Raw genomic sequence first — 53,437 nt, 5'->3', positions numbered from 1 at the left:
CCCTTTCCTACAAAGAGTCAATATCATTTTTTTAAAATCAGACAAAATAAATCCAGTATTAAAAAAACAATCGCCACCAATAACAAAAAATCAATGCCTAAAAAAGCTCTTAAATATATAAAAAATCGCTACAGAGGCTACAGAAAGAATACATATTCTATATTCACCATTGCACAAATTTCTCATACGTTTTATGCTTTCCCATGGAACAAGAGGCTCACAGAGCAAAAGAAAGGTGTTAATGTCATCTAAACTTACGCGTAACCAAACATTGGTTCTCAACACTTTAAAGAATGCACAAGGACCTTTAAGTGCTTATGCGATTCTCGATCATTTACGCGAAGAAGGATTCCGTGCGCCTCTCCAAGTTTATCGTGCATTAGAAAAACTTGTCCAATTAAAGTGTATTCATCGTCTTGAAAGCGTAAATGCCTTTATGGCCTGTTTGCATCCTGAAAATTGCCAACACGAACTTACAACTTTTATTATTTGTGAAAACTGTAGCAAGGTCAATGAAATACAAAACCAAACTATTGTATCCAACCTTAAACAAATGGTTCAAGCAGTTGATTTCCAAGCACGCAGAAGCACTTTAGAAATACGAGGCATTTGCAAAAAATGCGCAACAGAATAATATCTCCATACTTGCAAGTTTCTATATTAAACGTTATGCTTTTAAAGTTGTCTTACTATTTGAAAAGCTCTCATTGTCTTCATCTCTATATTATTCTCTTCCCACAGCGGTCAGCTCGTTTTCCGTATTGAAACATAAAATCGAAAGTATAAAATCATGTCTACGTCAGAGACAACCGTTTTAACAAAACATTTCAAGAAAATAAAACAAAAGAAAATAATTCACGCTCTTCTTGTTGTCCTTGCACTTTTTATACTTTGGTTTAGCTATAAGTGGATAACACAGTGGCGTTATATGGTTGCTACTGAAGACGCCTATGTACAAGGAGATATAGCAGCTATTGCTCCTAAATTAAACGGATATATTGAGAAAATTGTTATTAAAGCCAACCAAATTGTAAAAAAAGATGATATCTTGTTCCACCTAGACAATGGCGATTATAAAATAGCTTTGAAACAGACAGAAGCGCATCTTAACACACAACAAAAAACGCTTCTACGTATTGATGCACAAATTACAGCAGCTCATAGCGCTTTAGATGATGCGCAAGCACAAAAAGCTGCTGCTTCAGCCATAGCAACCAATGCACAACTCACCTTAAAACGCACAACAGAACTTAAAGCGAGTCGTTATGCCCCTCAATCCGTTGTTGATGATGCCAAATCAGCTTATGAACAAGCTATTGCTCATGTTCATCGCGCCAATGCACAAATAGCCGCAGCACGTGCGAATATCCAAGTTCTAGAAGCACAACGAAGTGAAACAGAAAGCCAAACAAAAAGCTTAGAACTCACACGTGAAAAAGCACAACGTGACCTTGATTCAACCATTATACGGGCTCCATTTGATGGAATTATTGCAAATTTAACAGCAAAAACAGGGGATTTTGTTGTAAATGGCCAACGTCTTGCAGCATTAGTCCCTCTCCATGCCCTTTATATTGAAGCGAACTATAAAGAAACGCAGCTGCAAAATATTCATGCTGGACAAACAGCTTATATTGCTGTGGATGCCTTCAAAAAAGATGCCTTTACAGGAACAGTGCTTTCTATTTCCCCTGCAACAGGAGCTGTTTTTTCTCTCCTTCCTCCACAAAACGCCACCGGAAACTTCACCAAAATTGTCCAACGCATTCCAGTCCGTATTTCTATTCCAGAAGAAATATTAAAAACTGGACGTATCCGAGCGGGAATGAGTGTTTCCGTAGAAATTGACACACGAACAAAGCCGCAAGAAAAAAACCTCTTATAATAACAAAGTAAATGATCTCATTATGACATCTCCCATGCCAGAGTCCACACATTCTCAAGAGCGCATAGAACCCCGTAAAATCGTGGTTTTTATTGCTATGACCTTTGGCATGTTTATGGCTATTTTAGATATCCAAATCGTTTCCTCCTCTTTAGCTGAAATTCAGGCTGGTCTTTCAGCAAGCTCTGAAGAGATTTCATGGGTTCAAACTTCCTATCTCATCGCTGAAGTCATCATGTTGCCTCTTTCTGGTTTTTTGGGAAGACTGCTTTCAACACGAGTTTTCTTTAGTATTTCAGCCATCGGATTTACGATTACCTCTATTCTTTGTGCAACAGCAACTTCTATTGAAGAGATGATTATATACCGCGCACTCCAAGGCTTTATTGGTGGTGGAATTATCCCTAGTGTTTTTGTTGCTTCCTATGTCCTTTTTCCTCCCTCTAAACGCCCCATCGTAACCCCTATCGTTGGACTGGTCGCAACGTTAGCGCCTACCATTGGTCCAACAGTGGGAGGCTATCTCTGTCATCTCTCATCATGGCATTGGCTCTTTCTCATCAATGTTCCCTGCGGGATTATCATCTCAATTCTTGCTTGGAAATTAATTGATTTTGACAAAGCTGATCCCTCTTTAATGAAGAAATTTGATTGGTTAGGCCTCATTTCTATGGCTACTTTCTTGGGAACTTTAGAGTATGTTCTAGAAGAAGGAGCACGTCATGATTGGTTGAGTGATCAGCTGATTCGGGATTTTTTCATTATCATGATTCTTGCTGCAGCCTTATTCTTCTGGCGTGCTTTTACAGCAAAAGAACCCATTGTAGATCTCTCTACTTTTTCTAATTTTAATTTTTCAGCTGCATCTATTTTTTCCTTTGCACTGGGAATAGGTCTTTATGGACTCACATACCTTTATCCTGTCTATTTAAGCCAAATCCGCCATTATGATGCCCTTATGATTGGAGAAACATTGTTTCTTTCAGGATTCGTCATGTTATTAACTGCTCCGCTTGCTGGATTTCTTTCAGCACGAATGGATGCACGTCTAATGATGGCAATAGGACTTTTGGGTTTTGCAATAGGCACTTGGATGGCGATCTCTATCACAGATAACTGGGATTTTTGGCAGCTCTTTTGGCCGCAAGTTTTCCGTGGTGCTTCTGTGATGCTATGTATGGTTCCTGTTAATAATATTGCCTTGGGAACACTCCCGCCAGAAAGAATGCAAAATGCTTCTGGACTGTTTAATCTCACACGTAATCTTGGTGGCGCCGTAGGGCTTGCTATTATTAGCACTCTTATCACAAAGCGTTCAGACCTGCATTATGGGCGCATAGCCGAAACACTCCAACAAGGAAACAACCAAGCAACTGAAACGCTTTCAAGCCTTACTCTGTACTTCAAAACTGCAACTTCTGACCCACATGCTCTTGCGCTTTTCCAACTTTTTAATATGGCACGCATACAAGCAATGATTATGGCTTTTAGCGACATTTTCTTTATAATAACCATCATCTTTAGCGTCTTGATATTCATGACCCTTTTTCTCAAAAAAATACCACCACTCACTGATACCCCTTCAGGTCACTGAGCCTTACCTTATAAAAGTTAATCCAAATCTCATTAAATACCTGATATTCGTACACCTCACTTCTCCCATTATCGGTACGCACATTCACATACTTCATTCAAGCCGCTAAAAACCAATATTTTCCCGCATTTTATAACCCGCAAATGCTTCAGCAAGGATACCCTTAAATATCGCCTTTCACTCTTGAAAAATCATCATTTTCGATTCACAAACTCTCAAAAGACAAACTTACCGAGATGCTTGGAGAAGTATTGATAATCACCACAAAAAAGCGCGCTTCATTATGAATCACGCACCGTAATTTATAAAACACAACAATACTGGAAAACCTAGATTTTAATATAATTTCCACGATTCTTAGCTTTCAATAAAGGATTTTCAACATCAATCAATTGGAAAAACCTTTAAAAATATCGATAAAAAATAATGCAAAGCTTTGCTAAAAGTGCGTAAAACAGTGCAAAATACGAGAGCTCCTCAACAAATCACTGAAATTATCCAAGACTATGAAAATGCAAATGAAGAAAAACGAATCCCAATATTACGACTGTTAGCAGATAAAATTAAACCACTTTATGATGCTGAAAACGACTTAAATCTTCTCGTTTTCCACTAGGAACCAGAATACCATAACAAGCGGAAAGATATTCTGGTATCAATTCCAATGCTTGAAAACGATGTTTTTCATAAGGACCAGGCATTGCCAAATTTTCTGTTAAACTGTTTGAGAACCCAAAACGCTGATAAAACGCACAATCCCCCACCAGTAAAATAGCCCCATAACCTAATTTTCTGGCCTCTTCAATTGCATGTTGCATAAGAACCGATCCTATTCCCATACCAGAACATTCCCCTGAAACAGCCAGAGGCCCCAAAAGCAAAGCATGTTGGATATCATTTTGCCCTTTGTTAAACCGAACATGCCAAAGACGCACACTCCCCACGAGTTCTCCAAGCATATTTTTGACAACAAAGGACAGCGCCGCCAACCGTCCACGACGTAAAGCTTCTGATGACTTACGTTTATGCCCCTCTCCCAGAGCTAAATCAAGCAAGTGTTCTCGATGAGGCTTATCCGTTTCTTGCTCACGGGCAAGTGTAAAAAGCGCACCATCTTTTGTTTGAAAATGTAGCATATTCATTTTTGACACACCCTACTCCATCTTTGTCATCCCAGATGAAAGACTCAAATCACATAGGAGCGCAAAGGCTCAAAACCATTAAAAGCAACAGATGCGTAAGTTGCCGTGTAAGCACCCGTTCCATGAATCAAGAGTTCATCGCCTACTGTAAGAGATAAAGGTAAGGGATAGGGTGTTTTTTCATAGAGAACATCTGCCGAATCGCATGTTGGACCTGCTAAAATACAAGGCTCCATTGCCTTATCATCATGGGGTGTTTCAATAGGATAGCGAATTGCTTCATCCATAGTTTCGGTAAGACCATTAAATTTTCCAACATCAAGATAAACCCACCGTATATTATCATTGTCTGCTTTTTTTGATATCAACACAACTTCTGTGCGAATAACACCAGCATTACCAACCATGCCACGCCCTGGCTCGATGATTGTTTCTGGAATACGATTGCCAAAATATTTTTTCAAAGAATCAAAAACAGCCGTACCATATTCTTGTTCTGTAGGAACATCTTTTAAATAACGTGTTGGAAATCCTCCCCCCATATTAACCAACTTCAACGAAATTCCTTCTTGCTCCAAATGCTTAAAAACTGCAGCTGCATCCGATAAAGCACGATCCCATGCGCTAAGATCTGTCTGCTGAGACCCTACATGAAAAGAAACACCATATGCTTGTAAGCCTAATTGATGTGCCCGACGTAACACATCAACCGCCATAGCAGGAACACAACCAAACTTACGTGACAACGGCCACTCAGCCCCTATTCCATCCGTAAGAACGCGGCAAAAAACGCGAGCACCCGGAGCAGCACGCGCAATTTTTTCTACTTCTTCAACACAATCAACTGCATAAAGCAAAACACCAAATGCATATGCACGCGCAATATCACGCTCTTTTTTAATCGTATTGCCAAAAGAAATACGATCACACGTTGCGCCTGCTTTTAAAGCCATTTTAATTTCTGCAACAGAAGCCGCATCAAAAGACGACCCTAAAGAAGCAAGCAAACTCAAAATTTCAGGGGCAGGATTTGCCTTTATGGCGTAAAAAATACGAGATTGCGGGAGTGCTTTTTCAAAATTCAAATAATTTTCACGGACAACATCAAGGTCAACAATCAAGCATGGACCTTCAGTACGATGTGTTGCAAGGAAATCACGAATACGTTGCGTTGCCATTTGCAATTCTCCCAAGGAAAACAATCCCTCTTTCTACTTAGACAGCATAAAGCCGCCAATAGCCAAAAGACAAAAAACACACAAACCAGTTTCTCATACCCTGATTTCTAAGGAATCAGGAAGAAAACAGGATCATATGCAGCGAAAGAACAGCGCGAAAACCGCGTTATTCCACTTTATCTGCCTTTTTGATTGGAGTTGAAGAAAACCACTTCCGCACTGAAGGCAATGAGGTGTGCCTCTATAGTTATCTCAGCATTTGGACAGCTGAAAGACACCAGAAAGGCCCGCACCGTCGTTGCTTCAAGATGTCCTCACTCTTTCGGTTGGCCAAAAGAATGACTGGAGCGGTTAGTTCCAGGTACCGTACCAGTTAATCTCACCATTTGAGGACCGGCGGACACCCACAGGCACGTGCGACTTTGGGCAAGGCTGCATATAAGACCAATTTTTATTCATTTCAATCATTTTTTTAATTTTAAACATTTTTTAATTTTTAAAGACAAAATGATGCAAAAAAGCAACAGCTCTCATACGCAGATGAACGACCTTATTCCTTTTAATGGAATCACAATTTTCATGAAACCTCATGCCATTGGGACTACGCATTCACAATCTTTTTAAAAGAAGCTCTTTGCTTGAGCTTTTGCATTCCATCTTTCAATTTCACGCATGAAGACTATAAGATTTACGAAAAATACTACCTTTATGTTTATGAAATTACAAGCCTGTAGCATTGCCCTATGAACGCCACCAAGTGGTATCCCCGCCCTTCGCATGAAAAGGGCTTCAATTTCACACGCTAAAAAAGACTGAGCAATATCCCGTCTTATAAATACTCTTCTGCGAACACTGAAAATCTTTTTCAAAACAGAAGAGAAAAATTTGAACCCTTGAAATGTGATATTTTTACAGCTTTTGCTGAGAATCAACTGCCCGTAATTTTAACAATTGAAACTGCTTATGGCGCTCCCGAAAGCGTTGCCTATCCGTTTCATCTCGTGTGCTATAACAAGCGTCACATGAAACACCTTCCTCATAATGAGGTGATAATTTACTTTCTGCATTAAGAGGAGAACGACAAGCACGACACAATTCGCGTCCACATTCTTCAAGACCGTGCCCAACAGAAACACGCTCATCAAAAACAAAACATTCGCCCCACCACAAACTCTCTTCTTTCGGAATTGTTTCCAAATATTTAAGAATACCACCTTTTAAATGGTAAACCTGATCATAACCAAGTTCACGGACATAAGCTGTTGATTTTTCACAGCGAATACCACCTGTACAAAACATGGCAACTTTCTTTTTCTTTTTTAAATCAGCTTCGTGCTTAAGCACCCATTCAGGAAATTCCCGAAATGTCTTAATACGCGGATCAATCGCTCCCTGAAAACTTCCAAGCGCATATTCATAATCATTGCGTGTATCAATTAAAATCGTTTCTTCATCTTGGATAAGCGCATTCCAATCTTCAGGCTCCACATAAGTACCAACAACTTTTAATGGATCAACACCTTCCACCCCCATGGTCACAATTTCTTTTTTCAACCGCACTTTCATACGGTGAAAAGGCATTTTTGACGCCCATGAATATTTAATCTCCGGCGTTTGAAACGCTGGTTCAGCAGTAATAAAATCCACTAATGCTTCAATTGCAGCACAAGATCCCGCAACAGTTCCATTAATGCCCTCTTGTGCTAAAAGGAGAGTACCTTTGATATCCTTTGCTTGACATAAATCCAGTAAAGGCTTTTGTAATTGACGATAATGCTTCAAATCTGCAAAGCAATAAACTGCAGCAACTTTAAAATTCTTTTCCATAACACTTGCCATAACCCGCGTTTCATTTAATTTCAAGATCTATTCATCTACTCTTTAACATATTGAGCTTTACCAAACTATACTCGATAATAGCATCGCTTAAAGAAAGAACACCATGTGTCAAAAAAGAGAACATCTTTTATCTCACTTCTCCAAACACAAACTTTCATACCTGTTCTACACATTGACGACTCGAAAAGTGCGGTGCCCTTAGCACGCACTTTTGTCAAAGGTGGATTGAAAACAATTGAGATTACATTGCGTACGCCAAATGCATGCGATGCAATAAAAGAAATTATACAAAGAAGTCCCTGAAACAATTGTTGGAGCAGGAACAAGCCTCAACAGAAAGCACTATGAACAAGCCGAACGCGCAGGAGCAAAATTTATCGTAAGCCCTGGATTATCAAACGACTTAATCAATTATGCAAAAAACAGTGAAATCCCATTTCTCCCTAGTGTGATGACACCCAGTGAATTAATGCAAGCAAAGGATCAAGACTATTCATATCTTAAATTTTTCCCAGCTGAGGCAGCAGGCAGTATTGCCTTTCTTCAAGCTCTAGCCTCCCCTTTCCCCGAAATCCAATTTTTCCCCACAGGCGGGATTACACAAAAAAACACCACTCAATGGCTTCTACTCCCTAACGTCTTCTGCATTGGAGGTTCTTGGATAGCTCCTCCTAAACTGATAGCAGCTGGCAATTAGGATGCGATCAGCACATTAGCACATACAGCAGCACAACTATCCTCTCAACCCACAAAAGCGCGCTCTACGACATAAGGTGCAAGAGCATTATTTGCTCCTTCAACAACACAGAAGGACTCGCACATGCCAGCACAATCTTTCCATATTGCCCCCTTAGCATAACATGGGTCCACAAATCATCACACAATCTTCATCAGGATTAATCTTAGGTAAACCTGTCGTTTCAAAGAAAATGCCATTCTCCAGAGAAGCCACAGGAGAGCTATTCTTTTACCCTACAAAAGCACGCTCTACGACATACGTAGCAGGAGCATTATTTGCTCCTTCAACAAGGCCAAAGGATTCACACATCCTTGCACAATCCTTCAGCATTGCCATAGAACCACAAATCATCACACGATCTTCATCAGGATTGATCTTCGGTAAACCTGTCGTTTCAAAGAAAGTGCCATTCTCCATAACAGTCGTAATACGCCCCATATGCTCAGAAGGTTCGCGAGTGGTCATAGGATAAAATTTTAACTGTTGTACATACTCACCAATCAGTGGATCTTCTTGTAAAGAAACAACAAGATCTTTTGCATAAGCAAGCTCATCCCGTTCACGGGTTGTTTGAATAAGAACAACTTCTGAAAATTTTTCATAAGTTTCAGGATCACGAATAAGACTCGCAAACGGAGCAACCCCTGTTCCTGTTGAAAGAAGATAAAGACGTTTTCCAGGAATAAGAGCATCAAGAACCAATGTACCAGTAGACTTTTTACGCATGAGAACGGTATCACCAATTTTAATTTTTTGGAGATGTTCGGTCAGGGAACCACCTGGAACTTTAATGGAAAAAAACTCAAGCTGTTCATCCCAGAAGGGGCTTGCAATCGAATAAGCACGATAAATTGGCTTTTCTGCATTTGGCAAACCAATCATCACAAATTCACCTGAACGAAAACGAAAACTTTCCGGACGATTCAGGCGAAATTTAAACAAACGGTCTGTGTAGTGATAAACCTCTTGGACGCTAAGCGCGAACACATTTTCAGGAATCGGAAAGTCTGACGCAACACCACTGATATTTGATTGAACATTGCTAGCAGGTGTATTCATAAAACTCTTCCTTATCTCTTTACTAAATATAAACTTAAGACTTCGAAATGATATAATGCTTATCCAATCACCTGCCAATATTTCTCTTAAAACATAAAGCACTCACGCAACATTTTTGTATTTTGAATAACCGAAAAAGAAACACTTTTAAACCCTACCGTCAAAGACTATAAAAATATTTCTCTTATATTATATCTGAGTCATGAATCAAAAAATTAAACATACACTCTTAACAAAAACCAAAGGAAAACCATGCACAGAGCATTAGGTTGCATCATCTTCGTTTATAACAAAGCAATACAAAATTTTAAGGATCATTTCAGCAATAATTGTAGTGTACAAAAGGCTCATACTGAATCAACTCTACAAAAATAGAACAAAAATTTATCTCCATTGAACACGCTCCATTCAATACAACACATAATACAGTTTGCCATTCGTGTCTTTATCAAAGCAAGAGAGGATATTCTAAAATAAATTTTCATCTAACAAAGTCATTTACACAAATACTGCTAAATTTATGCTTGTTACCTTCTACAAAACACAAATATTGGCGGTATTAAAAAACTGATCAATAACCGATTTAGCGCGTTTTTATAACTTTCCAGCTTTTACCATCAGACAGATACATTATCTTTACTCCCCTATTAACCTTCTTCACACTGTTATTGACATGAAGGGATGATCCCTAGGTAGCGCGGTGATTAACAAAAATTGATTTCCACGCAAACGGGCCGGGTTGTGGAAAGTAAATATTGGGTGCCCAATAACCATCTTGGGAACGAAGAACAACCAAATTAACTGTTTTCAATGTATCAGAAAGAGTTTGCGCACTCAAATTTTTCCCATTTATAAAAGAAACTTTAGGTGCATGAGGTGACGGTATCCCTTTAAGATCATTCACAACATTAGTGCAAGAATTATTATCACAGTAAGCTTGAACCACATAAGGATCATTGCAATTTCCGTAAGTGTAGATGCTTTGCTTTTATTGTGCCATCACCTATAGGATTTCTAAAAATTGAACGTTGCATACCCATCACAAAACAGGATGAAAGCTGATTATTCCCTTGAGAATATTCTTCAACAAAACCAAGAGAACCACGAAACTTATCATATGTTTTTGGAACTTCAATAACACCCACTATCGTTTTTTTACCATTCGTTAAGTCTGTTATAGTACCAGTAACCAAGTTTTTGTTTTTTGAAACATCTAATTTGTACTGATGCCCTATTTTCCAAGGCACTTTAATATCACATTGCACTCCAGAGCCTTCATGACTGAAATAATGACACTGTCCACGCTTCCAACCTACAGCCTTCCAAATAGAATAATTAAAAAAAATGAACACCTCCGCTATTTTGTAAACCAATATATCCAACATCTCCATTTTTAAAGAAAAACTGGTTTGCCCAGAAATAAAGAGAACGCGCTCCACCGTCATGACCGATCTGCCGAAAAAAAGATAATTTGTTAAATTCTGAATAAGCAAGCCATGCATGTTGAATAGAAACAATTCCACCCGGACTAACAGCATAACTTGGCGCGCTAACTAAAAACAATACAAAAAAGATTTAATTTCATTATGAAATAACAATACAATACACAAAGTAGCTTTTATCTTTAATAAAACTCAACCAAGGAAAAAATAAAAGTCTCTTCTTCATCCAATGATCAGAGAAGCATCTGTCCACAATCTCACCCATAAAACGCAATATTTCTTGTTATAAGAGTTAGCATTTTATATCAAAAAATTATGGCACCTCATCCACTATGGACCGCTCATGATTTTAACAAGAACAAACCGTATGCACACCCTTTCCATATATCATAAAAACTTATATAAAATAACCAAAGGGAACTTCATATGTCACTAACACAAATAGGATTTTAAAATGAACAAATCCGTTAATGATGAAGCAAACGCATCACTTACCTTTACAGCTGTAGCAACTATCAATGTGCGTGCTATTGTTGGAAATTATAGAACTTTAGCCCAACATGTTTTTCCAACCGAATGTTCTGCAGTTGTAAAAGCAGATGCCTATGGGCTAGGTGTTAACAAAATTGCTCCTGCACTTTATCAGGCTGGATGCCGCACTTTTTTTGTAGCCCAAATTGAAGAAGCGCTAAACTTAAAAAGCATTTTACCCAAAAATGTGATGATTGCTATTCTTAACGGACTTCCACATAATACAGAAGAACTTATAGCTGAAGCAGGAATTATTCCTGTTCTGAATTCTTGGAATGCTCTCGAAGACTGGCAAACACTTTGCCAAAAAAAGGATAAAAGATTTCCAGCAATTATTCAACTCGATACCAATATGAACCGATTAGGGCTTGATAAACAAGAAATACAAAAACTCATCAAACAGCCCGCGATTTTCGAGGTAGCAGAGATAAAATATATTCTCAGTCATCTCGCGAATGGAGAGGAGAGCACACATCCATCCAATAATACACAATTGACTGCTTTAAAAGCCATCCTTGCGCAACTTCCTGCTTGCAAAGTTTCTTTTGCTAATTCTGGAGGTATTTTTCTTGGGAACGATTTTTATTTTGACCTCGTTCGCCCCGGCATTGCACTTTATGGAAGTGATCCCCGTGGCAAACAGTCAACGCCACTTAAACCTGTTTTAAAGCTTGAAGCCCAAGTCTCTCAAATCCGCTCTGTTGAGGCAGGAGCCCCTGTGGGTTATGAAGGAAGTTTCATGACCCAAAGACCAAGCACTCTTGCAACCATTTCTATCGGCTATGCAGATGGTTGGCTACGCGCTCTTTCTCATAAAGGTGCGGTTTATTTCAACGGCAAGAGACTTCCCATTGTTGGGCGTATTTCTATGGATTCCCTCGTTGTTGATGCTACCGATCTTGATAAAAAACCTCAAAGAGGTGATTGGGTAGAACTCATTGGATCGCACCAAACCCTTGAAAAAGTATCGACAGATGCAGGTACTATCCCCAATGAAATTCTGACGTCTCTAGGTCACCGCTATAAACGCATTTACATTTAAAACTCTTTTAAAAAACGTGGCTAAAATCATCATTTTAGAAAATGCTCTTATGCGCGCCCTTCCGCAAAATACCTCACGATAATCGGAGAGACTCTTTCGATACCTCCCATTCTCTTCATCAATATTATCTATCAAAATGCTTAAAAACCATGCATGAGAAGAAGAAAGGGAGCAGATAATATCCATTTGAGTATAGCCCTTAAGATAAAAACAAACGCACGAGAGATGAATATCAGCTAACAAGAATAAAAAAGCCCACACAAAATGCGCAGGCTTTTTCAGTTATAGCAAAACTAAATTTAATAGGTATTCCCCAATGGCGGACAAGAACAAATAAGCATTCGATCTCCCGCAACATTATCAATACGGGAAACCGGAGGCCAATATTTATTCGCTGGATCAAGAGAGCAATTGGGGAAAGCAGCCTCTTGTCGTGAATAAGGTCGTGCCCAAGCATCATCGAGCGTATCTACCAACGTGTGTGGCGCATGAACCAATGGATTATCATCTTTTGGCCAAATCCCTGCACCAACTTTCTTAGCTTCTTCAGCAATCAAAAGCAAAGCATCACAAAAACGATCAATCTCCACTTTTGGCTCTGATTCCGTTGGCTCAATCATCAAAGTTCCAGGGACAGGAAAAGACATCGTTGGCGCATGAAACCCATAATCGATCAAACGTTTTGCAATATCATCAACACTGATCCCATATTGATCTTTCAATATGCACGTATCCACAATACATTCATGAGCAACACGTCCATGCTTACCTCGATAAAGAATAGAATAAGATTGAGAAAGACGCGCAGCAATATAATTCGCATTCAAAATTGCTGTTTGCGTTGCATATTTCAAACCATCAGCGCCCATCATTCGAATATACATCCACGTAATAACAAGAATAGATGCACTTCCATAAGGAGCAGCTGAAACTGCATGCGTTGTTCCCTCTTGTTCATGACCTGGTAAAAATGGTTTGAGATGTTCTGCCACTCCAATCGGCCCCACACCAGGACCACCACCACCATGGGGAATAGCAAAGGTTTTATGCAGGTTCATATGACAAACATCCGCCCCAATATCTGCTGGACGAGCAAGCCCAACAAGTGCATTCAGATTAGCACCATCAAAATAAACTTGTCCGCCATTTTCATGGATAACAGAGCAAATGTCCTTAACACTTTCCTCATAAACGCCATGGGTTGAAGGATAAGTAATCATGAGAGCTGCTAAGCGGTCCTTATGCAACTGTGCTTTCATTTTGAGATCATCAACATCAACATTCCCATCGCCTAAACATTTCACCACAATGACTTCCATACCTGCCATATGAGCAGAAGCTGGATTGGTCCCATGTGCAGATGCAGGAATAAGGCAAAGCGTACGTTGATGCTCTCCTCGGGATTGGTGATAACGACGTATAGCTAAAAGCCCCGCATATTCACCCTGAGCACCAGAATTCGGCTGGAAAGAAACTTGTGCAAACCCTGTAATTTCACACAACCACGCATTCAGTTGATGAATCATTTCCCTATAACCCATCACATCCTCTTTAGGAGCGAAAGGGTGTATATGAGCGACCGAAGGCCAACTGATAGGCATTAATTCAGCTGCTGCATTAAGCTTCATGGTACAAGAACCAAGCGGAATCATTGCCCTATCTAATGCCAAATCCTTATCTGACAAACGACGCAAAAAGCGCATCATATCTGTTTCTGAATGAACCGCGTGAAAAAAGGGCTGTGAAAGAAAAGCAGCATCACGTCCTTTCCCCCAAAGTCTTGAAGAAACTTGATCAACCAATTGGGCACCAAAAAGCTGTGCCAAAGCGCAAGCATCTTCTTCTGTCGACAATTCATCAAAATTAATCGCAATTCTATCATCATCAAGAATACGAATAAGACGTCCATTGCTTTTTGCTTGATGTGCAATCTCTTGAGCTCTTCCCTTGACAAAAATACTGACACAATCAAAAAAACTTTTCCCTTCAACATGAAACCCTGCTGCTTCTAAACCAGCAACAAAACGGCATGTTAAATAATGAACCCGTTGCGCAATTTCCTGTAAACCTTGTGGACCATGCCAAACGGCATAAGCTGTTGCCATATTTGCCAATAGAGCCTGTGCCGTACAAATATTCGACGTAGCTTTATCGCGTCGAATATGTTGTTCGCGTGTTTGCAACGCTAAGCGAAAACCAACGCGCCCTTTTGTATCAACGGATTGACCAACAATACGCCCTGGAATGAGGCGCGTGAGTGCATCACTGACCGCAAGATAGCCGGCATGAGGTCCCCCAAATCCCATTGGAACTCCATAACGCTGCATAGAACCAACAACAATATCAGCCCCCCATTGCGCTGGTGGTTCCATAAGAGTAAGGGCCAAAGGATCTGCAACAACTATCACCAGTGCTCCTTTTGCCTTTGCCTCCTTAATCACTTCATCATAATCATTAAAGAAGCCTTTTGTATCTGGCCAAGACAAAACAATCGCAGCTGTATCAGAACAAATTTCGCCATTTTGACTAATCTGAATCCCTTGGGTTTCAGCACGCGTTTCTACAACGCTCAGAATCTGGGGATGCAAAAGACTCTGAAGAGAAATCTTTGTTTTTTTCTCACGCACAAAGCGTACCGCTACCGCGGTTGCTTCAGCTAAAGCGGTTGCTTCATCAAGAAGGGAAGCGGCTGCAACAGGCAAACCAGTGAGTTCACTCACCAATGTTTGAAAATAAAACAAAAGCTCTAAACGGCCTTGACTAATTTCTGCTTGATAGGGTGTATAAGCGGTATACCAAGCTGGATTTTCAAAAAGATTCCGCAAAATAACCGGCGGCACAGAAGTTCCATGGTATCCTTGCCCAATAAAGCTTTTATGCACATGGTTACGCCCCATTATCTTGGAGAGTTCTTCCAAGGCTTGCCCTTCACTTGCTGCCTTTGGAAGATGAAGCGGACGCTCCAAATGGATAGAATGTGGAACAGCTTGAGAAACGAGTGTATCAACACAATCAAGCCCTAAAACATCAAGCATTTTTTGTGTTTCATCAGGACGAAGCCCAATATGGCGAGAAAAAAAATGACGCTCTAACATAGCACTCATCCAATCAGTGCTTTATAAGCAGCCTCATCCAGCAACCCCTCAAGTTGCGTTGCATCCTGCAATGTCATTTTCCAGAGCCACCCTTCTTTTTCGGCTTTTTGATTCACCAATTCAGGATTATTTGCCAATGCGTCATTTGTTTCAACCACTTCACCATCAAGAGGTGCATAAACATCTGAAGCCGCTTTCACCGATTCCACAACAGCAGCAGAATCCCCCTTGGAAAGGGATGTTCCCTCTTTTGGCAAATCAACAAAAACCAAATCTCCTAATTGTTCTTGTGCATAATGTGTGATCCCAACAGTAACCATTTGCCCTTCAACACGAAGCCATTCGTGATCTTGTGTAAAATAAGTTTTAGACATAAAAATTTATCCTTTAAAATAACGTTGTTCAACAAAAGGAAGAGAATGAACAGACAGTGCAATTTTTTTGCCACGCAGCTCTGTAAAAACTTCCGTTCCCTCAACTTTGCAATCAACAGGAACATAACCCATTGCTACAGGATCATCAAAAGAAGGACCAAAACCACCTGATGTTACTACGCCAATCTGATTGCCCTCATCATCAAAAAGCAGAGCACCCGCACGAATAGGTTGACGCGTTTGCGGTTTTAAGCCAACGCGACAACGAGAAGGTCCTTTCTGAAGAGCTTCAAGAAAAGCTTTTGCCCCATAAAATTGCGCTTTTTCTCGAACATTTTTAGGAACAGCCCATGTCAGTGCGGCCTCAATGGGTGTTGTATCAGGCGTAATATCATTTCCATGCAAGCATAACCCTGCTTCTAACCGCAAGCTATCGCGTGCTGCAAGACCAACCCACTCAACACGAGAATCACTCAGTAATTTTTCAGCTACTGCACGCGCTTGCCCTATAGGAAGAGCAATTTCAAAACCATCCTCTCCCGTATAACCAGAGCGCGTTATAAACCAATCTTGTTGTGGTTCGAATCCTTGCATAAATAACAGTTCATTACCAGGCAATCCGGCATCAGCCATAACAGCCACTGCTTCTGGACCTTGAAGAGCAAGCAACACTCTTTCAAGAGCAATGACCTGACATTCAAAACCAACAGCACGCCTTTCAAGCTCGGCAAGATCAGCCTGTGCATTCCCAGCATTGGCAACCAGCATAAAACGGCTCTCTGCCAAACGGGTAATAATAAGATCATCAAGAATGCCAGCCTGCTCATTAAGCAAATAATTATAGCGTGATTGGCCAATCTTTAACAATGCAGCATCAATAGGAAAAGCATAGGTTAAAAATTCTATTGCTTGTGGTCCTTCAATAGCAATTAATTTCATATGAGAAATGTCAAAAAGACCTGCCTGTGCACGGGTATGAAGATGCTCTTTCAAAACCCCCAGAGGATAAGTCAAAGGCATTTGCCAACCAGCAAAAGCACCAAATTTTGCTCCTGCTTTTTCATGCAATTCATGTAAAGGAAGTGTTTTTAAAGAAGATGTTTCAAATTCTTGTGCTATACCCATAATATCTCCAAAATTGCGCTCACGCCCACACAATATGGCCGTCTCTGCACCCTTCTGTTACAAACCTGAGAGACTCGCGACAAGACCTTTCGCTTACACCTTCGGCGCGGATCTTTCCGACTTTCCAGATCTGTCGTCCTTCTTTTACGGTCCTTAGAGCCTGAGAGATTATGGGCTGTTTTCCCCTTCGGCGGCAGGTACGAAAGTTTGCAGTCTGCACTCTCCCGCAAAAGAATGAAAGAAACAACAACGCTCTTTCCGACATATTTTCATCTATAGCCTATCTTCATCACACTGTCATCAGTAAAGTGATGAGCCTATTCTCATTTTTAAACTTGCATAGGCTGTTTTAAAAGACGTATAATAAGAGTCTTTTGAGTATTATGAAATTGTAGATGGCCACTTTTCAAGAAATCAGGAGAAAAATTGCCAAGGCCATAACAAAAACACAACTTAAAAAATACAAAATTTCACGCACTCAAAAGGATGACAAAGTAATAAGAATTACAAAGTAATACCCTCTCCTTTTGCACCTCAACCCTAACCACGGAGTTTCACATCTTTTAAAACCAAAGATTTCAGATATTTTAAATAATCTTAACGCACAAAGAATTGATTTGCGGGTTGGGATTGATTTGCGGATTGATTTTCTTCTCTCTCACTTTTTTGTCTCTCAATAGTGTCATAAATTACAGCTATTACATACCAAACTTCATTGAATAAAGGTTGCAAGATACTCATGAAAGCGGGCAATATCTCTTACAGTTGCGAAGATGACTTACCAAAGCAAATTGCTCTTTTCCCAGTAGAAGGAGCACTCTTACTACCAGGTGGTTTTTTATCGCTGAACATTTTTGAACCAGAAGCGCTTGAAATGGTTGAAAATGTTATGGTATCCAACCGCTTATTAGGAATCATTCAACCACTTTCATCGGATACAAACCACTTTTCCACACCTCTTTACAAAATAGGCTGCATAGGGCGTATTACAAACTACAATGAAACGGGAAATGGGCAGCTTTTCATTATATTACAAGGCGTTTGCCGCTTCACCTTAGAACAAGAACTGGTGAACACAAAGCCCTATCGAACGGCTCTCATCCGATCGAACATAAAAGATTTAGAAGAACCCAACATTGCAGAAAACATTAATAGAGAAAACCTCCTCGACATTGTTGAGAAATACCTCACTGTACATGAAATAGAATATAATTGGAGCAGTATCATACAAGCCCCCACGGCTCTATTAGTTAACGCTTTTTCAGCCCTCATCCCCTTTACACCAGCAGAAAAGCAAGCTCTCCTCGAAGCTCCAGATATTGGAATCCGTGCCCAAACGCTTCTTGCTTTAACTGAGCGCTCCCTTATGAAACAAACAGGGGCACATTTCCATTTAAACTAATGAATGTGAGAACATGAAAAAATGACCACTGACCCTAAAATGCTTGAATTATTGGTCTGCCCAATCACTGGGGGCACCCTCTCTTTGAACCGAGAAACACAAGAATTAATTTCACGCAAAGCAAATCTTGCCTATCCTATTCGTGACGGCATTCCCATTATGATTGCCTCAGAAGCGCGTCCTTTGCAGGATCATGAAAAAGCAACATATAAATAAACACTCTTCATTCAATTTTTTCTGTAGCAACTCTCAATGACTTTACCATCAACACGATATCTTTTCTTCAGTTTTTAATATTTGCTTGTCTGAGAAAAATCATTCCATAACACGCTGAGCATTCTCTTTACCAATTCCCAATGTGACACTTGCTCTAAGACAGTTTACAAGAAACATATTAATTTCTTATCTCAATTTTTTTGCTTCTAAACGCGAAAATAAGATTCTCTTTTTTTATCCCGATAAAAAGAAATTGGGAAAAGTCCTAAAAAACAAGGCAATGTATTATAACAATTGCACTTCAATTTAAGAATGATCAACAAGCAAACTTGTCTTAATTCTGATTGACGGTCTAAGGAAATTACCCTATGAATTAAATCAGTGGTTTTTGGTCGTATACGCAGCGATCAATAGGGTCTGGAAGCCTGAAAAACTCGAACATAAAAATGAACCCGCTTTGCGGGTGTCCCGGGATTCCGGGGACTCTTGTTATGTCCAAGTGCGCTTAGCACTAAAAGCAAGAGGCTGATTCGAGTTCAGTGCTTCCAGACCCCGGAATACAAATGCGAGGGCGCTCGCAGCCGGTGGGGGATAAAGTGCGAACGAAAAATCCACGTCTTAATGATATTTCTATAGGCAAAAAAATTCGCTTCAGAAGAAGCGTCATGGGGCTTTCTCAAAAACAATTAGGCAATCATTTAGGTGTAACATTTCAACAAATCCAAAAATATGAAAAAGGTTTAAACCGCGTGGGCGCAGGACGCTTACAAGACATTGCTCATATACTGGAGGTTCCCATTTCCTTCTTTTACGCAGATATCGCAACAAAAGAAGAAGATAGCACATACGACCATGATGAAAAAATATTAAGCAAAGCAGAATATTTGCTTTTAAAGGGTTTCAGAGTGCTTAAACCGGAAAAACAGAAAGCAATCCTGCGATTGGTTTCTGATTAGTGTGAAAGCACCTTCAATATAATGAAAACTCTAAAGCGGAAACGAGACTCAAAAACAGGAACGTCACTCTCATAAGAACCTCTCTTTGAACGAACATTTTATGATGAACTGAAAGAGAAAAACTTCCACCGGCGCAAGACATAAACCAACCGTTACAACATCCACACTTCTTAAGGGAAATAATTGACAGAAGAGAGAGAATTCACTAGAGTGAGGCGCTGTCAAGGGGGTATTCATACAGCTTGGCATAAAATATTCAAACTTTCTTAATTCTCGAAGATTCAAAAGGGCAATAGTATTTAAAACGAGCCGGTTTATTGTGCTATCGCACATGATGCGTATGCACAAAATATGGGTTTTTGAAAATCAATATGAAATGAATGATCCTTAGCTAACGCGCCCTCTCGTGAGATTAGCTTAAGGAAAAAAGCATAGAGAGGGACAGGAGTATGGAAAATGAGTTTTAAAGTTGCAATTGTCGGCGCAACAGGAAATGTTGGTCGTGAAATGCTCACAATTCTAGAAGAGCGTGGTTTTCCTGCTTATGAAATCGTTCCTTTGGCATCACGACGCTCATTAGGGCAAAATGTCTCTTATGGTGACAAAACTTTAAAAGTAAAAGCACTGGATACTTATGATTTTTCTGATACAGATCTTTGCCTGATGTCTGCGGGGGGAAGTATTTCCAAAGAATATGCCCCTAAAATTGCTGCAGCCGGATGTGTGGTTATCGACAATTCCTCCACTTGGCGCTATGATACCAATGTCCCTTTGATTGTGCCTGAAGTAAATGCCGAAGCCATTGATGCATTTTCCAAGCGTAATATTATAGCAAACCCCAATTGTTCAACAATCCAGCTGGTCTTAGCTTTAAAACCTCTCCATGAAGCAGCAACCATTAAACGTGTTGTTGTATCCACTTATCAATCGGTTTCTGGAGTTGGTAAAAAAGGCATGGATGAACTCTTCGAACAATCACGAGCCGTTTTTGTTGCCGATCCCATCACATCAAAAAAATTCACCAAACGTATTGCCTTTAATGTCATTCCCCATATCGATGTTTTCATGGAAGATGGTTATACAAAAGAAGAATGGAAAATGACGGCTGAAACGAAGAAGATTCTTGATCCTAAGATTAAACTAACAGCAACGGCTGTTCGCGTTCCTGTCTTTATCGGTCATGCGGAAGCTGTTCATGTTGAATTAGAAAAGCCACTAAGCGCCCATGAAGCACAAGAGCTTCTACGTGAAGCGCCTAGCTGCCAAGTTATCGATAAGCACGAAAATGGCGGCTATATAACGCCCTATGAAAGCACTGGTGAAGATGATACCTTTATTAGCCGTATTCGTGAAGATATCACCGTTGAAAATGGTTTAGCTTTCTGGGTTGTGGCTGACAATCTCAGAAAGGGAGCAGCATTGAATGCTATTCAAATTGCTGAATTACTCATTTCTCGTCATTTGATAAAACCTAAATCCGCAAACTAAACCAAAAAAGCAGCATAAAGCATTTTTTTGCTCTATGCTGCCGTACTTTTTCTGTCATCCCAACAATGGATTTTCTTTCTCTTTATGGAGAAGGATAAGTCACAATCCGGTAACGCGTTTCATTGCGTTCAAAATTTTTGAAATTAACGTCATCTGGAAAAAAGGGATTATACGCGTTCACGTGCTTTACCGATACACCCTGTGCCTTTGGTGATGGATTCAAAATTGTTCGTTCATCCCTTTTTTTAACACCTGTGGAATCAATAATGACATCTGTTCTGTATAATTCTTGCATATTTTTCCGTATTTTCTGAGGTAGCGTAAGAGTTTTAGATCTAGAAACAGTCTGCTTTACTTTTTTCTTTTGTGCTTTTATCATAGAATGTGGTTTTACATGCGTCTTTGTCAAAGAAATCAAAGGAACATTATTGACATTGACAAAACGTGCAGGCGCCCAACCAATCCTTCCATTATAACGAAGAGAACACCAAGCTTTATTGGAGAGACAGCCATTCACTTGCACTTTTGCTCCCGTTGGAACAGTTGCGATAGCTTTATAAGTTATCGCTGGACCTGTGCGTAAAATAACATGATCCGTTGTTACACGACTAACCATAGCAGCATCCGCACGAGAAACAGTCATTCCCGACCCCAGTCCACTTAAAGCTAATAAAATGATTGTATTTGATAAAAAATTCTTTTTTAACATTCTTTTTTTCCTCTCCAGAATATGAAAGGCAAAATATTCACCTTTGCAAAATGTACCGTGTTTCAGTCAAATTGTGGTCACTTTTTGTCTCCTTAAAGATCCACTTCATTTTGGGAAAAACCTTCTTAAACTTTTTCCTCTACCACTTTATGTACACGGGCTCTTGTCTTGATTGCGCAATATTTTCCTTATGAATTTACGACTAAACCGTCATCTGATCGCTTAACGATTCAGTCACACATCACTTAAAGAAGTTTTGAAATTGCTATTGGTTCCCCAAACAAATGATAAGGATATAATAATTTTTTCTTGAATTTTGCAGAAATGCGCAGAAATATTTTAAGCGAATAATGTTATTTTGCAAGAATGCTTACAATATAGAAAAAAATAATAGTCTTTTTTGAACAAAAATGATTGAATATTCTATGAAGCTTTTATATTCTTAAGTCCTTCTAAAATAATACAGAGGTTATTGAACTTCCCTCAGAAAAATCTCTTGGAAAAGAAAGACAAAAGCACATGATATTAAAGAAATTATCTTGGAGTACCACACTTGAATTACTCTTTTCTCTCTTTGCACTCTTTTTATCTCCTTGCTTTTCCATGGCAGCAGACAAATCAGAAATCAAACTTGGTGTTATGGAAGGACATGAAGCAACTGTTTGGAAAGTTGCTGCTGAACAAGCTAAAAAAGCAGGTTTAAATATCAAACTTGTTTATTTTTCTGATTACACCCTCCCCAATGATGCTGTCAATGCGGGGGATATTGATGCGAATGCTTTTCAACATACCCCTTATCTTAAAAATCAAATTGAACAGCATGGTTATAAACTTTCAATTGTTGGATATACATTTATTGCCCCAATTGGTGTCTATTCTCACAAAATCAAAGAGTTAAAAGAACTTCAAGAGGGAGCTCATGTTGGCATTCCTAATGACCCATCAAATGGGGGAAGAGCCTTACTTCTTCTCAATTCTTTAGGTCTGATTCAGTTAAAAGATCCTCACGATATTCTTGCATCTCCGCTTGATATTATTGAAAACCCTAAAAACTTGCAAATTCGTGAATTAGATGCCGGTATGTTAGGACGAGCACTCAATGATTTTGACATTGCGGTTATCAATACAAACTGGGCTTTGGTCTCTGGACTAAACTTACAAAAAGATGCGATCGCGTGGGAAAAAGCAGAAAATAATCCTTATAACAATATCATTGTCGTACGGACTGCCGAAAAAGATGAACCATGGGTCAAAAGATTAGTTGCTGCTTATAATAGTGAGCCTGTCCGTGCAAAAATCAAAGAAATTTTCGGACCGGCTGCCCAAACATCTTGGTAAGTGTAAATGGAAAAACCCTCTCTGATTTCCTTAAAAAACGTCAGCCGTTGTTATAGTAAAGCGGCTGGCATTCCAGCTATTGATAATTTATCTCTCAATATCCATGCAGGAGAAATCCTTGGCATTATTGGACGCAGCGGAGCTGGAAAATCCACACTTATTCGTTGTTTAAATGGGTTAGAGAAAATTGATTCAGGATCAATTTTTTTTGAAGATATTAATGTTTCAAACTTGTCAGAGACCGAATGGGCCCCTTACCGTCAACGTATTGGCATGATTTTTCAACATTTCAATCTTTTATCATCACAAACTATTCTTGATAACATTGCCCTACCCCTTAAATTAGCAGGTATAAACAAAAAACAACGCCATCAACGTGCCCTTGAACTGATTGAATTGGTAGGATTATGTGGGAAAGAACACTGTTATCCAGCAGAACTTTCAGGGGGGCAAAAACAACGTGTTGGGATTGCACGTTCTCTAGCCGCTCATCCCAAAATATTGTTATCAGATGAAGCAACTTCTGCTCTTGACCCTGAAACAACACAATCCATTTTAGAACTTCTCGCCGATATTAACAAACGCCTCAATCTTACGATTGTACTCATTACCCATGAAATGGAAGTTGTGCGCACCATTGCCCATCGCGTTGTTGTCCTCAATAAAGGACGTATTATGGAAGAAGGACGTGTGAAAGATATTTTTACATCACCACAAGAAGAGACGACCATTGCTATGCTCAAACTTGTTACTCCACAACTTCCTGAAAAATTTGCAAAAAATCTGAAAGCCATGGGTCAAGAAGCTGTCATTGAAATAAATATTGCAGGTGAAATCGCCCAACAACCTTTCCTCCATTTACTAGAGGATGCAATCGGTTTAAGAGCACGTATTCTGCATGGTGGCATTGATACAGTGCAAGGCGAAACCATTGGTCGTTTATTCTTAGCTATTCCTAACCAAAATAAAGAAGCTTCAGAAAAAGCCGTGAAATGGTTGACTGAAAAAGCGCGATATTGTGAGGTTCTAGGTTATGTTTAATATTCTCTCCCATGAACTTTTCAGAGCCGTTTTTGATACAATCTTGATGACAATAAGTGCTTCTTTGATGGCACTGATGATAGGGCTTCCCCTTGGTCTTCTCCTTTATACAACCGCACGTGGATGGATTTTTGCTTCACCTCTCATCAATCGCCCTTTGAGTATTATCATTGATAGTATTCGTGCTATTCCCTTTATTATTCTTGCCTTTTACCTTCTCCCCCTTACGCGCATGGTTGTAGGAAAAGGTATCGGAATGCCTGCGGTTATTTTTGTACTCACCATTTCAGCTATTCCTTTTTATGCACGAATGGCCGAACTCTCTTTTAAAACCGTTGAAAAGGATCTCATTGAAGCTATTCGTTCTATGGGAGCAAGTCGTCTTCAAATTATCAGGCATGTTCTTATTCCTGAGGCGCTCTCTAGCCTGATCACGGGTTTTACAGTCATGATGATTTCTCTTATCGGAGCCACTTCACTTGCAGGATATCTTGGCGGAGGCGGTTTAGGAGATATGGCAATCCGCTATGGTTATCAGCGTTATAATACCTCTATCATGACAAGTGTTATCATCCTTTTGATCATTCTGAATGTCATTACCCAATGGTCTTCTGATAAAATTGTACAAAAACTTGATAAAACAAAACACTAAAACAATTTTCAAATTTGCACCCCAATCATAACGAACTGATGAAGATTGCGCATGCAAAGTGATGTTTAATGGATCACGTGCTTTCCAAAGCCCAAACCACCATTGTGCTGCGCATTCATGTGCTTTTTTAAGAAATCACCATTGGTTGTTCTCACCACCATCTCATGACACGATCCGTAAAGAGTATGATGGAAAATCCATGAAGCATCTCCATCTTTATACTTGTGGAAGTGTACCATTATGATACTTACCAGCTCTAAATGTTGCGAAAGCTTGTGGAGTGAGGTGGTTCATAAGAAGCACATGATCTCCTTTCTTCAAGAGTTTTTATCCACACACCACCCCTGCTTGTAACATGCAAAAAGCGCTTTATTCGCCATAAACTCTATCATGACAAGCCTTATGCCCGCCTGCTCTCTTAAGAAAAAAGCGCAAAAATTCAGAAAAACAAAGTATTACAAGAATTTAGAAATTCGTATATTTATCACCAACCATAGCAACAATAAGCCACTGAGCCGTGAGAGCAGGCTTTTTTAACTGTTCAACTTCCACTGTTACGCCATAATGAAAAACAACCCGACCAGAAGGACGAATTTCAGCATTATTTAAAACAAAACGAGCACGCACCCGCGCACCTGTTTTCACAGGGCTCATAAAGCGGACTTTATCAAAACCATAATTAATCCCCATAGTTGCCCCTTCCAACTGTGGAAGGGCCTGATAAGCTAATGTAGATAAAAGCGATAATGTTAAAAAACCATGAGCTATCGTGCCACCAAAAGGGGTTTTTTTAGCTCTTTCCTCATCCACATGTATCCATTGATGATCATCTGTTGCGCCTGCAAATTGATTAATCATGTCCTGCGTAACAAGGCGCCATTCAGATATTCCCACTTCTTTTCCAATAAAATTAACGACATCTTGTACGGCTATTTTTTGCTGCATAACGCCCTTCCTGTTTTATTTGATAAAAATACCCCTACCCTCTTGCTTTTATAAAACTCATTGATTAGAGCATCAAGAATAAAAGAGGAACTCTTTTAAAGAGTAAAGTACTTTATGAATAAGAAAATACTCTTTTCGTAAGGTAATTTTCAAATGAGAAAAAATAATGGCAAGCAATGTAAGTCTCACAGGTTTAGCGCGTGATTTGAAGCAGCGTGCAGAAAACCACCCACCCATCCGCATTGGGCTCATCGGTTGTGGTGAAATGGGTACAGATTTACTCTCAACTGTTTCGCAAATGGATGGCATAACAGTTGCAGCCGTTGCCACGCGAACACCCTCACGTATTTTCGATGCCGCTCTGTTAGCCTATGGTGAAAAAGGCTATGCATGTGAAGTTGAAAATTCTCATGCCTTAACGCAAACAATTGAAAAAAGATTGATTGCAGCGACAGATGATATTGATCTCGTTTTGCGCCATGAACAAATTGACATTGTGGTTGATGCAACAGGCTATCCTGAAGCTGGTGCAGAAATTGGCTTTAAAGCCCTTGAAAACAATAAACACCTTGTCACAATGAATGTTGAAGCAGATGTTACGATTGGTGCTTATCTAAAACATGAAGCAGAAAAAAGAGGTCTTATTTATACACTTGGAGCCGGTGATGAACCCACTTCTTGCATGGAACTCATCGAATTTGTTTCAGCTCTTGGACACAAAATTGTTGCAGCTGGTAAAGGAAAAAACAATCCCCTTATCTTTGATGCCACACCGGATGCTTATGAGGAAGAAGCCTTGCAACGCAATATGAATGTGCGCATGTTGGTTGAATTTATTGATGGTTCTAAAACAATGGTTGAAATGGCAGCCATTGCCAATGCAACTGGACTTCTCCCCGATTGCCCAGGAATGCATGGTCCACAAGCAGCACTCCAAGATTTAAGCAAAGTGCTTATTCCCAAACAAGATGGGGGTCTTTTAGAGAGATATGGTGTTGTGGACTATTCAATAGGTCAAGGGATTGCTCCAGGTGTTTTCGTGATTGCAGAAATAGCACATCCACGTTTACGCGAACGTATGGAAGACTTAAAAATGGGTCAAGGACCTTATTTCACTTTTCATCGCCCTTATCATTTAACAGCAATGGAAGTTCCCCTAACCTGCGCCCGCATAATGCTTTATGGCAAAAAAGACATGGCATCGCTTAGCCCTCCAGTAGCGGAAGTGTGTGCTGTTGCTAAGAAAGATTTGCATCCTGGTGATCAGTTAGATTTCATTGGTCTTTATAGTTATCGCGCTTGGATCATGAGCAGTGTAGAAGCGCACGCTCACTACGCCATTCCTTGTGGTCTTTTGGAAAAAGCAACAGTGACAGCAGAAATTAAAAAAAATGAACTGATCACTTTGCATAACACTGCCATTCGAAAAAACCAGTGGATTGCCCAACTTCGCACAAAACAAGACCTTTTGTTTGATGGTTTTTCTTCCACGGGTATATAAACAAAATTTTATTACCCTTTTTACTTATAAAGAGCGATAAGCTGTAAAAAATCGAACTTTATCCTTAAAGCAAAGATCACACCTGAATGGCTTAACACCTTCTAGTGATGCATAGAAATACTGCATCTTCTCTCCCATCCCCCTCTCTGAAGCCGCATTTATACGGCTTCAGAGATATTGTTTCTTCAAAAATGACCAACAACACGTATTAATAAAAGAGAAGAGTTTCAATGAAATTTAAAGAATTAACCCTAAAAGAGATGCTAAAACACCAATGAGATCCGATGAGAGTAAAGAAGATAAAACGGATATAAAACCTACCCACCCCAAAAGGCTGCAAATAAAGACACGTTCTCAATCTTTTCAAAAGCGAGTCCATCTTGTCCCTCAGCATCACGGATAACAGCCATATCTATAACCTTAACAACTTCTACAGCGTCAATAACTGCATTTTTACCTGTTGCTGCTATAGCAGCAACAGGCGCTCCTTCTTGTGCTTGAAAGTGATTCTTCATAATGTTCCCATGACTTTCTATAGTTTGTATTAAACAAAGAATAAACGCCGTAAAAACATAAAAACAAATACGATTTTTAAATAATTTAAACATAGCTTTATTTTCTTATATTTTTCTTTACTGAATAAGTAAAATAATATTTAAAATTTTCAAAAACAAAATTCGCATCAATACTTATAATATGATATGATGTATTTCATAACAAATTATGATTAAAGAATAATACATTATGTATTTCGTGTAAATATATAAAATCTTGATAAAATAATAACATTTAAATTAATCATGAATAAAAATAAGATTTATATAAAATGATATTCGTAAAACGTTAATAGAGACAACAGTGTTATCTTTTAAAGAACTATAGAAAATCAATATAAATATATTTCTTGTCTTTATGAAATCATAATAAAAAAATTTGATAACATAAATTTTATAATAAAACAAAAAGTGAGACATTCATCAAGTAGATTAAAATGTAAATCAAAAAAATATCCCATGTTATAAGGCAACAAAGAATATTATAAAGGGAAAAGTCAAAAAACTATACTTGTTTTTCATTTTACTTTCTCTACCTGCCCTCTTCACTCTCAGTAAGTATAACACCAAAAAAATGAGAGATCTCTTCTGCTCTTCAATAAACCATATCATGTATAAAAAAACCAATTTACACGCGTCTTAACTATCCAAATGATCGGATCTTTTAATAAACAAATGCATAGGTCTTCACCACATCACATTCAGTAAACTTTCTTCAAGGACACTCTTCATCCACGTACTTTTTCTCTCACAAATATTCAAATGAGAGAGACATTATTAAAGTCATATTGATCAAAAAGCAGTTCCTAAATTGATAGATTAGCTACAAAATAGAACAAAAAAACTTCTCAAAATCTTGATTTAAAAACTAAATTCCAACTTTCTTTTTTGCATGAACAGTCCCATATTTCTTCCTACTCTTCAGCAGTAAAACTTATCCTTTATAGTAAAGAAGTTTTTTGCGTACAGCCTAAACTTGAGCCCTAAAATTAAACCTTATATGAACAGAAGAGAGGATTTATTCTAAACTATAAGATGGGGAGTTAATCATTCTGAGACCTTTACTTTCCAAAAAAACAAATGCCAAATTGAAATATTTCACAAAATACATTTCATCCTTGAAAATTTGTACCATAATATGGAGGTTTTTTTTAACCATATCTCCGCTGTTTTTAACAAAGCAGTCTTTTTCATTCTCTACATTTGATGCACAAAACACTCTTGTTTGCGTTTTTTCTATAGATGGATTAAAATCAAAAGAAATAACTCACCGTTTGTGATCACTTCGCATCTCTTGACTTCTCTTTTTGGCAATAAATTTATGGGACTCAACACACCTTTCCTCGCTCTTTTGCCCTTGGGTGCACACGAATATCACGGAAATCATCTCCCCTTTGAAACCGACTGGATTATTGCTGAAGCTTTTGCAAAAGCACTCACTTTCCAAACAAAAGAGCAATTCCCTATCATGCTTTTACCAGTTGAAAAAATTGGTTATTCCATTGAGCATATGGATGTTACGGGCTCACAAACCCTCACCTTTTCTGACGCTATTGAACACTGGATAAAAATCGGTGAACGCTGTTCTCATCAAGGTATCAAGCGTTTTCTTCTTCTCAACGCTCACGGCGGCAATTCCCCTTTAATGAGCATTGTTATCACCGAATTACGCAGGCGCTTTTCCATGCTTGCAGTGGCAACAAGCTGGAACCGTTTTGGTCTACCGCAAGGCTTAATGGAACCCTCTCAACAGCATCTTGACATTCATGGAGGATTTATAGAAACCTCCTTAATGCTTTATTTAGCACCAGAAAAAGTGCATATGGAAAAGGCACAAAATTTTCACAACAAACAAGCGGATATGATTTCCCATTATCGGTATTTACGTGCTTATGGTCCCCACGCCTTTGGATGGACCATGCGTGATCTTAATAAACAAGGCGCAGCAGGGAATGCAAGTGAAGCAACACCACAAGCAGGTGAAGCAATTTTCTCTCATGTTCTTTGTGGGCTTCGTGATTTACTTGATGATATCAGTCGATTTAAACTAGATGTATTATGATAAAAGGTATGAACCATGGAAAAGAAACAAAATATGCCCCCTAAACTTCCTGTTACGGTTCTGACAGGCTATCTGGGATCAGGAAAAACCACTCTTCTCAATCGTATTCTCAGTGAAAATCATGGCAAACGTTCTGCCGTTATCGTCAATGAATTTGGTGAAATTGGTATCGATAATGACCTTATTGTTGAATCAGATGAAGAAATTTATGAAATGAATAATGGCTGTGTTTGCTGTACTGTGCGCGGAGATCTTATTCGTATTCTAGAAAGCCTGATGCAACGCTCTCATCGATTTGATGCAATCATTATAGAAACAACAGGACTTGCTGACCCAATTCCCGTGGCACAAACTTTTTTCATGGATGATAATGTCCATGAAAAAACAGCTCTTGATAGTGTCATAGCAGTTGTTGATGCAAAACATTTACCCTCTCAACTTAAAAAGAGCCGTGAAGCTGAAGATCAGATTGCCTTTTCTGATATCGTTCTTTTAAATAAAATTGATCTTGTGAATGCACAAGAACGTGTACATGCTGAATCGCTCATTTTGGCGATTAATCCTCGAGCAGTAATTTATGCAACAGAGCGTGCCAATATCCCTCTTGAGAAACTTCTCAATCTTGGTTCTTTTGACCTCCAACGGACTTTAGAGAATGATCCCCATTTTCTTGACCACCAACATGCAGACCATGTTTGTGGTCCCGATTGTCATCATGACTATCAACATCACCACACCTCCCCCATTCATGACATTACAGTGACTTCTGTAAGTTTAAAAACAGGTGCTCTTCAACCAGAAAAGTTTTTTCCGTGGATTCAAGAGGTTACGCAACAACAAGGTCCTGATATTTTGCGTTTAAAAGGGATTATTGCTTTTCAAGGAGACAATGATCGCTATGTTATTCAAGGCATACACATGATGCTTGAAGGACAGCATCAACGTCCATGGCGTGAAGAAGAAAAACGTGAAAGTCGACTTGTTTTTATCGGCCACTCCCTTGATGCCAAAAAACTTAGAACTGGTTTTGAAAATTGCGCATAAGTGAATAGAATGCCAAACATTACCCCTTACAATCTTCAAAGTTATTGCCTTTCCTGTGGTTTTATTGACAATAAACCAGTCTTTGTTTCAGTAGAAGGCTTGATTGTTTTTTTAAATCCAACTCCTCAAACCATAGAAGTTCATCAAGGGATAATTTCAAGCCATTTCTCTTATGATAACACAGCGATCATCACGGGTGGAGAAGATGGCAAAGCCTGTCAAACAACAGCAGATGGTCAGACAAAAGTGCTAGGACAACAAGAACGAAAATGGATCAACAAAGTTGCTTTTGGGCCACAGAAAATTTTTGCTTTTGCTTCCTCACGTTTAGCATTGGCAAATGTTGGTAAGGGATTGCAAGAACTTAAGCATGAACGCAGTGTGGAAGGTCTTGCTTTCGCTCCAAAGGGTTTACGACTTGCTGTTGCCCATTACAATGGGGTTACCCTTCATTGGTTATCAACACAAATACCCCCAACCACACTGGTCTGGAAAGGAGCACATTTTGATGTCACCTTCTCACCAGACAACCGCTATGTCATTTCTACTATGCAAGAAAATGCCTTACATGGCTGGCGTCTTACCGATCAGCAACATTTACGCATGAGTGGATACCCAAGCAAAGTCAAAAGCTGGTCTTGGAGCACAAAAGGAAAATGGCTTGCAACATCAGGCGCATCAGCAGCCATTATTTGGCCCTTTCATACCAAAGATGGTCCTATGGGGAAAACACCATTAGAACTGGGGACACGAGCACATGCACTTGTCAGTGCCGTTTCATGTCATCCAAGTGAAGAAATTGTCGCAATCGGCTTTCATGACGGAATGATTTTATGTGCACATTTTCACGATGGAAAAGAAATCCTTCTAAAAGACTGTGGAAAAAGTGCCATCTCTGCACTTAACTGGGATCAGACGGGGCACAACCTTGCTTTCGGCAGTGAAAATGGTGAATGTGGTATTATCAATATGACTGTTTAAGAAAGACAAGAAATTGATTGACAATGATCCTTCTATCTTTTCGCAACTTGCATGTCTCCCCAATATCACAGGATTCTCTCATTTCAAACCTGTTTACATTGAATCAAATAAGACTATTCCCTTGCTCATCATAAGTGAGGGGAGGGGGATGAATAAAACCATTTAAGAAAAGAATAAAGCTACCTCTTATGAACTCCCTTAATACAAGAGCTGTCACAACACAAAGAACTGGAAAAAAGAACAATAATCATTGCAGATAAAAGAGTCACACAACCTTCTAAAAGCAATGAGAAACAAACACTACGAATCTCAAGCCACGCTGCAAACACAATGCTACCCCTCAAGAACCGCTCATCCTCACGCAGCGCATCATAAATCTTCTTTAAACACCCATTCTTTAAAACCACCGGTAGAATTACAACATGCAGCATTTTAATATCTTCTGATATCTTGTGACAATGAGAATAATCCGTTGAGATCTACTTTTTTAATTTACATTCACACCCATAATTTACAAAAAAGAAGAAACACAACAAAAGTACATACCATCTCTTGTCAAAAAAGATAGCGTAACCCACTAGAGAAACTTGCTCCTGAAAAACCAGCTTTGGTAAGTCTATGCTGATAATTCACATCTCCATGAAGTGCAAATTTCGCAGATAATTGGGCATTAAAACCAACTCCTGCTTCTAAAGATGAACCAAACGCACCTAACTGAAAATCATTTTTAAAAGACACAAAATGCCTGTCTCCAAAATTACGCGAAAGATAAAGCTTACCATAGAAAGAAACAATACGCTCCTTTTCAGAGGGCGTAAGAATCTTGGTTAAACGCCCACCAACACGTGCTGTCCATTGATTAAATTTCCCCATATCAACGTCAAGATTATCAACATCACGCCCATGATCAAACTGAAGACGCTGATAAATAAACTGAAACTGTGGATCAAAAATGAAACCATTATGCCCTATTGCAAACCTTTGACCACTGGTCAATGAAGCATTCGACTGTTTTCCCTTTAAGCTTACCACCTTGTCTCGTGCAAGAGTGAAAACATCACCTTTAAAGAGGCCATGAGAGAGCAACCCATCCACATAAAAACCCGTATCATCCTGCAAACTTCCATAAGCAGAAACGGACCATCTATCAAATGTGCTCTTTTTGCTCTGCTCAACATTGAGAGGATGGAGAGAAAGGCTTCCATAAGTTCCCATAACCCCAAAGAATGTGCGATTCTCTGTCCTGTCAGTTTTCTTCAGCAAAACACCAGCCTCAAAGGCAGTATAATCGAGTTCGGCTCCATATCCATATTCAAAAGCAGAAAGATTTGAAGCATAATGGTAATTTCCACCATACCCACGGACAAAAAATGCTGAATTTTCATGACTTTTCAAAGAATTTAGAGAAGTATTTCGTATTACCTCCAATTTTTTATTTTGAGTAGTGAGATCCATCAAGCCAGCATGAAATAAGGCATTTGGCAAGAGGAGATAAGTTGGCAATTGCGGAACCACAGCCCTAATTTTCGGCATGGTCTGAATATCAGGCTCAACTGGAACAGACCTAACGGATCTAGATTTAACTGAAACAGATGGAGTTGATGTAGGATCTGTAGGTTGCGGATCTACGGATTCAGAGGATGCAATTGAAGAAGGTGTAGGTGAAACAGGTGTAAATGGTGTGGGTGTAGGATCTATAGGCTGTGGATCTACGGACTCAGAGGATGCAATTGAAGAAGGTGTAGGTGAAACAGGTGTAAATGGTGTGGGTGTAGGATCTATAGGCTGTGGATCTACGGATTCAGAGGGCGCAATTGGAGAAGATGTTTGAGAAACAGGTGTAGTCTCAGAAGAATCTGTTTCTGGATTCATATAGAGTCCTACAAGACGAAAATCCCAAAAATCTCCTTCACCTGCAACCAATCTTTGCTTAGCATCCGCTTCTCCAAAAGGAGAACCCGGACCATAACCACGGAGACGATATTGGTAAGGAAAACCATTTACTGTAATATAATTACTGGCAAGTTTAAAAGAATCTTCCTTCGCTGTCCCAGAAACTTGAATCAGTGAAACGCTTTGATCTTTTCCATCACGTACTTCTTGTCCTAAAGTTTTCTTAAAATTTTGCATATGAACCACAGTGGTTCCAGAAACATCACCATAGATCAAAATACGATCCGTTTTTTGAGGATCAAAGGAACCATTATCATCCAAAAATGCACTCAGTTTAATCTGAGCATTACCCTGTGCACTATATGCTCTTTTATATTTTGACAATACTATTTTGTCTTCCTCATTTATAACGACTTTGTCTTTGATAATTCCTTTGTCTTTCTCATTTATCTCCGTTGCTTTTCCAATGCGCAGCGTCTGATAACCATCAGATGTATCTTCATCAAAAATCAGTGTACTATCAGAAAGACTCAGAGATGAAAGTGATGAATCTGGAGAATCCAAGCCTTGTAAACTTCTCTGCTTTCTTTTTTTGAGAAACCATGTTGAGCCATGCGCTAACTGCAAATTAACGGTAGAAACATCTTCAGTACGGATACCTCCTATGAGGGTAGAGGCATCAGCTTTAACAAAAAGAGAAACATCATTTTCAGCTTTTAATAATAAATCACCCGAGACTTTAGTTTCTTCTGATAACTTAAGAATAGCTTTAGCTCCATAGCCATTACTCCCCGTAGCATAAACAGCCGTACCATCTGGAACTGAAAACTTTGTTTTTGACAAAGAAACAGATGCAACTCCCATGATGATTGTTTGCATATCTGAAAGTTTTTCATCATTTCGGCTTAACATTTTTGCAGTCTCTTCTGGATCTAATGTATGAAAATATAAACCATGCGCACTCTCGCCCCGCACAGAAATATGAGATCTTTCAATCTGAAGATTTGTATTCTTAAAATTGTTTAATATACCATACTTTCCAATCAACTGACTATGAGCATATGCATAACCCGAATAATTTTTAATTAAAAATCCATGCATATCAGTAAGCTGAAGAGTATTGTCCCTCAAATGAACATTTCCAACTTGAAACATCTCAAAAGCTTCTGGTATTATACTGCTGTTTCTAGCCTTGACTTTAGAACTCTCTTTTTTTCCTTCTCCTTTAATGATCATACTATCGAGAAGATACCTTCCACCAAACCGTGTTGAAAATGAACCAATCTCATTAAAAGTAACAGTACTTCCTGACATCCTCACCAGCGCATCAAAACCACTAACAAGACCAACCCCTTCTATACTCAAATTATCTGGTGCAATCTCAATATCCACACGAACTAAAGCAACATCTGTTTCTTTTCCCGATGCATAAAGAACGTGCGAAGCCCCCTCAATTTTCCCTCCTGTCATCTTAATAACTCCATCCTGAGCACGAAGAGCAGGTATATCTTTAAAATGTGCATCCGTTAAAATAAGCTCCCCTCCATCTTGTACATAGCCACCATATGAAAATATTACACTTGGCTTATCGCCTATAACAGTGACCTGCGACGCATCAACAACTGTCCCTTCCTTTTCTACGTATATAGCCGCAACAGGAGCAGAATCAGAAGAAGTTCCTCGAGAATTTTCTAACTGATAGGTCTTATTTGTGATTGAATGTCTTTTACCATCACTGCATTCATAAAAGGAAGCTTCTAGATCACATCCAGAAGCATGAATAACTTGCAAAAAATAAATAATAGCTGTAGTAAAACTATACACAAACGCATGATTATAAAATACGTTTATCATTTTTCTTCTCTACTCCAATCTCTTAATAAAACATTTAGAATATAGATAAAAAATCTTAAAATATGGTTAATATAGTATTAAAAAATCTTCTATTAATATTTAAGATAACTATATATACTTATATATAAGTTATTTTATACTGTATGTATAACTAAAAAAGATAGCGTAACCCACTAGAGAAACTTGCTCCTGAAAAACCAGCTTTGGTAAGTCTATGCTGATAATTCACATCTCCATGAAGTGCAAATTTCGCAGATAATTGGGCATTAAAACCAACTCCTGCTTCTAAAGATGAACCAAACGCACCTAACTGAAAATCATTTTTAAAAGACACAAAATGCCTGTCTCCAAAATTACGCGAAAGATAAAGCTTACCATAGAAAGAAACAATACGCTCCTTTTCAGAGGGCGTAAGAATCTTGGTTAAACGCCCACCAACACGTGCTGTCCATTGATTAAATTTCCCCATATCAACGTCAAGATTATCAACATCACGCCCATGATCAAACTGAAGACGCTGATAAATAAACTGAAACTGTGGATCAAAAATGAAACCATTATGCCCTATTGCAAACCTTTGACCACTGGTCAATGAAGCATTCGACTGTTTTCCCTTTAAGCTTACCACCTTGTCTCGTGCAAGAGTGAAAACATCACCTTTAAAGAGGCCATGAGAGAGCAACCCATCCACATAAAAACCCGTATCATCCTGCAAACTTCCATAAGCAGAAACGGACCATCTATCAAATGTGCTCTTTTTGCTCTGCTCAACATTGAGAGGATGGAGAGAAAGGCTTCCATAAGTTCCCATAACCCCAAAAGATATAGTACTGACTGTCGTCTCAATATTTTTCAGCAAAGTTCCAGCCTCTATAGCATTATACTCAATCTCACCTCCAAAGTCATATTCAAGTGTAGACAGATCTGAAACATAAAGATAATTGCTGCCATAACTCTGTAAAAACAAAGCAGAATTTTCATCGACTTTCAACGATCGAAGAGAAACAGTTTGTAGTATTTCCAACTGCTTATTTAGATTACTCATATCCATCAAACCAGCATGAAATAAGCTATTTGGCAAAAGGAGATATGTTGCAACTTGTGGGACAACAGTCCTTACTGTTTTCTGAAAACGAGGAGAAAGCTCAGAAGCAAGAACAACCTTAGATATAACGGAAACACGACCTCGCTCAGATACATTAGCCTCCCCCTCCGGCGTAACAGGAAAAAACGCAAGAGCAGAAGGATTTTCCATCAAAGCATCAGTATCAACAGATCTCACGAATGTAAGAAAAGTAGCACCAGATTCGACAGAAATAGGACGAGAAACAGACCGACGAGTTAAAATTTTTGCCTCATTGACAGTGGCTCTAACGGATGTAACAAGAGGAGAAGAGCTTAGGCATTCAGAACTTTTCTCCATTTTAACGCAAGCAGCCTCATCTCCAAAAAATCAGGAAGCTGCCCCGAAAAAGAAGAGAAAGTATTATAACGCAACACAGGGAAATAAGAAATAAAAAACAAATCCGCGTAATCAGAAGAAGGAGATTGCATCACTTCACTTTCGAGGAGAAAATCCCAAAATTCTCCTTCACCCTTAAGCACTTGCTGAGATAAATCCGCTTTCCCTAAAGAAGAACTGGGGCAATAAGCATAGAGGCGATACTGATAAGGTGAACCTTCCAATGTAACATAATCACCATTTAGCTGAAAAGAATCTTTATTTGCTGTTCCATACACTTCAATAATGGAAATTCCTTTGTTATTTCCGCGCTCCCCAGTATAGTCCCCTCGACTACCCAAAGCATCTTGCACATGTACTATCGTTGTTCCCTCAACATCACCATGAATCAAAAGCCGATTTGTTTTTTGCTTTTGAAGAGTCCCTCCCCCCCCACTTTATCCAAATATGTATTAAGATAAAGATGCACATTACCTTGCGCATGATAAACTTTGCCTGCCCCTTTTTCCAACGAGAAGTGTTTTGTAAATATCACCTGTTTTTAATTCTTAAAAAAAAAGAGAACTATCAACAAGATTTAGGGATGAAAGAGATGAATAATTACCCAATTGAGAACGAGAAAAGGCAGAGTTTTGCAATTTTTCATATTTTGGTTGCGATAAAGTCCATTTTGAATTATTTTTTATTCTAGGGCAGCCGTAGAATTTTCATCAACATGAGTTCCCCCTATAAGCGTAGAAGCATCAGCTGTAATCTTTACAGTGGAATTTCCCTCAGCCTTCAACAATAGATCTCCCAAAACTGTTGAGCCTTGTGAAAGTTTAATAGAACTCTCGAATTGTCGACTATAAATAGCCGTGCTTTCAGGAATCATAAAAGACGTCCTAGACAAATGGACCACCCACCGTCCAGATAAAACTGTTTTCTTGCCTCCATCAAATGCTGCTTCCCACAGAAAACGCATACCATTAAACGACCTATTTCTTATCATAACAGTAGAGTTTTCGATATAGGCAGTATTATTATCATTTCCCTGTAATGAAAGACCATGAGCATTGGTGACATTAACTCTTCCTCTTTGAAGAATAATAGACCCCCTACCTTGAAGCATATGAAAAGCAGAATTTTCACTATGCCTACCTGTATTCCTCATGTACCGTCCCCTTCCGGTAATAGAAACACCATCTAAAATAATGTTGCTACCTCCTGCTGTTTGAACCCCGATACCGTTTGTAAAATCAATCTTTCCTGCTTTCATCTCAATTTTTGCACTGTCTTGGCTAAAAAGATTTACCGCACCAGCACTTGTCATAATTTCTGCATGATTCAAAACAATAAAAGAATATTGATCAACTACGTTGCCCCCATTCGCGATGCATTAATCACCCCATCTTGCATCTCAACAGCTTCTCCCTCATCAACATCTGCACCTATTGACACATTATTTAAGATGGAATTGAATAGAGTAACACCTCCCTCCATTGAGGCTTTTACACCTGTTGTCCAAGATCTTTTTCCTGAATGATTGTTTGCATTTGCAATGCCGTTAATGATTATACTGTCTGCTACAATGACTGTCCCCTCCCCTGAAGCCTCTATAGCTGGCTCAAAGCTTTGACCCATGAGTGTATAAATTTTGTTGGAAATTTCATGTTCTTTACCATCATTACATCGAAAAATGAAGCGCTTTGACTACATGAAAATTGCTTCTTCTCAAAAAATTGATCATCAGCATCAGCATTCTGTACAAAGAAAGGGAGATGATTTTTAATTTTTCTAATCATATTTCTACTACAAACTTTCTTCCCATTCCTCTGAAAAAACCGCGTTCTGCTTCATTGCCATTATTGCACGCAGCGGATAAAAACATTATGTGTCTTATGTAAAGCAAAAATAAGATATTATAAAGTATAAAATTCTAATCTGATTTTGAGAAAAAACAAAAAAGCACTTTAGTATTTTTAAGACCTGTCAAGAAGTGATTTTTAAAATTACTAGCAAAACAACCGACAAAAAAAGACCCACAAGCATAGCTTGTAGGTCTTTAAAGAAATGATCAAAATACAATCAAACTAAAAACGGTAGCGCAATCCACCAGAAAAACTAATTCCGGAAAAACCAACCTTATTAAGCTGATGCTGATAATTCAGATCTGCGTGAAGCGCAAACTTTTGAGATAACTTGGCATTAAAGCCCAATCCCGCTTCTAGGGAAGAACCAAAAGCTCCTAACTGGAAAGCATCTTTAAAGTGCACAAATTTCTTATCTCCCAATCCATGCGAAAGGTAAAGCTTACTATAAAAGGAAACAACACGTGCTTCATCGGTTGCACTAAGCGTCTTGGTTAACCGTCCACCAACACGTGCCATCCATTGATCAAGTTTCCCCATATCGATATCAAAGTCATCAATATCACGGGTCTTATCAAAGTGGAGCTGTTGATAAACAACCTGAACCTGCGGATCAACAACAAAGCCTTCATACCCTATCATAAACATTTTACCAGCAGTCACAGAAGCACTGAGAGGTTTTCCCTTTAATGTTGCTGTTTTGCCCCGTGCAAGAGTAAGAACATTCCCTTGAAACAAACCATAGGAGAGAAGACCATCCACATAACAGCCCGCATCATGCTGTATACCGCCATACGCTGTAATAGACCATTTATCAAACGCGCTCTTTTGGCTTTGTTCAACATCTAAAGGTTGTAGAGAAAATCTTTCATAAGACCCTATAAGCCCTAAAGATGCATTACTATGTGCATTCTCAATTGTTTGCAGTAAAGCACCGGCCTCTATAGCGTGATAATCAAGCTCACCACCATAACCATATTCAAGCGCAGACAAATTTGAAGCATAACGGTAACTTCCACCATAGCCGCGCACAAAAAAGGCAGGCTGTTCATCACTTTTCAATAATCCTCCAGAAGCAATTCGCAAAGCTTCTAAGCGATTGTTTTGACCATTAATATTCATCAAACCTGCTTGAAACAAGGCGTTGGGCAAAAGCAAATAAGTTGGAACTTGTGGAACAACAGCCTTAATTTCTGGTTTAGGACGAGGTTCCGGAGCTGGTTCTGGAGAAGGTGTTGGTCTAGGCTCAGGTTCTGGAGCTGGCGTTGGGCCCGGGGTAGGATCAGGTTTAGGTTCAACATATCTATTTTGGAGACGAAAATCCCAAAAGTCTCCTCTCCCGTTCACCAATCTTTGCCCCACACTCGCTTTCCCTAAATCAGATTCTGGACCATAAGCATAAAGCTGATACTGATAAGGAGAATGGTTTACTGTTACATAACCACCTTCCAACAGAAAAGAATCTTTCTCTGCTGTTCCAGAAACCTGAATAATGGAAATCCCTTGTTCATTTCCACCATTCCCCGTGAACGCTCCCGTACTTCCTGAAACACCACGCACATGAACTGTTGTTTTTCCAGAAACATCCCCATAAATCAAAACACGATCGGTCTTTTGATTATCAAGAGCCCCCCCCAGAATTCAGATATGTATTAAGATAAATATGCGCACGCTCCTGTGCCTTATAGACCTCACCTGTCCCTTTTCCAATGTGAAGTGTTTGATACATATAATTCTGGTTAGGTTTTGATGGTGTAAACTTAATGGAACTACCACTTATAAGATTTACGAGTGAAACAGATGAAATACCTTTCAAAGCAGATTCATCCTGCTCTCTCTTTTGCTTTGATTGTAAAATCCATGTCGAACTATCGCCTAAATAAAGCTTAGCAGTAGAATTCTCATCAACATATGCTCCCCCCTCAAGAGTAGTAGAAGCAACAGCTAAAACTGCCACAGAAGCTCCCTTCTCAGCTTTTAAGAGGAGACTGTCTGAACTCAAGGTACTTTCCATTAAACTCACAACACCAAAAGTCTTGTCGGTACTGTAAATTGCATAATCCTGAGCTGAAAACATCGTCCTCTGCAAATTGACAACCTCCAATCTGCGTGGAGTCTTCTCCTCCTCTGAAGAGTCTTCGTTAGCAAGTCTTTCCCATGATTTTTCTCCCTTAAAATACACACCATAGGCGTTGTTTCCACTCACCGTAACAAAAGAAGATTCAATGTTGACCTCAGTGGCCTCAACATTATCTGATAAGTCTCCAAGCGGCAGAATTGAATTAGAAGTAGCTACAGTATTTTCTGATAATACGCCATGAACATTTATCGTTTTAATAGTACCCTTAAAATTAATAGGACCACCTAGATCCGTATGCAAAACTGCATGGTTCTTGTTTTCGCTATCTTTTCCCGTAATCTTAACATTCTCTAGATTTATCTTTCCACCTGACGTTGAAGAAACCCCATGGCTGTTCATAAAATCAACGGATCCACCAGACATCCAAACTTCTGAATTCTTATAACTCAAAAGACTTGCTTTCCCATCGCTCGTCTTAATTTCTGTATCTTCCAAAAGAACATATGACTTCTCTATTGCTTCAACAGCCTTTTGACTTCCGTCAATAATCCCCTTGTTCACCTTAATAACTCCATCGCTAGCATAAAGAGCTGTACCTGCATTCTTGAGAATGGGATTTTTTAAAACAATCTTTCCATCCTTTGATACAGATACGCCATATGTAAAAGATCTCCCTAGAACTTGACTACTAACAGCTACATTTTCCCCCGTAACTTCTGTACCTCTCCCCTTTACTGTTATAGCAGTAAGATTATGAGGGGCATTCGTCATCTTATAAGACCGATTGTCAATAGTATCTTTTGTGCAGTCATCGCATATATAATATAAACCATCATATAACTTCAGCCCACTATTCTCGTTAGAAAATCTATATCTAACAGGAGGATGTTTATCCCTCCTCTCTCCACCATCCCCTTTAAGAGGAGAATTCGAGTTACTCCCACTAAGAATGCTATTAAAGGAAGCTGGGACTTCATGCCCATCGATCCATGTATAATATCTATCAGAGATGTTTTGAGCCCTATAGATCGAAGCAACATCTATCGGAGCGGTACTTGGATACTGATAAACGAAAATATCGCTTATTGGGGGGATGGGCGAGGTAACAGAAATATTAGGAACCCCACTATTCTTCTCTACATTTGCACCAATTCCTATTCCACTTTGAAGCAAAGAAAGAAGAGTCGTTGTGACAGTATATAAACAGACATGATTTTTAAAAACTTTAATCATAGTTCCCTCGAAACTTTTCTTCCCCTCTTATTGAAAACAAAAGCTATGATAAAAACATTCCGGTAAGCACCTCAAAATATGAAAAAGGTGAAACCAAAAGAATGCATCTACCGCTCATCGGAACCGTGCAATGAATTATCTCAATAAACTTGGCGGAAGGTCTAAGCACAACACAACAAACTACCTCTAAGAGAATAATTCCTTTAAGCACAATCTATACGAGTATAATGCATTCTGTATTTCGTGTAAAGGGAAAAAAACTATAACGTGCAATTAATAAAATGTACCATCTATCATTGTGGACTAAAAAACTGACAAAAGATGCCCATGAAAAAGACTGCCAAAATCCGTAAAAACAAGATTAAGGAAGCATAAAGCTTTATAGCGGATAAATAAGATCAGGCAGGATATTGGACACTACTCACACTGTGAGCCCTCCATCATAAAGAGCTCTCTAAAAGCCTGTTACCGTAGTGTATTTTATTACAAAAAAATTTTAGAAACTCATTTTACCATAGAAAAAAATGATACGATCATAAAATACTTTCACACACAAAATAAAAACATAACTTCTCGAGTCCGTATCAAAAGAACAAAGATTTTTTGATAAAGCAAAACAGATTGTTATAAAGAAAAAAGGCAGCACAGTGTGCTGCCTTTTCTATAAAGGTACGTATTGTTTCTTATTCTAGAATTGATAGCGGACTCCTCCGGAAAAACTAGCTCCAGAAAAACCAGCCTTATTAAGCTGATGTTGATAGACAACATCACCGTGCAGAGAAAACGCTGAAGACAATTTGGCATTAAAGCCTAACCCAGCTTCTAGGGAAGAACCAAAGGCTCCCAACTGGAAAGCATCTTTAAAGTGCACAGATTGTTTTCCGCCAAAACCATGAGCAAGATAAAGCTTACTATAGAAGGCAACAGCACGCACTCCTTCAACCCCTGTAGGCGTTTTAATTAAACGTCCACCAACACGTGCCACCCATTGATCCAGTTTTCCCATCTCAATATCAAAGTTATCAATATCACGAGCCTTATCAAAGTGGAGATGTTGGTAAACAACTTGAACCTGCGGATCAAAAATAAAACCTTCATATCCCGTTGCAAATGCTTTACCACCAATCAATGAAGCGCTGAGAGGACTTCCCTTTAACGTTGCTGTCTTCCCCCGTGCAAGGGTGAGAACATCACCTTTGAACAAACCATAGGAAAAAAGACCATCCACATAGAAGCCCGTATCATGCTGCATGCTTCCATATGCTGTAACAGTCCATTTATCAAATGCACTCTTTTGACTTTGTTCAACATCTACAGGTTGTAGAGCAAGCTTTCCATAAGTGCCCATAACCCCAAAGGATATAGCTGTATCAGCATTTTCAATTGTGTGCAATAAAACACCTGCCTCTACGCCATTATAGTTAAGATCACCTTTGTACCCATATTCAAGCGCAGACAAATCTGAAGCATAACGGTAACTGCCACTATAGCCACGCAAATATAAAGCAGGGTTTTCGCGAGCTTCTATCTTTCCACTAGAAGTCGTGCGCAATATCTCCAACTGCTTGTTTTGATTGTTGATATCCATCAAACCGGCATGGAATACGCTATTTGGTAAGAGCAGATAAGTTGGAACTTGCGGAACAACAGATCTCACAACACGTTCACCATATGAAGAAAACCCCACCTTAGAAACGGCAGAAGTATATGCAAAACTACTAGGTTTAACATATTGATTTTCTAAGCGGAAATTCCAAAAATCCCCACCATTTTCCATAAATTTCTGATGAACATGGTCCTGCGCGGAAGTCGCTTCTGGACCATAAGAACGAAGCGTATATTTGTAAGGTGAATTTGCCAGCGTAACATAATCACCACTCAGTTGGAAAGAATCTTTCTGCGCCTTTCCATAAACCTGAATAATTGAAACACTATGAGCCTGATCCTTTTCACTTGTATTTCCTGCAACACCTCGTACATATACTACAGTTTTTCCAGAAACATCACCATGTATTAAAAGTCGATCGGTTAACTGATTGACATCCGAATCACCAGGACTCAAACGTGCATTAAGATAAATTGCAGCATTGCCCTGCGCCTTATAGACAGTTCCTTTTCCTTCTCCAATACGAAGTGTCTGATACTTTAACTCTTGAGATTCCAAAGGCGCAAACTCTATAAAGCTATTGACAAGACTTACCGAAGAAACACATGAATCTATACACTCTGAATCTGAAGCGCTTAAACTCTTATGTGCACTTCTTTTCAGATGCCACTCTGATTCATTAGTTAAATCTAATTTGGCATAAGAGCCTCTATCAACGCGTGCACCACCTACAATAATAGAGTTATCAACCGAAATCCATATATTAGAATTATTCTCAGCTTTTAACAGCAGATCACCAGAAAGAGTTGCTTTGTTTTCTAAGGAAACACGACCACTAGAATTATTACCATAAACAGCTATACTCTTTAAAACTTCGAAAACAGTTTTTTTCAATGAAACCATCCCTTCCATGCCCGTAAGTGCTTTCTCCGATAAGGGTAGTGCACTTGGCTCAACACTTCTTGTTTGCCTAACAGGATTCCTATTTGTAACTTGATTCTGTTCATTTACTGGTCTTTGTACCGTACCATCAAAATATATACCATAGGATCTATCACCTTCCACTGTAATAGTAGAAAACTCGATATTAGCGCGATTTACAGAGGGACGAACATCAGAGGATCTCTTATTCCTGGAAGAACCTCTCTTAACAACGTCATCAGTATCCCCAACCCACACACCATGGGCATCAGTAACAACATTCCCATTCGTTAAATCAACAGAACCACCATCGCTCAACAGAAAAGCCGAACGCCCAAACATTTCTCCATCATCCGACTGGCCTTGTCTTTTTTTCAAAGTAATGTTAACCTTATTTAATTTAATATTTCCCCCCATTTCTGACCTCACTGCCACTCCCTTTGCAAGAGTAATCAACCCAGAGTTCATGGTTATTTCACCACCCCTACTAGCCAGACCAGCTACAGCTAAAGGCCCTTCTACATTAATTTGCGTATCACTTAAATTAATAGACGATCCGGAATCTGCCAAAACACCCACATAATGAGCACTAATCGTTCCATCATCCATCTTGACCTTCCCACCTCTCTGCGCCTCAAGCCCAATCAGAGAAGATTGCAATGTTGATTTTTTATTCAAAACAACCTCTGCCCCCTCTTCCGCAAGCACAGCACTTACAGGTTGTAATTTAGTAAGATCAACATTATTTTTATTATCAGAAGAATGCGCACCAATAACAGTAGCACTTTCTAGATTAATAATTGTATTCTTGTTCTTTGCACGCACAGAATGCTGAGTGTTATTATTTGCCCTTAGTGTAGGATTTTTCTTGGTATGTGGCTTTCCATCACTACACGAATAAGAAATTTGCGACTCCCTCGCACCATTCCGCTCCGTATTATCACACTCAGAAGAAACAACGTTTTCAGCAACAGTAGATACCTCAAAAACAGCAGGCGTTGCAGGAACAGCGGGCTGCACAGTAGCAGCAGATGAAATTATAGGTGCAGGCCCCTTAAATAGTAGAATACGTCCTACAGGTGCAGAATTCTGAGATACATTAGAACCAACAGAGGAAGAATCTAATTTCGAGGAAACCCCATCTATTTCAGAAGTCTCAGAGTTCTCAAATGTAGCAGAATCCGTAGAAGGTAAAGCCATGTTAATCTCATCATCTTCTTCAGATCTAGACAATGACTTAGAAGAAAGACGAATAACTTTCAAAGAATCTCCAGATACGTCAGAATTAATGGAAGCAGAACCGCTAGATAGAGTAGAAACAACAGAAGGTGTAACGGACAAAGTAGATGTACCAGATGTAATAGTAGATTCATCACCTTCCTTTACATATTTAGAACAATCAAAAGTTCTCCCCTCATATGTAAAACTTGTAACAATTATTTCTTCATCCTCCGAATTGCTACAAATATGGGAAAATCTAGCAGGAACAGTAGAAGTTTCACCGGAAGAAGGAGTAGCCTTAACAGAAAGCTCATTTTTGAAAAGCTTATTTACACCTGCACCCAAAGAAAGCACATGTTCATTTTCTAATTTATTTTCCAAACGGAAATCCCATACCTCTTCATTTTTCTTCCCATTTTCAAAGCGGTTAGCAAAATACTGTCCATACCCAAAATCTTGCGTTTCTTGTGGACTATAAGCACGAAGGGTATACTGATAAGGCGAACCTGGTATCGTAATATATCCACCACCCAGTTTAAAAGAATCTTTTGTTGCCGTTCCATGAACCTGAATAATTGAAACACTATGGTATTTATCATTTTCACTTATACTTACTCTATCATCAGTTCTTGTTCTGTTGACAGCTTCATTTACATATACCTTAGTTGTTCCAGAAACATTACCATAAATTAAAAGCTGATCAGACTTTAGCACAGCACCAGAATCGGATGAAGCTATACGCGCATTAAAGTAAATACCAGAATCTCCGTTAGCAATGTAAACTGTTCCACTTCCCTTTCCAACACGAAGCGTTTGATAATCTTCACCGTTTTTTGGGGCATAGAACTTAATAGAACTATCTGCAAAATGTACAAACGATATACATGAATCTTTACAATCAGGATATGAATCATCTTGACCTTTATCCAAATTGTTATGTTTACTCTTCGTTAAACCCCACATTGATTTACCAGATAAAAAAAGCTCAGCCCTAGCATCCGAAGCTAAGCTAACCCCACCTATTAATGTAGAATCATGAGCGAAAACCGACATCGTAGAATTAGGTTCAACTTTCAAAAGCATGTCCCCGGACAGCCTTGACTTTTTTCCTAAAACAATATAGCCATTCATATTATTACTATGAGCAGCTACACCATCTGGAACGTTTAAAGTAGTCCCTTCCAAAAAAACTACGCGCGCGCCCTGTTTTGCTGCTTCATTTTCTTTTTTTTCTACTGCCTCTCCAAAATATATACCAGACGACCCCCGACCTTTTACGTCAATATTTGATTTTTTCATGCTAGCGCTCAACTTCCAAGCACGCTCATTCCAAGGACGCTTCCTCCAATCACTACTGGAATTTTGATTCAAATTGTCTGAAACGTATTGCATAGTGGACACAACATCAGAAAAACCAGTAAGCTGAGGTTCACTTTTATCACCATCCACACTAGAAACGGAAACAAACCTAGAAATCTGACTAATGGCAGAATCAGTATTAAGGAAATTATCCCGAACCCTCAAGAAAATGGTATTAGAATCATTAAAAGTTCCATTATCAAAGGCAATAAACCCTCCATTTGACAGTAATCCGGTACTCTCAAACATTGTATCTCCAATTGATTCAACCCCACTTTCTTGAGCAGCATCTGCTTTTCTCAATTCTTTTTCTCTACCCTTAATTGCAACATTTTTTAACACAACCGTGCTATTATTTTCTGAAATGACCCCAACTCCACCTTCTTCAATCATGATTGACCCAGATTTCATTGTTATTCCACCCCCATAACCATAAAGACCAAAACGATTCGTACCAACAACTACATTTTCCAAAACAACAGAAGAATCAGAGAAAGCTAAGACCCCCCCCCAAGAACGCAGGATGTGTGCATCTTTCATAATGGACTTTCCCCCTATTTGTGTCTCAATCCCAACAGTAACCCCTCTAATATTTGTACGTTCTAACTCAACCACTCCATTCATTGCTGCAAATACAGCACTCCCATAACCCGGAGAAGAAAAATGATTGACCCCATTATGATCTTCTTCATAATCTTCTGTACTATGATTTTTAAAATTAGCCGACCCTATAATAACCGAATCAGAAACTTTAACAGTTGTCGTTCGAAACTGCATAGCTGAAAAATTCATATCATTTTCAGTTATAAAAGCTATACCTTTATCCTCTATACTATTATCAGAGACTCTATCGAAGCTTTTTGTTAAATCGCTAAAATCCTGCACTATAAAACTCTGCGTAATAAAATTATTCGCTTTTGTGTCCACTGCCACCGTTTTCCCCACCGCCACAAGCCTTCCCAATGTAATTATAGCATTACCGCCAGGATTCTCTACAGAAAAATTCCCCCGTTTTATTGTATGTTTTTCACCATCTAAACAGAAAAGAGTACTTTTATAAGACTGATATCCACTATCACAAGACTGCTGCCCTACTTCAGAATCAACTCGTGCAATACCATTCGTACCCATAGAAGCATCTACACCTTGTAAAAAGAAGAAAACGCTTGTTGTTACAGCGCACAAACGCGTACGATTTTTAAATACATTAATCATATGTTAAACTTTCCAAATATGTTGTAAAAGTACTAGAATTGAGTGAAAAGAGATAAATATCCAATTTGTAACATACATTGACCTGCTTTACAACATAATGTAATAAATTAATTTGTTATTTTTTACATAAAAATGCCTAAGTTACGTTTTTAAAATGGATAATTTCTTTATAATTTTGAGAAAAGGATGAAATAATGATAACCAAATATTTAAAATGGGCAGTTGCCATCTTGATTGTTGTGATGAGCTTTACAACATTTTCATGGGCAAATACGAGCATCGATGCCAATATAACCGTCAATCATGTTTCAGGCACAACCTCTGTTCCCATCTCTCCTAAAAAGGTTGTTGTATTTGATCTTGCAACGCTTGATAATATGAACCATCTTGGCATCAAAGCCGTTGCCGGTGTTCCTGAAGGAAAAAAACCTGTGTATTTGCAACAATTTGACGGTGCAGAATATGAAAAAATTGGGTCTCTTTTTGAACCGGATTATGAAAAAATTGCTACCCTTAAACCCGATTTGATTATTATTTCCTCTCGGACTCAAGCCAAATATAAAGATTTGTCTAAAATCGCTCCAACGATTGACCTCACAGTAGGAAACGAAACCTCTCTTGAGGATATTAAGCGGAATGTGTCTATCCTTGGAAAAGTTTTTGGCAAAGAAAAGGAAGCCGAAAAAGAAATTGCCAAACTCGATGAAACTTTAGCAGAAGTTCGCAAAAATACACAAGGAAAAGGTACAACGCTTATACTTATGACTTCTGGTGGAAAAATCAGCGCCTTGGGTCAAAAGTCACGTTTTGATATTTTCCATTCCGCATTTGGAATTGCCCCTGCAACGGATAAACTGACCGTGCAAAAACATGGACAACTCATTTCCCCTGAATTTATCCTTGAAACCAATCCTGATTGGTTGTTGGTCATTGACCGAGATGCAGCAATTGGACGAGAAGGACAATCTGCAGCACAATTGCTCGACAATGAGCTTGTTCACCGTACAAAAGCTGGAAAACAAAACCAAATCATTTATCTGGATTCTTGGAGCTGGTACTGTGCTAGTGGTGGTTTAACGGGACTTAACGAAGCTGCACAACAAATCAATGAAGCCTTTACAAAAGACAAAGAAGCACAAAAATAACTTGCTTGTCATAAAAATAAAATTTAAGAGCAAAGGCTATCTTTAAGAAGCCTTTGCTTTTTTGTTGGAAAATAATTGAACGTGAAAAATTATTGGATAGCTATAACAGTCCTTGCCTCATTGTCTATTCTTAGTATTTTTGTTGGCTATTCAGATGTAACACCTTCTGATTTATTATCAAACGATTCACATGCTTGGCTTATTTTCTGGCAAACTCGCCTTCCCCGTACAATTGCAGTCCTTTTGGTAGGCGCGGCCCTTGCTCTTTCAGGCATGATTATGCAGTTGCTTGCACGCAACCGTTTTGTTGAACCATCAACCGCTGGAACTGTTGAATCAGCTTCTCTCGGCATTCTTTTTGTGATGATTTTCTTGCCCGATATCCCTGTGCTGGGAAAAATGATTATCGCTACAATTTTTGCTATGACTGGAGCACTCCTTTTTATGTTTTTATTGCGCCAAATTCCTCTAAAATCTGGCCTTATTGTACCGCTTACAGGAATTATGCTGGGATATGTGATTGGTTCCTTAACCAACGCTATTGCTGATCATGAAATGCTGCTCCCCTCCCTTCAAGCTTATTTATTTGGCAGTTTTGCAATGATTCTTGAGGGAAAATATGAAATTTTATGGTTCTCTCTTCCTCTTTGCATCCTTGCTTATTTGACTGCTGATCGTTTTACAGTAGCTGGTCTGGGAGAAGATTTAACCAACAATCTTGGACTAAATTATCGTACTGTTATGTTCTTTGGTCTTTTTATTGTTGCGTCCATTACCGCCGTTGTTGTCTGTACAATTGGTCGAATTCCTTTCGTTGGACTGATTATTCCCAATCTTGTTGCAAATTTCATGGGTGACAATATGCGCTATACGGCTCCTTGGGTAGCAATCAGCGGAGCAGGATCAGTCTTGATCTGTGATCTTTTGGGACGAATCATTCATCCTTCTCTTGAAATACCCATTAGCACCATGATGGGAATTATTGGGAGTTTTATTTTTATGATACTGCTTTTACGCTGGAGAAAGCGTCTTGGATAAAAAGAAAGCAACAACCCTCGTCTTAACAACGCTTATCGTAATGGCGTGTACTGTAATCAGTCTTTATATGACATGGAATGTCAACATCTATACGTGGTCACTTCGTCTCACAAAACTTATCTCTCTTTTGCTTATTGCCTATGCAATTACTGTTTCTACCATTTTATTTCAAACGGTTGTTAACAATCGTCTTCTTACGCCTTCTATTATGGGATTTGATCAACTTTATATTTTAATCAAAACTGTCACGATGTATTTTTTAGGCTCTCTTTCTTTGCCGTTTTTAAATGAAGAAGGACAGCTCATTTTTGAAGCATTCATTCTCGTTCTCTTTTCAATAAGCCTTTTTCACTGGCTCTTTTCAGACAGTCTAAAAGGCCTTCATTTAACCCTCTTGATTGGTGTTATTTTAGGTGGTTTTTTTTTCAGTCTACGCATGTTCATGCAATTGCAGTTAAATCCAGATCAAATGATGAATTTAACAGACATCATGTTTGCAAATTTTAATAAATTTAATACATCACTCATAAGCTTTGCCTCAATTATTGTCTTCATTGTCAGTCTGATTGGCTGGCGTTCACGTCACCTTCTGGACATTCTTGCTCTAGGACGCAAAAACGCACTCAATCTTGGAGTTGATTATCACAAAAATGCCATAGCTATTCTTATATTTGTTTCCATTTTCGTCTCCATTTCTACAACATTAGTAGGACCCGTCACCTTTTTTGGACTGTTAGTTGCCAACCTTTCCTATGAACTTGCTCCTCAGGCAAAACACTGTGTTGTTATGCCAATTGCCATATTATTGGCTATCATTTGTTTGGTTGGTGGACAATTTATTTTAGAACAAATTTTTCATATGGCAGGACGGTTGAGTTTCATTATTGAATTTTGTGGTGGAACTGTTTTCTTAATGTTATTGATGAAGGGAAAACTAAAATGATTGAAATCAATCATCTTTCCAAGACTTACGGAGCGAGATTGATTCTTGATGATTTATGTCTTCATCTCCCCAAAGGGGGGATTATTTCTCTCATTGGTCCCAATGGTTCTGGCAAATCAACTCTTTTAATGTTGATACGGCGTCTTTTACCGCATCACAAAGGATCAATTCATATTGACGGCTTTGATATTGATAAAATGCCCCACGATGTTTTGGCGCAAAAACTTTCAATCCTGCGTCAAGATAATCCCCTGTCCTTTCGTTTAACCGTGTACGATTTAGTAAGTTTCGGACGCTACCCTTACTCAAAAGGCTGGTATAATCATGAAGATAAACAATTCATTGACAGTGCAATTAGATATTTCGGCTTACAAGATCTCAAAGACCGCTTTTTGGATGAACTTTCAGGTGGACAACGCCAACGGGCTTTTATTGCAATGGTTATCTGTCAAAATACCGATTATCTTTTGTTAGATGAACCCTTAAACAATTTAGATATGAAACACTCTGTTTCCATGATGAAGCAATTACGCCGTATAGCTGATGAACTCAAAAAAACCATTCTTATTGTTATGCATGATATCAATTTCGCATCATCTTATTCAGATATGATCGTAGCACTCAAAAATGGGAAAGTAGCTTATTGTGGAACACCTAAAGAAATTATGCAGCCAGAAATTCTTCAAGACATTTACGATGTTGATATTCGAATCAAAACAATTCATGGCGTACCTATCGCCCTTTATTATTGATAAATTCCTCTCACTTATCAATCATCATAAAGACCCATTTTTACGCTTGCCTACACTCTAAAATCTGCTAAGAATGGCGATATCCACCCTTCTGGGGAATAGTTTAATGGTAGAACAGCGGACTCTGACTCCGTCAATCTTGGTTCGAATCCAGGTTCCCCAGCCAATGTAGCTTGCCTGTATGTAGCTTGCCAGCAGGTTTTGTATAATTTGACAGTAGGTTTTGTACCAATTTATTTTTTTCAAAGAGGTTTTGAAGGATCATTTAGAGTTGCTTTTATGAGCCTTATTTTGCTCTGCTCAGGAATCGCAATTTGAGATGCTTCATCTTTTCCATCAATCCCATTATTTGACAGCTAAAATCTGTAAGATATGCATGCAGAGACCAGCAAATTTTGTCTCATTCGCATCATATTTTGTAAAAATGACCTCCTTTTCAAAGGATTTTCATTTTTTCAAAGGGTTCTCAAAGGGTCTTCAAAGACCTTTCAAAGGTCATTTAAAGCCCCCTTTCATGAATCTTTTTTTCTTTTCCTAAAGATCGCAATTTGAGATGATCAACTCTTGAGCCAGCATCGGATTATTTGATCCACATGTATAAGATGTATTCACCTCTTTTAGTTTAAATTGGCTAAAGGTTTTTCGGATCTCTGGCACATCATTGAGAGACAGAACAAACTTTCCCTTTAATTGGGCAAGCAGTGTGGACATTTTCTGGTAATCCTCTCGTTTAAACAAATCTTTGCCATAGCAATTCTCAACGCCAAAATAAGGTGGATCAAGGTAAAACAAGGTCATTGGCCGGTCATAACGCCTAATAAAATCAAACCAGTCTAAATGTTCAATGGTCACATTTGATAAACGCCGGTAAATCAGCTTTAAGAACCCTTCAAGTTTGAAAGAGTTAAACCGTGCACCACGGTAGGGATTA

39 protein-coding genes, 1 tRNA gene, 4 pseudogenes and 2 riboswitches are annotated in these 53,437 nt (G+C 38.9%); of the genes and pseudogenes, 23 read left to right on the top strand and 21 right to left on the bottom strand.

Annotated features, from left to right (window positions below; all coding sequences use genetic code 11):
- From J7R10_RS06335 to J7R10_RS06320, 4 genes are all read left to right on the top strand, one after another.
- Window positions 1-252 (top strand): SNF7 family protein (locus J7R10_RS06335; RefSeq protein ID WP_208436390.1); only part of this gene is annotated, 252 nt, incomplete at its 5' end.
- Window positions 242-634, top strand: a complete 393-nt coding sequence (locus tag J7R10_RS06330; RefSeq protein ID WP_010705545.1) for a Fur family transcriptional regulator — start codon at window positions 242-244, stop codon at window positions 632-634. The genes J7R10_RS06335 and J7R10_RS06330, both read left to right, overlap by 11 nt.
- A 156-nt stretch (window positions 635-790) precedes the next feature.
- The gene (locus J7R10_RS06325; RefSeq protein ID WP_010705546.1) at window positions 791-1,885 is read left to right on the top strand and encodes an HlyD family secretion protein; all 1,095 of its coding nucleotides are present in this window, start codon (window positions 791-793) and stop codon (window positions 1,883-1,885) included.
- A gap of 22 nt (window positions 1,886-1,907) precedes the next feature.
- The gene (locus J7R10_RS06320) at window positions 1,908-3,479 is read left to right on the top strand and encodes a DHA2 family efflux MFS transporter permease subunit (protein WP_010705547.1); all 1,572 of its coding nucleotides are present in this window, start codon (window positions 1,908-1,910) and stop codon (window positions 3,477-3,479) included.
- Between the two features lie 563 nt (window positions 3,480-4,042).
- On the opposite strand, the gene J7R10_RS06315 is transcribed toward J7R10_RS06320, so the two are convergent.
- The 3 genes from J7R10_RS06315 to trhO all read right to left on the bottom strand — a co-directional run bounded on the left by J7R10_RS06315 (window position 4,043) and on the right by trhO (window position 7,626).
- Entirely contained in the window at window positions 4,043-4,621 is a 579-nt protein-coding gene (locus J7R10_RS06315; RefSeq protein ID WP_010705548.1) for a GNAT family N-acetyltransferase, read from the bottom strand.
- 44 nt (window positions 4,622-4,665) lie between these two features.
- Entirely contained in the window at window positions 4,666-5,799 is a 1,134-nt protein-coding gene (locus tag J7R10_RS06310) for a type III PLP-dependent enzyme (RefSeq protein WP_010705549.1), read from the bottom strand.
- A gap of 909 nt (window positions 5,800-6,708) precedes the next feature.
- On the bottom strand, window positions 6,709-7,626 hold the full coding sequence (gene trhO / locus J7R10_RS06305; RefSeq protein WP_035000713.1) for an oxygen-dependent tRNA uridine(34) hydroxylase TrhO: 918 nt from the start codon (window positions 7,624-7,626) through the stop codon (window positions 6,709-6,711).
- A 117-nt stretch (window positions 7,627-7,743) separates the two neighbouring features.
- On the opposite strand from trhO, the pseudogene eda reads away from it, so the two are divergent.
- Window positions 7,744-8,410, top strand: a pseudogene (eda, locus tag J7R10_RS06300) (bifunctional 4-hydroxy-2-oxoglutarate aldolase/2-dehydro-3-deoxy-phosphogluconate aldolase).
- On the opposite strand, the gene J7R10_RS10345 reads toward eda, so the two are convergent.
- Window positions 8,380-8,508, bottom strand: a complete 129-nt coding sequence (locus J7R10_RS10345; protein WP_420885342.1) for a hypothetical protein — start codon at window positions 8,506-8,508, stop codon at window positions 8,380-8,382. The pseudogene eda and the gene J7R10_RS10345 overlap by 31 nt on opposite strands.
- 97 nt (window positions 8,509-8,605) lie before the next feature.
- Complete coding sequence (locus J7R10_RS06290; protein WP_010705551.1) at window positions 8,606-9,436, bottom strand: ferredoxin--NADP reductase; 831 nt, start codon at window positions 9,434-9,436, stop codon at window positions 8,606-8,608.
- 243 nt (window positions 9,437-9,679) lie between these two features.
- Between J7R10_RS06290 and J7R10_RS10340 the strand changes: the two are divergent.
- A pseudogene (locus J7R10_RS10340) lies at window positions 9,680-9,811 on the top strand (hypothetical protein); the annotation flags it as partial.
- 313 nt (window positions 9,812-10,124) lie between these two features.
- On the opposite strand, the gene J7R10_RS09965 reads toward J7R10_RS10340, so the two are convergent.
- Entirely contained in the window at window positions 10,125-10,382 is a 258-nt protein-coding gene (locus tag J7R10_RS09965; protein ID WP_244427510.1) for a hypothetical protein, read from the bottom strand.
- A 7-nt stretch (window positions 10,383-10,389) separates the two neighbouring features.
- Window positions 10,390-10,881, bottom strand: a complete 492-nt coding sequence (locus J7R10_RS09960; RefSeq protein WP_245257368.1) for a DUF3472 domain-containing protein — start codon at window positions 10,879-10,881, stop codon at window positions 10,390-10,392.
- A 451-nt stretch (window positions 10,882-11,332) separates the two neighbouring features.
- On the opposite strand from J7R10_RS09960, the gene alr reads away from it, so the two are divergent.
- Window positions 11,333-12,451, top strand: coding sequence for an alanine racemase (alr, locus tag J7R10_RS06275; RefSeq protein ID WP_010705552.1), 1,119 nt, complete (start codon window positions 11,333-11,335; stop codon window positions 12,449-12,451).
- Between the two features lie 299 nt (window positions 12,452-12,750).
- Here the strand turns inward: alr and gcvP are convergent, their stop codons facing one another.
- The 3 genes from gcvP to gcvT are packed head-to-tail and all read right to left on the bottom strand — an operon-like array spanning window position 12,751 to window position 17,045.
- Window positions 12,751-15,546 (bottom strand): aminomethyl-transferring glycine dehydrogenase, encoded by a 2,796-nt coding sequence (gene gcvP / locus J7R10_RS06270; RefSeq protein ID WP_010705553.1) that lies wholly within the window; start codon window positions 15,544-15,546, stop codon window positions 12,751-12,753.
- Between the two features lie 5 nt (window positions 15,547-15,551).
- Window positions 15,552-15,920: a glycine cleavage system protein GcvH gene (gene gcvH / locus J7R10_RS06265; RefSeq protein WP_010705554.1), complete on the bottom strand. Its 369-nt coding sequence runs from the start codon at window positions 15,918-15,920 to the stop codon at window positions 15,552-15,554.
- A 6-nt stretch (window positions 15,921-15,926) separates the two neighbouring features.
- On the bottom strand, window positions 15,927-17,045 hold the full coding sequence (gene gcvT, locus J7R10_RS06260; RefSeq protein ID WP_010705555.1) for a glycine cleavage system aminomethyltransferase GcvT: 1,119 nt from the start codon (window positions 17,043-17,045) through the stop codon (window positions 15,927-15,929).
- A 44-nt stretch (window positions 17,046-17,089) separates the two neighbouring features.
- A riboswitch (glycine riboswitch) is annotated at window positions 17,090-17,182 on the bottom strand.
- Window positions 17,183-17,282, bottom strand: a riboswitch (glycine riboswitch). It lies immediately after the preceding riboswitch.
- Between the two features lie 502 nt (window positions 17,283-17,784).
- On the opposite strand from gcvT, the gene J7R10_RS06255 reads away from it, so the two are divergent.
- The 4 genes from J7R10_RS06255 to J7R10_RS06240 all read left to right on the top strand — a co-directional run bounded on the left by J7R10_RS06255 (window position 17,785) and on the right by J7R10_RS06240 (window position 21,107).
- Window positions 17,785-18,447, top strand: coding sequence for an LON peptidase substrate-binding domain-containing protein (locus tag J7R10_RS06255; RefSeq protein ID WP_010705556.1), 663 nt, complete (start codon window positions 17,785-17,787; stop codon window positions 18,445-18,447).
- A gap of 21 nt (window positions 18,448-18,468) precedes the next feature.
- The gene (locus tag J7R10_RS06250; RefSeq protein ID WP_010705557.1) at window positions 18,469-18,663 is read left to right on the top strand and encodes a Trm112 family protein; all 195 of its coding nucleotides are present in this window, start codon (window positions 18,469-18,471) and stop codon (window positions 18,661-18,663) included.
- Window positions 18,664-19,226: 563 nt separating this feature from the next.
- Window positions 19,227-19,619: a helix-turn-helix domain-containing protein gene (locus J7R10_RS06245; protein ID WP_010705558.1), complete on the top strand. Its 393-nt coding sequence runs from the start codon at window positions 19,227-19,229 to the stop codon at window positions 19,617-19,619.
- A gap of 456 nt (window positions 19,620-20,075) precedes the next feature.
- A complete protein-coding gene (locus J7R10_RS06240) occupies window positions 20,076-21,107 on the top strand; it encodes an aspartate-semialdehyde dehydrogenase (RefSeq protein WP_010705559.1) in 1,032 nt (343 codons plus the stop codon).
- A gap of 82 nt (window positions 21,108-21,189) precedes the next feature.
- On the opposite strand, the gene J7R10_RS06235 is transcribed toward J7R10_RS06240, so the two are convergent.
- Entirely contained in the window at window positions 21,190-21,816 is a 627-nt protein-coding gene (locus J7R10_RS06235) for an SH3 domain-containing protein (RefSeq protein WP_010705560.1), read from the bottom strand.
- A gap of 519 nt (window positions 21,817-22,335) precedes the next feature.
- Between J7R10_RS06235 and J7R10_RS06230 the strand changes: the two genes are divergently transcribed.
- From J7R10_RS06230 to J7R10_RS06220, 3 genes are read left to right on the top strand one after another with little or no spacing between them, the layout of a single operon-like run.
- A complete protein-coding gene (locus J7R10_RS06230) occupies window positions 22,336-23,154 on the top strand; it encodes a MetQ/NlpA family ABC transporter substrate-binding protein (RefSeq protein ID WP_010705561.1) in 819 nt (272 codons plus the stop codon).
- A gap of 6 nt (window positions 23,155-23,160) precedes the next feature.
- The gene (locus tag J7R10_RS06225; protein ID WP_010705562.1) at window positions 23,161-24,195 is read left to right on the top strand and encodes a methionine ABC transporter ATP-binding protein; all 1,035 of its coding nucleotides are present in this window, start codon (window positions 23,161-23,163) and stop codon (window positions 24,193-24,195) included.
- The gene (locus J7R10_RS06220) at window positions 24,188-24,847 is read left to right on the top strand and encodes a methionine ABC transporter permease (RefSeq protein WP_010705563.1); all 660 of its coding nucleotides are present in this window, start codon (window positions 24,188-24,190) and stop codon (window positions 24,845-24,847) included. Before J7R10_RS06225 ends, J7R10_RS06220 begins: the two co-directional genes overlap by 8 nt.
- 465 nt (window positions 24,848-25,312) lie before the next feature.
- Here the strand turns inward: J7R10_RS06220 and J7R10_RS06215 are convergent, their stop codons facing one another.
- Window positions 25,313-25,792: a MaoC family dehydratase gene (locus tag J7R10_RS06215; protein WP_010705564.1), complete on the bottom strand. Its 480-nt coding sequence runs from the start codon at window positions 25,790-25,792 to the stop codon at window positions 25,313-25,315.
- Window positions 25,793-25,958: 166 nt separating this feature from the next.
- Here J7R10_RS06215 and J7R10_RS06210 point away from each other — a divergent pair, with 166 nt between their 5' ends.
- Window positions 25,959-27,293 (top strand): NAD(P)H-dependent oxidoreductase, encoded by a 1,335-nt coding sequence (locus tag J7R10_RS06210; protein WP_010705565.1) that lies wholly within the window; start codon window positions 25,959-25,961, stop codon window positions 27,291-27,293.
- 317 nt (window positions 27,294-27,610) lie between these two features.
- On the opposite strand, the gene J7R10_RS09955 is transcribed toward J7R10_RS06210, so the two are convergent.
- On the bottom strand, window positions 27,611-27,808 hold the full coding sequence (locus tag J7R10_RS09955) for a hypothetical protein (RefSeq protein WP_244428935.1): 198 nt from the start codon (window positions 27,806-27,808) through the stop codon (window positions 27,611-27,613).
- A 1,360-nt stretch (window positions 27,809-29,168) separates the two neighbouring features.
- On the opposite strand from J7R10_RS09955, the gene J7R10_RS06200 reads away from it, so the two are divergent.
- Genes J7R10_RS06200 through J7R10_RS06190 form a run of 3 tightly spaced genes read left to right on the top strand, consistent with a single transcriptional unit; the run spans window position 29,169 to window position 31,934 of the window.
- Window positions 29,169-29,909, top strand: a complete 741-nt coding sequence (locus J7R10_RS06200; RefSeq protein ID WP_026501358.1) for a creatininase family protein — start codon at window positions 29,169-29,171, stop codon at window positions 29,907-29,909.
- Between the two features lie 15 nt (window positions 29,910-29,924).
- A complete protein-coding gene (locus J7R10_RS06195) occupies window positions 29,925-30,953 on the top strand; it encodes a CobW family GTP-binding protein (protein ID WP_010705568.1) in 1,029 nt (342 codons plus the stop codon).
- Window positions 30,954-30,962: 9 nt separating this feature from the next.
- Window positions 30,963-31,934 carry a WD40 repeat domain-containing protein gene (locus J7R10_RS06190; RefSeq protein WP_010705569.1) on the top strand — a complete coding sequence of 324 codons (972 nt, stop codon included), beginning with the start codon at window positions 30,963-30,965 and terminating at the stop codon, window positions 31,932-31,934.
- 555 nt (window positions 31,935-32,489) lie between these two features.
- Here the strand turns inward: J7R10_RS06190 and J7R10_RS06185 are convergent.
- From J7R10_RS06185 to J7R10_RS06150, 7 genes and pseudogenes are all read right to left on the bottom strand, one after another.
- The gene (locus J7R10_RS06185) at window positions 32,490-35,681 is read right to left on the bottom strand and encodes an autotransporter outer membrane beta-barrel domain-containing protein (protein WP_208436389.1); all 3,192 of its coding nucleotides are present in this window, start codon (window positions 35,679-35,681) and stop codon (window positions 32,490-32,492) included.
- Window positions 35,682-35,832: 151 nt separating this feature from the next.
- Window positions 35,833-36,801 (bottom strand): annotated as a pseudogene (locus J7R10_RS06180) (autotransporter domain-containing protein); the annotation flags it as partial.
- Between the two features lie 278 nt (window positions 36,802-37,079).
- Window positions 37,080-37,535, bottom strand: coding sequence for a hypothetical protein (locus tag J7R10_RS06175; RefSeq protein WP_026501375.1), 456 nt, complete (start codon window positions 37,533-37,535; stop codon window positions 37,080-37,082).
- A 290-nt stretch (window positions 37,536-37,825) separates the two neighbouring features.
- Window positions 37,826-38,455, bottom strand: a complete 630-nt coding sequence (locus tag J7R10_RS06170) for a hypothetical protein (RefSeq protein WP_155806772.1) — start codon at window positions 38,453-38,455, stop codon at window positions 37,826-37,828.
- A gap of 41 nt (window positions 38,456-38,496) precedes the next feature.
- Window positions 38,497-38,766: a hypothetical protein gene (locus J7R10_RS06165; RefSeq protein ID WP_026501377.1), complete on the bottom strand. Its 270-nt coding sequence runs from the start codon at window positions 38,764-38,766 to the stop codon at window positions 38,497-38,499.
- A 449-nt stretch (window positions 38,767-39,215) separates the two neighbouring features.
- Window positions 39,216-42,306 (bottom strand): annotated as a pseudogene (locus tag J7R10_RS10250) (autotransporter outer membrane beta-barrel domain-containing protein).
- Between the two features lie 688 nt (window positions 42,307-42,994).
- Window positions 42,995-48,628, bottom strand: a complete 5,634-nt coding sequence (locus J7R10_RS06150; protein WP_010705570.1) for an autotransporter outer membrane beta-barrel domain-containing protein — start codon at window positions 48,626-48,628, stop codon at window positions 42,995-42,997.
- Window positions 48,629-48,822: 194 nt separating this feature from the next.
- On the opposite strand from J7R10_RS06150, the gene J7R10_RS06145 reads away from it, so the two are divergent.
- The 5 genes from J7R10_RS06145 to J7R10_RS06125 all read left to right on the top strand — a co-directional run bounded on the left by J7R10_RS06145 (window position 48,823) and on the right by J7R10_RS06125 (window position 52,672).
- A complete protein-coding gene (locus J7R10_RS06145; protein ID WP_010705571.1) occupies window positions 48,823-49,773 on the top strand; it encodes a siderophore ABC transporter substrate-binding protein in 951 nt (316 codons plus the stop codon).
- Window positions 49,774-49,854: 81 nt separating this feature from the next.
- Entirely contained in the window at window positions 49,855-50,811 is a 957-nt protein-coding gene (locus J7R10_RS06140) for an ABC transporter permease (RefSeq protein WP_010705572.1), read from the top strand.
- Window positions 50,804-51,754, top strand: a complete 951-nt coding sequence (locus J7R10_RS06135; protein WP_010705573.1) for an iron chelate uptake ABC transporter family permease subunit — start codon at window positions 50,804-50,806, stop codon at window positions 51,752-51,754. The genes J7R10_RS06140 and J7R10_RS06135 overlap by 8 nt, the downstream gene beginning before the upstream one ends.
- Window positions 51,751-52,506, top strand: a complete 756-nt coding sequence (locus J7R10_RS06130; protein ID WP_010705574.1) for an iron ABC transporter ATP-binding protein — start codon at window positions 51,751-51,753, stop codon at window positions 52,504-52,506. The genes J7R10_RS06135 and J7R10_RS06130 overlap by 4 nt, the downstream gene beginning before the upstream one ends.
- Before the next feature lie 92 nt (window positions 52,507-52,598).
- Window positions 52,599-52,672, top strand: a tRNA-Gln gene (locus tag J7R10_RS06125).
- Between the two features lie 368 nt (window positions 52,673-53,040).
- Here the strand turns inward: J7R10_RS06125 and J7R10_RS06120 are convergent.
- The coding region (locus tag J7R10_RS06120) for a DNA adenine methylase (protein WP_246787409.1) at window positions 53,041-53,437 on the bottom strand (397 nt) is incomplete at its 5' end.

This window comes from Bartonella vinsonii subsp. berkhoffii ATCC 51672 (assembly GCF_902825225.1).
Lineage (GTDB): Bacteria > Pseudomonadota > Alphaproteobacteria > Rhizobiales > Rhizobiaceae > Bartonella > Bartonella berkhoffii.
The sequence above is the reverse complement of the archived record's forward strand: the minus strand, read 5'-3'. Positions and strand labels throughout refer to the sequence as shown.

Coding starts and splice junctions, on each gene's coding strand:
- J7R10_RS06310 (WP_010705549.1), bottom strand. CDS start 5,799: ATGGCAACGCAACGTATTCGTGATTTCCTTGCAACACATCGTACTGAA.
- J7R10_RS06225 (WP_010705562.1), top strand. CDS start 23,161: ATGGAAAAACCCTCTCTGATTTCCTTAAAAAACGTCAGCCGTTGTTAT.
- J7R10_RS06320 (WP_010705547.1), top strand. CDS start 1,908: ATGACATCTCCCATGCCAGAGTCCACACATTCTCAAGAGCGCATAGAA.
- J7R10_RS06230 (WP_010705561.1), top strand. CDS start 22,336: ATGATATTAAAGAAATTATCTTGGAGTACCACACTTGAATTACTCTTT.
- gcvT (WP_010705555.1), bottom strand. CDS start 17,045: ATGGGTATAGCACAAGAATTTGAAACATCTTCTTTAAAAACACTTCCT.
- J7R10_RS06315 (WP_010705548.1), bottom strand. CDS start 4,621: ATGAATATGCTACATTTTCAAACAAAAGATGGTGCGCTTTTTACACTT.
- J7R10_RS06290 (WP_010705551.1), bottom strand. CDS start 9,436: ATGAATACACCTGCTAGCAATGTTCAATCAAATATCAGTGGTGTTGCG.
- alr (WP_010705552.1), top strand. CDS start 11,333: ATGAACAAATCCGTTAATGATGAAGCAAACGCATCACTTACCTTTACA.
- J7R10_RS06170 (WP_155806772.1), bottom strand. CDS start 38,455: ATGACAAGTGCTGGTGCGGTAAATCTTTTTAGCCAAGACAGTGCAAAA.
- gcvP (WP_010705553.1), bottom strand. CDS start 15,546: ATGTTAGAGCGTCATTTTTTTTCTCGCCATATTGGGCTTCGTCCTGAT.
- J7R10_RS06250 (WP_010705557.1), top strand. CDS start 18,469: ATGACCACTGACCCTAAAATGCTTGAATTATTGGTCTGCCCAATCACT.
- J7R10_RS06185 (WP_208436389.1), bottom strand. CDS start 35,681: ATGATAAACGTATTTTATAATCATGCGTTTGTGTATAGTTTTACTACA.
- J7R10_RS06145 (WP_010705571.1), top strand. CDS start 48,823: ATGATAACCAAATATTTAAAATGGGCAGTTGCCATCTTGATTGTTGTG.
- J7R10_RS06235 (WP_010705560.1), bottom strand. CDS start 21,816: ATGTTAAAAAAGAATTTTTTATCAAATACAATCATTTTATTAGCTTTA.
- J7R10_RS09955 (WP_244428935.1), bottom strand. CDS start 27,808: ATGAAGAATCACTTTCAAGCACAAGAAGGAGCGCCTGTTGCTGCTATA.
- J7R10_RS06200 (WP_026501358.1), top strand. CDS start 29,169: ATGGGACTCAACACACCTTTCCTCGCTCTTTTGCCCTTGGGTGCACAC.
- trhO (WP_035000713.1), bottom strand. CDS start 7,626: ATGGAAAAGAATTTTAAAGTTGCTGCAGTTTATTGCTTTGCAGATTTG.
- J7R10_RS06190 (WP_010705569.1), top strand. CDS start 30,963: ATGCCAAACATTACCCCTTACAATCTTCAAAGTTATTGCCTTTCCTGT.
- J7R10_RS06220 (WP_010705563.1), top strand. CDS start 24,188: ATGTTTAATATTCTCTCCCATGAACTTTTCAGAGCCGTTTTTGATACA.
- J7R10_RS06325 (WP_010705546.1), top strand. CDS start 791: ATGTCTACGTCAGAGACAACCGTTTTAACAAAACATTTCAAGAAAATA.
- gcvH (WP_010705554.1), bottom strand. CDS start 15,920: ATGTCTAAAACTTATTTTACACAAGATCACGAATGGCTTCGTGTTGAA.
- J7R10_RS06215 (WP_010705564.1), bottom strand. CDS start 25,792: ATGCAGCAAAAAATAGCCGTACAAGATGTCGTTAATTTTATTGGAAAA.
- J7R10_RS06165 (WP_026501377.1), bottom strand. CDS start 38,766: ATGGGTCAAAGCTTTGAGCCAGCTATAGAGGCTTCAGGGGAGGGGACA.
- J7R10_RS06195 (WP_010705568.1), top strand. CDS start 29,925: ATGGAAAAGAAACAAAATATGCCCCCTAAACTTCCTGTTACGGTTCTG.
- J7R10_RS06255 (WP_010705556.1), top strand. CDS start 17,785: ATGAAAGCGGGCAATATCTCTTACAGTTGCGAAGATGACTTACCAAAG.
- J7R10_RS06245 (WP_010705558.1), top strand. CDS start 19,227: ATGCGAGGGCGCTCGCAGCCGGTGGGGGATAAAGTGCGAACGAAAAAT.
- J7R10_RS06330 (WP_010705545.1), top strand. CDS start 242: ATGTCATCTAAACTTACGCGTAACCAAACATTGGTTCTCAACACTTTA.
- J7R10_RS06150 (WP_010705570.1), bottom strand. CDS start 48,628: ATGATTAATGTATTTAAAAATCGTACGCGTTTGTGCGCTGTAACAACA.
- J7R10_RS06130 (WP_010705574.1), top strand. CDS start 51,751: ATGATTGAAATCAATCATCTTTCCAAGACTTACGGAGCGAGATTGATT.
- J7R10_RS06240 (WP_010705559.1), top strand. CDS start 20,076: ATGAGTTTTAAAGTTGCAATTGTCGGCGCAACAGGAAATGTTGGTCGT.
- J7R10_RS06210 (WP_010705565.1), top strand. CDS start 25,959: ATGGCAAGCAATGTAAGTCTCACAGGTTTAGCGCGTGATTTGAAGCAG.
- J7R10_RS09960 (WP_245257368.1), bottom strand. CDS start 10,881: ATGACGGTGGAGCGCGTTCTCTTTATTTCTGGGCAAACCAGTTTTTCT.